At 71.3% G+C, this 56,868-nt stretch carries 50 protein-coding genes and 1 pseudogene (2 of these 51 cut by a window edge); 18 read left to right on the top strand and 33 right to left on the bottom strand.

What is annotated here, in order from left to right; translation table 11 throughout:
• On the bottom strand, positions 1-935 hold the 5' portion of the coding sequence (locus tag ACH414_RS25130; protein ID WP_382546105.1) for a glutamine synthetase family protein. 430 nt of this gene lie to the left of the window's left edge; 935 of the gene's 1,365 nt are visible here — the first part of the coding sequence; its start codon is at positions 933-935; its stop codon lies beyond the left edge, outside the window.
• Between the two features lie 78 nt (positions 936-1,013).
• On the opposite strand from ACH414_RS25130, the gene ACH414_RS25125 reads away from it, so the two are divergent.
• The 3 genes from ACH414_RS25125 (at position 1,014) to ACH414_RS25115 (ending at position 4,039) form a co-directional block, all read left to right on the top strand.
• Complete coding sequence (locus ACH414_RS25125; protein WP_386566418.1) at positions 1,014-1,742, top strand: FadR/GntR family transcriptional regulator; 729 nt, start codon at positions 1,014-1,016, stop codon at positions 1,740-1,742.
• A 137-nt stretch (positions 1,743-1,879) separates the two neighbouring features.
• The gene (eat, locus tag ACH414_RS25120) at positions 1,880-3,328 is read left to right on the top strand and encodes an ethanolamine permease (protein ID WP_386566419.1); all 1,449 of its coding nucleotides are present in this window, start codon (positions 1,880-1,882) and stop codon (positions 3,326-3,328) included.
• A 30-nt stretch (positions 3,329-3,358) separates the two neighbouring features.
• Entirely contained in the window at positions 3,359-4,039 is a 681-nt protein-coding gene (locus ACH414_RS25115) for a gamma-glutamyl-gamma-aminobutyrate hydrolase family protein (protein ID WP_391769923.1), read from the top strand.
• 39 nt (positions 4,040-4,078) lie between these two features.
• Here the strand turns inward: ACH414_RS25115 and ACH414_RS25110 are convergent, their stop codons facing one another.
• Positions 4,079-5,521, bottom strand: coding sequence for a purine-cytosine permease family protein (locus ACH414_RS25110; protein ID WP_398943414.1), 1,443 nt, complete (start codon positions 5,519-5,521; stop codon positions 4,079-4,081).
• A gap of 70 nt (positions 5,522-5,591) precedes the next feature.
• Here ACH414_RS25110 and ACH414_RS25105 point away from each other — a divergent pair, with 70 nt between their 5' ends.
• A complete protein-coding gene (locus tag ACH414_RS25105; RefSeq protein ID WP_382546118.1) occupies positions 5,592-6,215 on the top strand; it encodes a TetR/AcrR family transcriptional regulator in 624 nt (207 codons plus the stop codon).
• Between the two features lie 148 nt (positions 6,216-6,363).
• Positions 6,364-7,995, top strand: coding sequence for an amidohydrolase (locus tag ACH414_RS25100; RefSeq protein ID WP_398943412.1), 1,632 nt, complete (start codon positions 6,364-6,366; stop codon positions 7,993-7,995).
• Positions 7,996-8,128: 133 nt separating this feature from the next.
• On the opposite strand, the gene ACH414_RS25095 is transcribed toward ACH414_RS25100, so the two are convergent.
• Complete coding sequence (locus ACH414_RS25095) at positions 8,129-9,067, bottom strand: LysR family transcriptional regulator (RefSeq protein WP_382546124.1); 939 nt, start codon at positions 9,065-9,067, stop codon at positions 8,129-8,131.
• 70 nt (positions 9,068-9,137) lie between these two features.
• On the opposite strand from ACH414_RS25095, the gene ACH414_RS25090 reads away from it, so the two are divergent.
• A complete protein-coding gene (locus ACH414_RS25090) occupies positions 9,138-10,283 on the top strand; it encodes a TDT family transporter (RefSeq protein ID WP_382546126.1) in 1,146 nt (381 codons plus the stop codon).
• On the opposite strand, the gene ACH414_RS25085 is transcribed toward ACH414_RS25090, so the two are convergent.
• The 4 genes from ACH414_RS25085 to ACH414_RS25070 form a co-directional block, all read right to left on the bottom strand.
• Complete coding sequence (locus tag ACH414_RS25085) at positions 10,222-10,950, bottom strand: helical backbone metal receptor (protein WP_382546604.1); 729 nt, start codon at positions 10,948-10,950, stop codon at positions 10,222-10,224. The two genes, ACH414_RS25090 and ACH414_RS25085, sit on opposite strands and share 62 nt — an antisense overlap.
• 23 nt (positions 10,951-10,973) lie before the next feature.
• Positions 10,974-11,525: a helix-turn-helix domain-containing protein gene (locus ACH414_RS25080; protein ID WP_382546129.1), complete on the bottom strand. Its 552-nt coding sequence runs from the start codon at positions 11,523-11,525 to the stop codon at positions 10,974-10,976.
• Positions 11,526-11,695: 170 nt separating this feature from the next.
• Positions 11,696-13,504 carry an ABC transporter permease/substrate binding protein gene (locus ACH414_RS25075; protein ID WP_382546132.1) on the bottom strand — a complete coding sequence of 603 codons (1,809 nt, stop codon included), beginning with the start codon at positions 13,502-13,504 and terminating at the stop codon, positions 11,696-11,698.
• The gene (locus ACH414_RS25070; RefSeq protein ID WP_382546135.1) at positions 13,497-14,669 is read right to left on the bottom strand and encodes a glycine betaine/L-proline ABC transporter ATP-binding protein; all 1,173 of its coding nucleotides are present in this window, start codon (positions 14,667-14,669) and stop codon (positions 13,497-13,499) included. The genes ACH414_RS25075 and ACH414_RS25070 overlap by 8 nt, the downstream gene beginning before the upstream one ends.
• A gap of 280 nt (positions 14,670-14,949) precedes the next feature.
• Here ACH414_RS25070 and ACH414_RS25065 point away from each other — a divergent pair, with 280 nt between their 5' ends.
• Entirely contained in the window at positions 14,950-15,855 is a 906-nt protein-coding gene (locus tag ACH414_RS25065) for a 5'-3' exonuclease H3TH domain-containing protein (RefSeq protein WP_398943563.1), read from the top strand.
• A 113-nt stretch (positions 15,856-15,968) separates the two neighbouring features.
• Complete coding sequence (locus ACH414_RS25060) at positions 15,969-16,805, top strand: siderophore-interacting protein (protein WP_382546138.1); 837 nt, start codon at positions 15,969-15,971, stop codon at positions 16,803-16,805.
• A 522-nt stretch (positions 16,806-17,327) separates the two neighbouring features.
• On the opposite strand, the gene ACH414_RS25055 is transcribed toward ACH414_RS25060, so the two are convergent.
• The gene (locus ACH414_RS25055) at positions 17,328-17,972 is read right to left on the bottom strand and encodes a MerR family transcriptional regulator (protein ID WP_398943408.1); all 645 of its coding nucleotides are present in this window, start codon (positions 17,970-17,972) and stop codon (positions 17,328-17,330) included.
• Between the two features lie 179 nt (positions 17,973-18,151).
• Here ACH414_RS25055 and ACH414_RS25050 point away from each other — a divergent pair, with 179 nt between their 5' ends.
• Entirely contained in the window at positions 18,152-19,045 is an 894-nt protein-coding gene (locus ACH414_RS25050; RefSeq protein WP_398943562.1) for a hypothetical protein, read from the top strand.
• On the top strand, positions 19,042-19,506 hold the full coding sequence (locus ACH414_RS25045) for an ABA4-like family protein (protein WP_382546144.1): 465 nt from the start codon (positions 19,042-19,044) through the stop codon (positions 19,504-19,506). The genes ACH414_RS25050 and ACH414_RS25045 overlap by 4 nt, the downstream gene beginning before the upstream one ends.
• Here the strand turns inward: ACH414_RS25045 and ACH414_RS25040 are convergent.
• The 12 genes from ACH414_RS25040 to ACH414_RS24985 all read right to left on the bottom strand — a co-directional run bounded on the left by ACH414_RS25040 (position 19,451) and on the right by ACH414_RS24985 (position 32,444).
• Positions 19,451-20,842 (bottom strand): cytochrome P450, encoded by a 1,392-nt coding sequence (locus ACH414_RS25040; protein WP_382546147.1) that lies wholly within the window; start codon positions 20,840-20,842, stop codon positions 19,451-19,453. The two genes, ACH414_RS25045 and ACH414_RS25040, sit on opposite strands and share 56 nt — an antisense overlap.
• Before the next feature lie 313 nt (positions 20,843-21,155).
• Positions 21,156-23,984: a DEAD/DEAH box helicase gene (locus ACH414_RS25035; RefSeq protein ID WP_382546150.1), complete on the bottom strand. Its 2,829-nt coding sequence runs from the start codon at positions 23,982-23,984 to the stop codon at positions 21,156-21,158.
• A 148-nt stretch (positions 23,985-24,132) separates the two neighbouring features.
• A complete protein-coding gene (tatC, locus tag ACH414_RS25030; RefSeq protein WP_398943560.1) occupies positions 24,133-25,017 on the bottom strand; it encodes a twin-arginine translocase subunit TatC in 885 nt (294 codons plus the stop codon).
• 105 nt (positions 25,018-25,122) lie between these two features.
• A complete protein-coding gene (gene tatA / locus ACH414_RS25025; protein ID WP_382546152.1) occupies positions 25,123-25,410 on the bottom strand; it encodes a Sec-independent protein translocase subunit TatA in 288 nt (95 codons plus the stop codon).
• 186 nt (positions 25,411-25,596) lie between these two features.
• Positions 25,597-25,794, bottom strand: a complete 198-nt coding sequence (locus ACH414_RS25020; RefSeq protein WP_382546155.1) for a hypothetical protein — start codon at positions 25,792-25,794, stop codon at positions 25,597-25,599.
• A 34-nt stretch (positions 25,795-25,828) separates the two neighbouring features.
• Positions 25,829-26,092: a hypothetical protein gene (locus ACH414_RS25015; protein ID WP_382546158.1), complete on the bottom strand. Its 264-nt coding sequence runs from the start codon at positions 26,090-26,092 to the stop codon at positions 25,829-25,831.
• Positions 26,093-26,181: 89 nt separating this feature from the next.
• Positions 26,182-27,132, bottom strand: coding sequence for a helix-turn-helix transcriptional regulator (locus ACH414_RS25010; RefSeq protein ID WP_382546160.1), 951 nt, complete (start codon positions 27,130-27,132; stop codon positions 26,182-26,184).
• Positions 27,133-27,145: 13 nt separating this feature from the next.
• Positions 27,146-28,102: a helix-turn-helix transcriptional regulator gene (locus tag ACH414_RS25005; RefSeq protein ID WP_382546162.1), complete on the bottom strand. Its 957-nt coding sequence runs from the start codon at positions 28,100-28,102 to the stop codon at positions 27,146-27,148.
• A 128-nt stretch (positions 28,103-28,230) separates the two neighbouring features.
• Positions 28,231-28,611, bottom strand: coding sequence for an FKBP-type peptidyl-prolyl cis-trans isomerase (locus ACH414_RS25000; RefSeq protein ID WP_382546165.1), 381 nt, complete (start codon positions 28,609-28,611; stop codon positions 28,231-28,233).
• 64 nt (positions 28,612-28,675) lie between these two features.
• Positions 28,676-29,614 (bottom strand): FKBP-type peptidyl-prolyl cis-trans isomerase, encoded by a 939-nt coding sequence (locus tag ACH414_RS24995; RefSeq protein ID WP_382546167.1) that lies wholly within the window; start codon positions 29,612-29,614, stop codon positions 28,676-28,678.
• Between the two features lie 118 nt (positions 29,615-29,732).
• The gene (gene pafA / locus ACH414_RS24990) at positions 29,733-31,094 is read right to left on the bottom strand and encodes a Pup--protein ligase (protein WP_398943403.1); all 1,362 of its coding nucleotides are present in this window, start codon (positions 31,092-31,094) and stop codon (positions 29,733-29,735) included.
• 9 nt (positions 31,095-31,103) lie between these two features.
• Entirely contained in the window at positions 31,104-32,444 is a 1,341-nt protein-coding gene (locus tag ACH414_RS24985) for an MFS transporter (RefSeq protein WP_382546171.1), read from the bottom strand.
• 124 nt (positions 32,445-32,568) lie between these two features.
• On the opposite strand from ACH414_RS24985, the gene ACH414_RS24980 reads away from it, so the two are divergent.
• Positions 32,569-33,588 carry a LacI family DNA-binding transcriptional regulator gene (locus ACH414_RS24980; protein WP_382546173.1) on the top strand — a complete coding sequence of 340 codons (1,020 nt, stop codon included), beginning with the start codon at positions 32,569-32,571 and terminating at the stop codon, positions 33,586-33,588.
• A gap of 68 nt (positions 33,589-33,656) precedes the next feature.
• Here the strand turns inward: ACH414_RS24980 and prcA are convergent, their stop codons facing one another.
• The 6 genes and pseudogenes from prcA to arc all read right to left on the bottom strand — a co-directional run bounded on the left by prcA (position 33,657) and on the right by arc (position 39,590).
• On the bottom strand, positions 33,657-34,418 hold the full coding sequence (gene prcA / locus ACH414_RS24975; RefSeq protein ID WP_382546176.1) for a proteasome subunit alpha: 762 nt from the start codon (positions 34,416-34,418) through the stop codon (positions 33,657-33,659).
• Positions 34,419-34,467: 49 nt separating this feature from the next.
• Positions 34,468-35,307 carry a proteasome subunit beta gene (gene prcB, locus ACH414_RS24970; RefSeq protein ID WP_382546178.1) on the bottom strand — a complete coding sequence of 280 codons (840 nt, stop codon included), beginning with the start codon at positions 35,305-35,307 and terminating at the stop codon, positions 34,468-34,470.
• A pseudogene (locus tag ACH414_RS24965) lies at positions 35,259-35,636 on the bottom strand (endonuclease VII domain-containing protein); the annotation flags it as partial. The pseudogene ACH414_RS24965 and the gene prcB, both read right to left, overlap by 49 nt.
• A 119-nt stretch (positions 35,637-35,755) precedes the next feature.
• On the bottom strand, positions 35,756-35,968 hold the full coding sequence (locus tag ACH414_RS24960) for a ubiquitin-like protein Pup (RefSeq protein ID WP_015032443.1): 213 nt from the start codon (positions 35,966-35,968) through the stop codon (positions 35,756-35,758).
• Between the two features lie 179 nt (positions 35,969-36,147).
• Positions 36,148-37,659, bottom strand: coding sequence for a depupylase/deamidase Dop (gene dop, locus ACH414_RS24955; protein ID WP_382546181.1), 1,512 nt, complete (start codon positions 37,657-37,659; stop codon positions 36,148-36,150).
• Between the two features lie 164 nt (positions 37,660-37,823).
• Positions 37,824-39,590, bottom strand: coding sequence for a proteasome ATPase (arc, locus tag ACH414_RS24950; RefSeq protein ID WP_382546184.1), 1,767 nt, complete (start codon positions 39,588-39,590; stop codon positions 37,824-37,826).
• 254 nt (positions 39,591-39,844) lie between these two features.
• Here arc and ACH414_RS24945 point away from each other — a divergent pair, with 254 nt between their 5' ends.
• Positions 39,845-40,156, top strand: a complete 312-nt coding sequence (locus tag ACH414_RS24945) for a ferredoxin (protein ID WP_382546187.1) — start codon at positions 39,845-39,847, stop codon at positions 40,154-40,156.
• Between the two features lie 45 nt (positions 40,157-40,201).
• Here the strand turns inward: ACH414_RS24945 and ACH414_RS24940 are convergent, their stop codons facing one another.
• The 3 genes from ACH414_RS24940 to ACH414_RS24930 form a co-directional block, all read right to left on the bottom strand.
• A complete protein-coding gene (locus tag ACH414_RS24940; protein WP_382546190.1) occupies positions 40,202-40,774 on the bottom strand; it encodes a hypothetical protein in 573 nt (190 codons plus the stop codon).
• A 188-nt stretch (positions 40,775-40,962) separates the two neighbouring features.
• Entirely contained in the window at positions 40,963-41,850 is an 888-nt protein-coding gene (locus tag ACH414_RS24935) for a tRNA (adenine-N1)-methyltransferase (RefSeq protein WP_015032448.1), read from the bottom strand.
• Positions 41,851-41,868: 18 nt separating this feature from the next.
• Complete coding sequence (locus ACH414_RS24930; RefSeq protein WP_382546616.1) at positions 41,869-43,002, bottom strand: site-2 protease family protein; 1,134 nt, start codon at positions 43,000-43,002, stop codon at positions 41,869-41,871.
• 182 nt (positions 43,003-43,184) lie between these two features.
• Here ACH414_RS24930 and ACH414_RS24925 point away from each other — a divergent pair, with 182 nt between their 5' ends.
• Positions 43,185-44,096, top strand: a complete 912-nt coding sequence (locus ACH414_RS24925) for a RecB family exonuclease (protein ID WP_382546193.1) — start codon at positions 43,185-43,187, stop codon at positions 44,094-44,096.
• A gap of 11 nt (positions 44,097-44,107) precedes the next feature.
• Positions 44,108-44,779: a response regulator transcription factor gene (locus ACH414_RS24920; RefSeq protein WP_132914643.1), complete on the top strand. Its 672-nt coding sequence runs from the start codon at positions 44,108-44,110 to the stop codon at positions 44,777-44,779.
• 69 nt (positions 44,780-44,848) lie between these two features.
• Here ACH414_RS24920 and ACH414_RS24915 read toward each other — a convergent pair whose 3' ends face one another.
• The 4 genes from ACH414_RS24915 to metH form a co-directional block, all read right to left on the bottom strand.
• Positions 44,849-46,429: an ABC transporter substrate-binding protein gene (locus tag ACH414_RS24915; RefSeq protein ID WP_391769913.1), complete on the bottom strand. Its 1,581-nt coding sequence runs from the start codon at positions 46,427-46,429 to the stop codon at positions 44,849-44,851.
• Positions 46,430-46,498: 69 nt separating this feature from the next.
• On the bottom strand, positions 46,499-48,088 hold the full coding sequence (locus tag ACH414_RS24910; protein ID WP_398943394.1) for an ABC transporter substrate-binding protein: 1,590 nt from the start codon (positions 48,086-48,088) through the stop codon (positions 46,499-46,501).
• A 439-nt stretch (positions 48,089-48,527) separates the two neighbouring features.
• Positions 48,528-49,259 carry an HAD family hydrolase gene (locus ACH414_RS24905; protein ID WP_382546202.1) on the bottom strand — a complete coding sequence of 244 codons (732 nt, stop codon included), beginning with the start codon at positions 49,257-49,259 and terminating at the stop codon, positions 48,528-48,530.
• A 137-nt stretch (positions 49,260-49,396) separates the two neighbouring features.
• Entirely contained in the window at positions 49,397-52,915 is a 3,519-nt protein-coding gene (gene metH, locus ACH414_RS24900; RefSeq protein WP_398943392.1) for a methionine synthase, read from the bottom strand.
• A gap of 245 nt (positions 52,916-53,160) precedes the next feature.
• On the opposite strand from metH, the gene ACH414_RS24895 reads away from it, so the two are divergent.
• The 4 genes from ACH414_RS24895 to ACH414_RS24880 all read left to right on the top strand — a co-directional run.
• The gene (locus tag ACH414_RS24895; RefSeq protein ID WP_382546207.1) at positions 53,161-53,925 is read left to right on the top strand and encodes an IclR family transcriptional regulator; all 765 of its coding nucleotides are present in this window, start codon (positions 53,161-53,163) and stop codon (positions 53,923-53,925) included.
• Positions 53,926-54,238: 313 nt separating this feature from the next.
• The gene (locus ACH414_RS24890) at positions 54,239-55,024 is read left to right on the top strand and encodes an MIP/aquaporin family protein (RefSeq protein WP_386566459.1); all 786 of its coding nucleotides are present in this window, start codon (positions 54,239-54,241) and stop codon (positions 55,022-55,024) included.
• Between the two features lie 35 nt (positions 55,025-55,059).
• The gene (gene glpK / locus ACH414_RS24885) at positions 55,060-56,589 is read left to right on the top strand and encodes a glycerol kinase GlpK (protein ID WP_382546213.1); all 1,530 of its coding nucleotides are present in this window, start codon (positions 55,060-55,062) and stop codon (positions 56,587-56,589) included.
• A gap of 16 nt (positions 56,590-56,605) precedes the next feature.
• Positions 56,606-56,868: the start of an FAD-dependent oxidoreductase gene (locus tag ACH414_RS24880; protein WP_382546216.1), read on the top strand. 1,345 nt of this gene lie beyond the right edge of the window; 263 of the gene's 1,608 nt are visible here — the first part of the coding sequence; the start codon lies at positions 56,606-56,608; its stop codon lies off the right edge, out of view.

The following is a 56,868-nucleotide window of genomic DNA, read 5'->3' as shown; positions in this document are numbered from 1 at the left end:
ATGTTCGGGGCGTAGAGGAGCGAGAAGTCCCGGAGCGCGGCGAGCTGCCCGGCGAGGAAGTGCCGCATGACCTCGGACATGCCGTCGGCGCCCTCCCCCGCCATGACGTTGCGGCCCTGGGCGTCCTGGAGCGAGAGGTGGATGTGGCAGGAGTTGCCCTCGCGCTCGTTGTACTTCGCCATGAAGGTGAGCGAGCAGCCCTCCTGGGCGGCGATCTCCTTGGCGCCGGTCTTGTAGACGGCGTGCTGGTCGCAGGTGACCAGGGCCTCGTCGTACTTGAAGGCGATCTCGTGCTGGCCGGGGTTGCACTCGCCCTTGGCGGACTCGACGGTGAGGCCGGCGCCGGTCATCTCGTTGCGGATGCGGCGCAGGAGGGGTTCGATGCGTCCGGTGCCGAGGACGGAGTAGTCGATGTTGTACTGGTTGGCGGGGGTGAGCCCGCGGTAGTTCGCGTCCCAGGCCTGCTCGTAGGTGTCCTTGAAGACGATGAACTCCAGCTCCGTGCCGACGTGGGCGGTGAAGCCGTGGGCGGCGAGGCGCTCCAGCTGGCGGCGCAGGATCTGGCGGGGGGCGGCGACGACGGGGCTGCGGTCGTTCCAGGCGAGGTCGGCCATCACCATCGCGGTGGCCTCGTTCCAGGGGAGGCGGCGCAGGGTGGAGAGGTCGGGGTGCATGGCGAAGTCGCCGTAGCCGCGGTCCCAGGACGACATTTCGTAGCCGTCGACGGTGTTCATCTCGGTGTCGACGGCCAGAAGATAGTTGCAGCCCTCGGTTCCGTGCTCGAGGACCTCGTCGAGGAAGAACGGTGCGGCGAACCGCTTGCCCTGGAGCCTGCCCTGCATGTCGGGGAAGGCCAGGACGACGGTGTCGATCTCGCCGCTCGCGACGAGGGCGCGGAGCTCGTCGACGGCGAGCGGGGGTTTGCGGTCTGCCACGGGATTACTCCTCCTTGGGCCTGCCGGGAGCCATAAGGTATTGCTCAGGACCATTGCTTGGGAAGGGGAAACGGCAACGTGGCCCAGACGAATGAATCCGCCGACCGGTTGACGCCGGTGCTGCGGCCGGTGCGCGCGGGCAACGGCTTCGAGGAGGCGCTGGAGCAGATCCTGCAGATCGTCCGGCTCGGCCTGGTGCCGGGGGGCGAGCGGCTGCCGGCCGAGCGGGAGCTGGCGGACCGGATGGGGATCAGCCGGGTCACCCTGCGCGAGGTCCTGAAGGTGCTGCAGGAGCAGGGCCTGGTGGAGAGCCGGCGCGGGCGCTACGGCGGCACGTTCGTGCTCCAGCGCCCGCAGACCTCGGACGAGGCGGAGCTGCGGCGCCGGATCGCGGCCGTCGACGTGGAGGACACGCTGCGCTTCCGCGAGGTCCTGGAGGTCGGCGCGGCGGGGCTCTGCGCGGCCCACGGCCTGGACGACGAGGGCGCTGGGCGGCTGCGCGCGGCGCTCGCGGCGACCCATGACGCCCCGCTCGGCGACTACCGGCGCCAGGACACCCTGCTCCACCTCACGCTCGCGGAGCTGTCCGGTTCGCCGACGCTGACGGCGCAGTACGCGGCGGTGCGGGCGACCGTCAACGACCTGCTGGACTGCATCCCCCTGCTCGTACGCAACCTGGAGCACTCCCAGCACCAGCACACCGCCCTGGTGGAGGCGGTGCTCGACGGGGACGCGGACGCGGCGCGCGAGGTGATGCGGGAGCACTGCGGGGGAACGGCGGCGCTGCTGCGCGGCTTCCTGACCTGAGAGCGGCCCGGGCCGGCCCCGACCCCGGCCCCCTCGCGTAACCGGAACGTAACGCAGAGGGCTTGCGCTGCCCGCCGGTACGACGCAAAGGTATGGCACCAATCCATTGGGCCCGTTGCGGGGAGCTGAGCGCTGGCATGACGCTGGAAGACACCTCAGGCACCACACCGAACACCGTCGAGTCCGACGCCTATCTGGAACGCCGGACCCTGCGCCGCGGCAGCGCGGGCTGGCTCCTGCTCACCGGGCTCGGCGTCGCGTACGTCGTCTCGGGCGACTTCTCCGGCTGGAACATCGGCCTCTCCAAGGGCGGCTTCGGCGGCCTGGCCATCGCCACCGTCCTGATGGGCGCGATGTACGCGTGCCTCGTCTTCTCGCTCGCGGAGCTCTCGGCCATCCTGCCCACCGCGGGCGGCGGCTACGGCTTCGCCCGGCGGGCGCTCGGCACCTGGGGCGGCTTCCTCACCGGCACCGCGATCCTCATCGAGTACGTCCTGGCGCCGGCGGCCATCTCCATCTTCATCGGCGACTACGTGGAGTCCCTCGGCCTCTTCGGCCTGGAGTCGGGCTGGCCCGTCTATCTGGTCTGCTTCGCGCTCTTCATCGGCATCCACCTGTGGGGCGTGGGCGAGGCCCTGCGCTTCAGCCTGATCGTCACCGCGGTCGCCGTGGCGGCGCTGCTGGTCTTCGCGCTCGGCGCGCTCGGCGACTTCCACGTGGACGGCCTGAACGACATCCCGGTCGACCCGACCGCGACCGGCTCCACCTCCTGGCTGCCGTTCGGCCTGCTCGGGATCTGGGCCGCGTTCCCCTTCGGCATGTGGTTCTTCCTCGGCGTCGAGGGCGTGCCGCTCGCGGCCGAGGAGGCCAAGGACCCGGTGCGCTCGATGCCGAGGGCGCTCGCCCTGTCCATGGGCATCCTGGTGCTGCTCGCCGTCGTCACCTTCCTCACGGCGACCGGCGCGCGCGGCTCGGCCGCGATCCAGGAGGCGGGCAACCCGCTGGTGGTGGCGCTGCAGGGCGACGGGGAGCCGACCGCGCTGAGCCGCTTCGTCAACTACGCGGGGCTCGCGGGCCTGGTCGCCTCCTTCTTCTCGCTGATCTACGCGGGCTCGCGCCAGCTGTTCGCGCTGTCCCGGGCCGGATATCTGCCGCGCTTCCTCTCCCTGACCAGCCGCCGCAAGTCCCCCTACCTGGGCCTGCTGATCCCCGGCGCCCTGGGCTTCGCGCTCGCCGCGGGCACCGGGAACGGGGCCAGGATGCTGAACATCGCGGTGTTCGGCGCGACCATCTCGTACGCCCTGATGGCGCTCTCCCACATCGTGCTGCGCCGCCGTGAGCCCGGGCTCGCCCGGCCGTACCGCACTCCGGGCGGTGTGGTCACCTCGTCGGTTGCCTTCGTCCTGGCGCTCTCCGCCCTGGTGGCGACCTTCCTGGTCGACAAGGACGCCGCCTTCATCGCGCTCGGGGTCTATGTGATCGCGCTCGCCTACTTCGCGTTCTACAGTCGCCACCACCTGGTGGCGAGGGCGCCGGAGGAGGAGTTCGCCGCGCTCGCGGCGGCCGAGGCGGAACTCGAACGCTGACCCACGTCCCGAATCCGACAAGGAGACCCCGTGCCCAAGCCGCTCATCGGTGTGACGACCTATCTGGACCAGGCCCGTTGGGGGGTGTGGGACCTGCCCGCCGCGCTGCTGCCGGCCGCGTACCCGCGCCTCGTCCAGGCGAGCGGCGGCCTGGCCGTGATGCTGCCGCCGGACGACCCGTCGGGGGCGGCTGAGGCGGTGGCACGGCTGGACGGCCTGGTGATCGCGGGCGGCGCCGATGTGGAGCCGGTGCGGTACGGGGCCGAGCCCGACCCGCGTACCGGCCCGCCGGCCCGGGCCCGGGACAGCTGGGAACTGGCCCTGATCGACGCCGCGCTGGGCGCCGGCACCCCGCTGCTGGGCATCTGCCGGGGCATGCAGCTGCTGAACGTGGCCCTCGGCGGCACGCTGGTCCAGCACCTGGACGGCCACACCGAGGCGGTCGGCGTCATGGGCCGCCACCCGGTCGAACCGGTCCCCGGCACGCTCTACGCGGACCTGGTCCCGGAGCGGACCGAGGTGCCGACCTACCACCACCAGTGCGTCGAGGTGCTCGGCAAGGGGCTGACGGCCTCGGCGCACGCGGCGGACGGCACGGTCGAGGCGATCGAACTGGCCGGCCCCGGCTGGACGCTCGGGGTCCAGTGGCACCCGGAGATGGGCGAGGACCTGCGGGTCATGCGGGCCCTGGTGGCCGCGGCCACCCGCTAGCGGGCGCCCGTCCCGGTCCGGAGCCCGGCGCCCTCCGCGCTAGCGGGCGCCGGTCCGGGTCCGGAGGCCGGCCCGCCGCGTGAGGACCGCGTACAGCAGCGCGGACACCGCCATGCCGGCGGGCAGGGCCAGGTCCATTCCCCCGAGGGCGCGGGCGACGGGGCCGGTGTACGCGGTGTTCACGCACAGCGCGGCCACGACGGCGCCGCCGATCACGGCCCCGGCACCCGCCGGGTTGACGCCCGCCGCGTACCAGAAGGGGCTGCCCGGGGTCTCGTCCATGAGCGCGCGTCCGTCGTAGCGGCCCCGGCGCAGCGCGATGTCGACGGCGTACACCGTCATGGCGGGGCCGAGCAGCACGACGGTGAGCTGGAGGACGTTGCTGACGGTGTCCAGGAAGTTGGAGACGAGCAGCGCGTAGAGGGTGAGGGCGACCGCGACGGTGCCGTCGGCGATCACGCTGAGGGAGCGCCGGATGCGGATGCCGACCGCCTGCAGGGCGAGTCCCGCGCTGTAGGCGGTCATCGCGTTGATGGCGATCGTGCCGAGGACGAGGGAGAGCAGGAAGACGGGGGTGAACCACCCCGGGAGCATCTCCTCCAGGGCGGTCTGCGGGTCGGTCATGTCGACGACGGTCGCGGCGAGCGCGCCGAGCGAGCAGACGACGATGCTGGGCAGGAAGCCGCCGAGCGCGGTCCACCCGATGACGGCACGCCGGGAGGTCGTGGCCGGGAGGTAGCGGGAGAAGTCGGCGCTGGTGGTGTACGACAGGGGGCCGGAGGCGATGAGCGTGACGCCCGCGACCACGGTCGCCCACAGGTCCACGCCGGTGAGCGGGGCGTCGGGCGCGTAACCGAAGTCGGCCTGCCGCAGCACCGCGTAGCCGACGACGCCGAAGGCGGCGGTCAGGGCGATGGTGATCGGCAGATAGAGCCGGACGATGAGGGCGTGGCCAAAGACGCCGATGGTGAGCGTGACGGCGGCGATGACCAGGACGACGGCGATCTTGACGCCGGTGCCCGCGTGGACGCCGGTCTTCTCGACGAGCGCGAAGGCGGCGCCGGCCGCGGCGGCCAGGTTCAGGGCGAAGTAGCAGACCGAGATCATCCACCCGGTGACGGCGTTGTTCACGCGGTTGCCTCGCACGCCGTACATGGCGCGGGTGATGACCTCGCTGGGGGCGCCGGCGGCGGGTCCGGAGACGGCGAGCACGCCCGTGAGCAGCCAGAACAGATTGCCGACGACGATCACGGCGAGGGCCTGCCAGAGGCTGAGCCCCATGAGGACGAGGGCGCCGCCGACGACCAGGCTGAGGTAGTTGACGTTGGCCGCGGCCCAGACGGAGAAGAGCTCGCGGGGATGCCCGTGGCGCTCGTCGTCGGGGATGTGGTCGATGCCGTGGGACTCGATCCTGGTGGGCCGGTCCGTGGCCGCCCGCGCGGCGGGAGCGCTGGCGCGCGGGTCGGGGAACGTGGAAGCCATACGGCCCTCCGATGAACGTGTCGTGCACACCTGGTTGCTTATTGGTCGCACACTCAATAGCATCACCGGTATGTCGTCAAGCGTCCAGCGCAAACGAGTTCGCAAGTCTCCCGAGGCCCGTCGGGCGGAGATCGTGGAGACCGCGGCCCGCGTGGCCCTGACCGAGGGCCTGGAGTGCGTGACCCTGCGGCGGATCGCCGAGGAGCTCTCCGTACGGCCCGGTCTGATCAGCCATTACTTCCCCTCCGCGGAGGAGCTCGTCGCCGAGGCCTTCGCCGTCGCGGCCCTGGGCGAGCTCGACTCCCTGCTGCCCGCCGACCGTCCCGACGGGACGCCCACGCAGTACCTGGCGCGCTACTTCACGCTCTCGTCGGGCGAGGCCTACGACGACATCAGCCGCCTGTGGATCAACGCGCGCCACCTCAGCCGCTACCGCCCCGTCCTGCGCGACCGCGTCGCCGAGATGGAACTGGCCTCCGACGAGCGCCTGGAGGGCCTGATCCGCGAAGGCGTCGAGCGGGGCGAGTTCCGCACGGACGACCCGCGGACGACGGCCATCCAGATCCTGGTGGTCCTCGACGGCCTCGGCGCCCACGCGAACACCGACCGCAGCAACCGCCCGGCGGCGGTGACACGACTGGCGGTGACGACGGCGGAGCGGGAGCTGGGGCTGGCGCACGGGGCGCTGGGGTGAGCGAGGGGGCGGGGCGGGGCGCGGCGCGCTGCTTCCGGCCGCCACCCGCCGCTTTCAGGCGCCGCCGCGCTCGGACATGAGCCCCTCCCTCCCCCACCCACCCGGATCCCTCCCCCACTCCCCCTCCCTCCCCTCTCAGGAGCCCCTCGTGCGTACCCGTCTCGTCCTGTCCTCCGCGCGCCTGCTCGACCCCGGCAGCGGCGCCTTCCTGCCGCAGACCGCGCTGGCCGTGTCCGATACGGGGCGGATCTGCGCGCTCGGCGACGACAGGGAGATCCGCGGGCTCGCCGACTCCGGGACCGAGGTCGTCGACCTCCAGGGCGCGGTGGTCACGGCGGGCTTCGTGGACGGACACCTGCACCCGGTCTCCGGCGCCGATCTCACGCACGGGCTCGACCTGTCGCGCTGCGCGGACGTGGCCGACGTCCGGGAGGCACTCGCCGGGGAGGTGCGGCGGCTCGGGCGCGGCGCGTGGCTGTTCGGGTGGGGCCTCGACCCCAACGTGTTCGGCGATCAGCCCGTGGGCATCGCGCCCTTCGACTCCGTGCTCGACGGGGTCCCCGCCTTCCTCCTGCTCTTCGACGCCCACTCCGCGCTCGCCAGCCGGCGGGCGCTGGAACTCGCCGGGGTGGACGGGCCGCGGGAGTTCGACCAGGCATCGGCGGAGGTCGTCTGCGACACGCACGGGCGACCGACCGGGCTGCTCCAGGAGGACGCTGCCTGCGCACTGGTGGAGCGGGTCGCGCCGCAGCCCACCCGCGCCGAGCGGCGGCAGCGGCTCGCCGCGGCGCTGCGCGCGATGGCGGCGGCCGGACTGACCGGCGGCCATGTCATGGACGCCAACGGCGACAGCCTGGCGCTGCTGGCCGAGCTCGACGAGGCCGGGGAACTGCCGCTGCGGCTGCGGGTGGCGCCGTGGTGCCAGCCGGGTACGGACGCGGCCGGGGTACGGGACCTGATCGCCCTCCAGGGGACGGGCGGTGCGCTGTGGCGCGTGGACGGCGTGAAGCTGTTCATGGACGGCACCATCGACAACGGCACGGCCTGGCTGGAGCGCCCGGACTGCCACGGCGAGTCCACGCACGCGTTCTGGCCGGAGCCGGAGGCGTACACGCGGATCATCGGCGAGCTGCACCGGGCCGGTGTGCCGACCGCGACGCACGCGATCGGCGACGCGGCGGTACGGCATGCCCTGGACGCGGTGGAGAAGGCCGCGGCCGGGGGCGGGCCCGCGGTCCGGCACCGGGTCGAGCACATCGAGACGGTGCCGGACGACACGCTGCACCGCTTCGCGGAGCTGGGGGTGGTGGCCTCGATGCAGCCGACGCACTGCTGCGACTTCACGCGGGCGGACCACACCGACAACTGGTCGCGGCGGCTCGGCGAGGAGCGCGCCTCGCGGGCGTGGCGCTGTCGCGACCTGTGGGACTCGGGCGCGACGGTCGTGCTGGGTTCGGACTGGCCGATCGCCCCGTTCCCGCCGCTCGGCGTGATGGCGGGGGCCCGGCACCGCCGCCCGAGCCGCGACCTCAGCCAGCCGCCGCACGGCCCGGAGCAGGCGCTGACGGCACTGGAGGCGCTGCGGGCGATGACGGTCAACGCGGCCTTCGCCGCGAGCGAGTCCCACGAGACGGGCCACCTCGCCCTGGGCCACCGCGCCGACCTCACGGTCCTGGCGGACGACCCCCTGACGACCCCGGCCACGGACCTGCCGGACCTGCCGGTCCTCCTGACGACGGTGGACGGCCGGGTGACGTTCCGCACGGACCGAACGGGCTGAACCGGAACGGCGAGGACCGGCCGCGGGCGCGGCCGGGGGCCTGGCCGCGGGGGCGGGCGCCAGGGACCGGGACGACGGCAGGACGGCTGCGGGCGCGGGCCCGGGCAGGGGCGTGGGGGGGATGGACGGCCCGCTACCCTCCCGGACGCGCCCGCGTCAGCGACAGCAGGTCCCGCGCCGGGCCCGTGGGCCGATGTCCCGTGGGCCACACCGCGCGCAGGTCCCGGCGGAGCGGCGCGCCCGCCACGGGGACGGCGACGAGACGTCGGGACGCGAGTTCCTCCGTGAGGGCGAGCTCGCTCAGGACGGCGGGGCCCGCGCCCGAGACGGCCGCCGCCTTGACCGCGGTCGTGGAGGCGAGCTCCAGGAGCGGCTGGGCCAGGCCGCCGTGGGTGGCGAGGGCCGCGTCGAGGACCTGGCGGGTGCCCGAGCCGCGTTCGCGCAGGACCAGCGGGGTCACAGCGAGCTCCGCCGGGTCGAGGGCGGTGCGGCGGCGGGCCCACGGGTGGGAGGGCGCGACGACGACGGCCAGCCGGTCGTGCGCGACGACCGCCCCGTCGAGCCCCTCCGGCACGGCGAGGCCCTCCACGAAGCCGAGGTCCGCCTCCCCCGAGAGCAGCCGCTCGGCGACGGCCGCGGAGTTGCCGGCCTGGAGCGAGACGGCCGTGTCGGGCCGGCCCGCGCGCAGCGCGATCAGCCACCCGGGCAGCAGGTACTCGGCGATGGTCATCGACGCGGCGACCCGCAGCCGCGAGTCCCGCCGCCCCCGCAGCGCCTGGACCCCCGCGTCGAAGGCCTCCGCCGACTCCACGATCCGCCGGGCCCAGTCCGTGACGAGCGCCCCCGCGTCGGTGAGCCGCGAGCCGCGGGGCGAGCGGTCGACGAGGGCGACGCCGAGCTGGCGCTCCATCGAGCGGATGCGGCTGCTGGCGGCGGGCTGGGTGATGCCGACCTCGCGGGCGGCCCGCCCGAGGCTGCCGTGCCGGGCGACGGCCAGGAGGAGTTCGAGCGCGCCGAGGTCGGGGACCCGGTGGGACAGGGGGTGCGGGATGTCGCTCGGCTCGCTGCTCATAAGGCCAGCTTATGGGCTCATAGTCACGATGTCCCTGGTGGGGGGCGTGCGGCGGCGAGAAGGTCGGGGCATGGCAACAATCGCTCCCTCTCGACCGGTCCCCACCGCCACCACCCCCGGCGGCCGGTGGACCTCGGTCCGTCACCTCGGCCCCAACTGGTACGCCTCGGTGATGGGCACCGCCATCGTCGGCACGGCGGGAGCGACCCTCCCGGTGGACGTCCCCGGGCTGCGGGCCGTGTGCACCGCGATCTGGGCCGTCTCGCTGACGATGCTCCTGTCCCTGCTCGCGGCCCGCTCGCTGCACTGGGTCCACCACCGCGACCAGGCCCGCGCCCATCTGCTCGACCCCGCCGTGGCCCCGTTCTACGGCTGTCTGTCGATGGCGCTGCTCGCGGTCGGCGGCGGCGCGATGGTGGTCGGCAAGGACTGGATCGGCCTGCCCGCGGCCCTCGCCCTCGACACCGTGCTGTTCACCGCCGGCACGGTGATCGGCCTGGCGGCCGCGGCGGGCATCCCGTACCTGATGGTGGCGCGCCACCGGATCGAGGGCGCGACCCCGGTCTGGCTGCTCCCCGTCGTCGCCCCCATGGTCTCCGCCGCGCTGGGCCCCCTCCTCGTACCCCATCTGCCGGCCGGGCAGGCCCAGGAGTCCTTCCTCCTCGTCTGTTACGCGATGTTCGGCATCAGCCTGCTCGCCACCCTGGTCATGCTGCCCCTGGTCTTCGGACGGCTCGTCGTCGACGGCCCCCTGCCCCTGGCGCTGACCCCCACCCTCTTCCTCGTCCTCGGACCGCTGGGCCAGTCGACGACCGCCGCGAACAAGTTCGCCGACGCCGCCCAGGGCGCCCTGCCCCCCTCGTACGCCCACGGCTTCTCCGCCTTCGCGGTGCTGTACGGCGTGCCCGTCATGGGCTTCGCGCTGCTGTGGCTGGCGTTCGCCGGTGCCCTGGTGCTGCGGGCGCGCCGCCGGGGCATGGGGTTCGCGATGACCTTCTGGGCCTTCACCTTCCCCGTCGGCACCTGTGTGACCGGAGCCGAGGGCCTGGCGCAGCACACCGGCCTGGCCCTGTTCCGCTGGCTGGCGGTCGGGCTGTACGTCCTGCTCGTCACCGCCTGGCTGGTGGCCGCATGCCACACCCTGCGCGGACTGTTCAGCGGAGCGCTGCTCGCAGCACCCGGGGCGCCTCGGCCAGTGACGGCCCGTACCAGGTGAGATGACGCCCGTCGACGAGCACGGCGACGGCCCCGGGGAACGCCTCGGGGCCGTCCTCGCGCGTGAAGCGGTACGGCTCGTCGGGCAGGACGACGAGCTCGGGCGCGGCCGCGTTGAGCTCGTCGACGGGGATGCGCGGATAGCGGTCGGGGTGCCCGGCGTAGAGGTTGCGGACGCCGAGCCGGGCGAGGAGGTCGCCGGCGAAGGTGTCGCGCCCGAGCACCATCCAGGGGCGGCGCCAGATCGGCACGACGGCGGTGCGGGGCGGCTCGTCCGGAGTGACGGCGGCCCAGGCGGCCTCGGCCGCGTCCAGCCACTGCGGCCGGGTGCGCACCCCGCAGGCGGTGAGGACCCGGTCGAGTTCGGCGAAGGCCTGGTCGAGGGTGCGGATCTCGGTGACGAGGACGTCGAGACCGGCGGCCCGCAGGGCGTCGAGGTCCTGCGCCCGGTTCTCCTCCTCGTTGGCGATGACCAGGTCGGGGCGGAGGGCGGCGACGGCGGCGGTGTCCGGGTTCTTGGTGCCGCCGACGCGTACCGCGCCGCCCAGGTCCGCGGGGTGGGTGCACCAGTCGGTGACGCCGACGAGCGCTCCGGCGGGCGCCGAGACGGCGACCGCCTCGGTCAGCGAGGGGACGAGCGAGACGACCCGCGGGCTCCGGCCGCGCACGCCTCCGCGGCCCCGATGGCTGCTCACGCCTCCGCGGCCTCGATGTGGTCGGCGACGGAGACGAAGACCAGCCGGGTGCCGGGGAGCGTGGCCCGCCAGCGGTGGCGCACCCCGCCGGAGAGGTAGAGCGTGTCGCCGCGCTCCAGGCGGTAGGCGCGGCCCTCGGCCTCGATCTCGGCGCCGCCGTCCGCGACGTACAGCAACTCGTCGTTGCGGTGCAGGAATTCGCGGCCCGCGTCCTGCTCGCCGGTGAACTCCAGGGCCTGCAGCTGGTGCCGGCCGCGGACCAGCGGCCGGACGCCCGGGGGCATCTCCCACAGCTCCTCGTCGGAGCGGACGACGTCCACGGTGCGGGCGGCCTCGGCGGCGGCGAGCAGTTCCGCCGCGGTGGTCTCCAGGGCCTCGGCGACCGCCTGGAGCGAGCGGTCGCTGGGGCGGGCCCGCTCGTTCTCGACCTGGCTGAGGAAGGGTACGGACAGGCCGCTGCGCTGGGCGACGACGGCCAGCGTGAGCTGGAGCGCCCTGCGGCGCCTCTTGACGGCCGCGCCCACGCGCAGCGACTCCTTGTCGTCCATGTCGGCCCCCTCCCTCGTGTCTCGTGCCTCATGCGTACTCGTCGGTTACCTGAACCTTACGCAGCTTTGGGCCGGGGTTTCGCGTCGTGGCGAAAAGGGGCGGCCGCCGAACACGCTCGGCGACCGCCCCTTTTCGGAACGGAGTCGTTCTCCCCTCGTGCGGGGCGGGTCTACTGCGGGGCGAGCCGCTCCGCCAGACCCGGGTTCCGGTCGAGCCAGGTGCGCACGGCCTGCTGCTCCTTGCCCTTGCCGGTCTCCTGGATGACGGCCTCCAGGCCGGTCAGCTGCGCCTCGCTGAGCTTGAAGTTCTTCAGCCAGGCACCGACCTCGGGGTTCTCGGCGGCGAAGCCCTTGCGGGCCAGGGTGTGGACGCCGTCGCCCTTGCCCCAGGCGCCCTTGGGGTCCTGGAGCTTCTTGAGGTCGTAGGTGGAGTAGGCCCAGTGCGGCGACCAGAGGGTGACCGCGATGGGCTCCTTCTTGTCGTACGCGCGCTTGAGTTCGGCCAGCATGCCGGGCGTCGAGCCGTCGACGACCTTGTACTCGCCGTCCAGGCCGTACTCCTTGAGGACCTTGTCGTTGAGGATCCCCATCATTCCGGCACTCGGCTCGATGCCGACGATCCGGCCCTTGAACTGCCCGGACTTGCCCTTGAGGTCGGCGAGCGAGTTCACGTCCTTCACGTACGAGGGGACGGTGAGCTCCAGCGAGGTGGGACCGTACCAGGAGCCGAGGTCCTCCAGCTTGTTCCGGTACTTCTCCCAGTACTGGGCGTGGGTGACGGGCAGCCAGGAGTCGGTCTGGAAGTCGATCTGGCCGCCGGCGAGACCGGTGTACAGCGCACCGGCCTCCAGCTGCCTGGTGTCGACCTCGTATCCGCGCCGCTCCAGGAGCTCCTTCCAGAGGAAGGTGGAGGCGATGCCCTCGTCCCACGGGATGTAGCCGAGGCTGATCTTCTTGCCGTGGCCGGTGTTCGCGCCCGAGGCGGAGGTGGAGGAGGCGCCGCCGGAGCCGAGGAAGCCCATGCCGCCGGCGACGAGCGCCAGGACGACGACGCCGACGAGGGCGGTGACGGGCTGCGGGCGGTGGCCCCAGACCTTCGCCCCGGCCCGGGCGGCGCTCGCGGCGCGCGCCTTGGCGGCGGCGCGGCGGCCCAGCGGGGAGACCTGGCGGCCGAGTGCGCCGGTCATCCGGTCGAGGTACATGGCGAGGATGACGATGGAGATGCCCGCCTCGAAGCCGAGGCCGATGTCGACGTTGCCGATGGCCCGGTAGACGGCGCCGCCGAGCCCGCCGCCGCCGACCATGCCGGCGATGACGACCATGGACAGGCCCAGCATGATCACCTGGTTGACGCCGGCCATGATCGTGGGCAGCGCGAGCGGCAGCTGGACCCGGAGCAGGGTGTTGCGCGGGGTGGTGCCGAAGGCCTCGGCGGCCTCGACGAGTTCGCCGTCGACCTGCCGGATGCCGAGCTCGGTCATGCGGACGCCGGGCGGCAGCGCGAAGACGATGGTGGCGATGATGCCGGGCACCACGCCGACGCCGAAGAAGATGATGCCGGGGATGAGGTAGACCATCGCCGGCATGGTCTGCATGAAGTCGAGGACCGGGCGCAGCACGGCGCTGACGGTCTTGGAGCGGGCCGCCCAGATGCCGAGCGGTACGGCGATCACGAGCGTGACGAGGGTGGCGACGAGCACCAGCGAGAGGGTCGACATGGCGTCGTCCCACAGCTCGATGGAGTCGACGAGGGCGAAGCCCGCGAAGGCGAGGACGCCCGCGGTCAGTCCGCGCAGCCACCAGGCGACGATCGCGAGGATGCCGGCGAAGAGCAGCGGCTGGGGCGCGGACAGGACGGCGTCGATGCCGTCGTAGAGGCCGGTGACGACGGTGGTGATGGCGTCGAAGAGCCAGGACAGCTGGGCCTGGAGCCAGTCGACGGTGCTGTCGACCCACTCGCCGAGGGGGAGCCTAGGCATGGGCGCTCACCTCCCGGGCGCCGGTCCGGGCAGCGGGCCGGGCGGGGGCCTTCCCGGCCGCCTGACCGGTGGGGCGGTCGGCGGCCCGGCCGCCCGTCCGACCGGGGGCCTCGTCGGCCGGCTGGCCGGTGAGGCTTCCCATGGCGGCCAGGAGCCGGTCCTTCGGTACGACGCCGAGGACGGTGCCGTCGGCGTCCTCGACGGCCACGGGGTGCGGGGCCAGCGCGGAGACGGCGCAGAGCTCGGCGAGGAGGGTGTCGGGGGCCACCGAACGGCAGGAGCAGTCGGGCGGGCAGTCGCCCGGGGCGACGGCGCCGTCGGTCATGACGGCGGCGGCGGTGAGCACCCGGGTGCGGTCGACGTCCTGGATGAAGGAGGCGACGTAGTCGTCGGCGGGGCGGACCAGGATGTCCTCGGCGCTGCCGAGCTGGACGATCCGGCCGTCGCGCATGACGGCGATGCGGTCGCCGAGGCGCATGGCCTCGTTGAGGTCGTGGGTGATGAAGACGATGGTCTTCTTCAGCTTCTGCTGGAGCACCAGCAGCTGGTCCTGCATGTCGCGGCGGATCAGCGGGTCGAGCGCGCTGAACGACTCGTCCATGAGGAGCAGGTCGGCGTCGGTGGCCAGCGCGCGGGCGAGGCCCACACGCTGCTGCATGCCGCCGGAGAGCTCGTCGGGCCAGGAGGACTCCCAGCCGGCCAGGCCGCACAGTTCGAGCGCTTCCGCGGCGCGCTTCTCGCGCTCGGCGCGCGGGACGCCCTGGACCTCGAGGCCGTAGGCGGCGTTCTCGAGGACGCTGCGGTGCGGGAAGAGCGCGAAGTGCTGGAAGACCATGCTGATCTTCCGGGAGCGGACGGCCCGCAGCTCGCGGGGAGCCAGCGCGGTGAGGTCCGTGCCGTCGTAGAGGACCCGGCCCGCGGTGGGTTCCAGCAGGCCGTTCAGCATGCGCAGGAGGGTGGACTTGCCCGAGCCCGACAGACCCATGACGACGAAGATCTGACCGGGTTCGACGGTGAAGGACGCGTCGATGACCGCGGCGGTTGTTCCGTCGGCGCGCAGCGCGTCGCGGTCGGCGGAGCCGTCCGCCGCGGCGAGCTTCCGGACGGCTTCGTCGGGTCGTCTGCCGAACACCTTGAACAGGTGGTCGGCCTGGAGCCTGGACACATATACCTCACGGGTAGCAACGAAAAACGGCCCGCCACCCCCGCAGCAGCCGGGCCGTGGAGCGGGGCGGGTTCTGTCCGCTCGGCCCGGTGCGCACGGCATTCGTCGAATGCCGTGCCGGGTCCGCTCCGGGCACGCGCCTGCCCCGGCGGTTCCCGGGCAAACGCAAAGGTGACCCGTGTCACTTGAGGGGTGCGTCCGCGGGGCCGCGTCGGCCGGGTGCTGCGCGGGGGGCGTTGTCGGTGGGGTGCGGCATGATCGGGGTGTGACGCGACGCCTGATGCTCCTCGACACCGCCAGCCTCTACTTCCGCGCGTACTTCGGCGTGCCGGACTCGGTCCGCGCGCCCGACGGGACGCCGGTCAACGCCGTCCGCGGGCTGCTCGACTTCATCACCCGGCTCGTCCAGGACCACCACCCGGACGACCTGGTGGCCTGCTGGGACGCGGACTGGCGGCCGCAGTGGCGGGTCGACCTCATCCCCTCGTACAAGGCGCACCGGGTGGCGGAGCTGACGGCGTCGGGGCCGGACGAGGAGGAGATCCCGGACACGCTGTCGCCGCAGGTGCCGGTGATCGAGGAGGTGCTCGCGGCACTGGGCATCGCCCGGGTCGGGGCCGAGGGCTTCGAGGCCGACGACGTGATCGGCACGCTGGCCGCGCGGGCCGCGGGGCCGGTGGACATCGTGACGGGCGACCGGGACCTGTTCCAGCTGGTGGACGACGCACGCGGGATCCGGGTGCTCTACCCCCGCAAGGGCGTCGGCGAGTGCGATCTGGTCGACGAGGAGCTGATCCGCACGAAGTACGGGGTGCGGGCGGACCAGTACGCGGACTTCGCGGCACTGCGCGGGGACACCAGCGACGGACTGCCGGGCGTGAAGGGCATCGGCGAGAAGACGGCCGCGCAGCTGATCACGGAGTACGGGGACCTGGCGGGCGTCCGGGCGGCGGCGGCCGACCGGGCCTCGCGGCTGACGCCGGCGAAGCGGCGGGGCATCGTGGAGGCCGCGGAGTACCTGGACGTGGCGCCGAAGGTGGTCATGGTGGCGCGGGACGTGCCGCTGCCGGAGTTCTCCGCGGTCCTGCCGTCCGAGCCCCGGGACCCGGCGGCGCTGGAGGCGCTGGTGAAGCGCTGGGGTCTCGGCGGGGCGGTCGGCCGCCTGCTGCCGGTGCTGAAGCGCTGAGCGAGGCGCCCGTCGCGGCCGGTTCGGGGCCCTGGGCCCGGAGCACCCCGGGATGCTAACTTAGGCTAACTTAGGCAAACCTAAGTTTTTGGACCGGGAACGGGGAGACCGACGTGGCAGAACAGCCCGCACGCAAGGCGCCGAGGGCCTACGAGGCCCAGGTGGTGCGCACGGAGCGGGTCACCCCGCACATGGTGCGTCTGGTCCTCGGCGGCCCCGGACTCGAATCCTTCGAGATCGGCGAGTACACCGACCACTATGTGAAGCTGCTGTTCGCGCCGGAGGGCGTGAGCTATCCCGAGCCGTTCGACATGGAGCGGATCCGGGCGGAGTTCCCGCGCGAGCAGTGGCCGACGACGCGGACCTACACGGTCCGCGCATGGGATCCGGTGCACCACGAGCTGACCGTCGACTTCGTGGTCCACGGCGACGAGGGCCTGGCGGGCCCCTGGGCGGCGGGCGCGCAGCCGGGCGACACGGCGCGCTTCCTGGGCCCGGGCGGCGGCTACGCCCCGGACACGGCCGCCGACTGGCACCTGCTCGTCGGCGACGAGAGCGCGCTGCCGGCCGTGGCGGTCGCCCTGGAGCGGCTGCCCGAGGGTTCGGTGGTGCACGCCTTCCTGGAGGTCGCGGACGGCTCGGAGGAGCAGAAGTTCGCGACCGCGGCGGGCGTCGAGGTCACCTGGCTCCACCGCGGCTCCCGCCCCGTGGGCGAGGCACTCCTGGAGGCCGTCCGCACCCTCGACTTCCCGTCCGGCGACGTCCACGCCTTCGTCCACGGCGAGGCCGGCTTCGTCAAGGACCTCCGCCGCCACCTGCGCCTGGACCGCGCCGTCCCGCGCGAGCGCCTGTCGATCTCGGGCTACTGGCGCCTGGGCAAGACGGACGAGGCCTGGCGCGCGATCAAGCGCGAGTGGAACGACCAGGTGGAGCGCGAACAGGAGAACTGACGCGCGCCGCGGATCGGCGCGCATCGCGAACCGGCGCGCGTCGCGATCCGACCCGCATCACGGATCGACACGGATCACGGTCGGCGCGCGTCGCCAACCGGCGCGCGTCGCAGACCGACCCGCATCACGGACTGACCCGCATCGCGGATCGGCGCGCATCGCGGATCGGCGCGCGTCGCGGATCGGCGCGCATCGCGAACCGGCGCGCGTAGCGGACCGACCCGGCATCGCAGACCGACCCGCATCACGGACCGGCGCGCATCGCGAACCGGCGCGCGTCGCAGACCGACCCGCATCACGGACTGACCCGCATCGCGGATCGGCGCGCATCGCGGATCGGCGCGCGTCGCGAACCGGCGCGTGTAGCGGACCGACCCGCATCACAGACCGGCGCGCATCGCGAACCGGCGCGCGTCGCAGACCGACCGGCATCGCGGTCCGGCGCGCCCGGACCGAGGCGCTCGGGGCGCACGCGCCACGAAGGGGCGGGGGCCGGCGGCTCCCGCCCCTTCGGCGTGGGCGTCAGGCCCCCTCCTGCCTCCCCGCGCCGAACACCCGGACCGAGGCGTCCACATGGGCAAGGCGGCGCAGGGCCGCGAACATGGCGTCGCCCAGGACCGTACCGACGACGACGCTCTCGACGAGTTCCTGGCGGTCCACGTTGCGGGCGACGAAGTCGACGTCCACGCGGGCCACCCGCTCCGCCGCGTCGGCGTACGCGTCGAGGACCTCGGCGAAGGAGCCGTGCCCGACGCTCTCCAGGGCGGCGAGGGCGACGGCGAGGGCCTCGGCGGCGGGGGCCTTGGGGTCGGACGCCCAGCCGCGACGGGCGATCAGGTCCGCCACCGCCTCACGGGCGGCGCCGAGGTCGTCGCCCCGCTCCCCCTCGTAACACGGCACCACCCGGTCCGCCGCGGCGCCGAGCACCTTGTGCACGGACCGCTCGGGGTCGTCGATCGCCGCGATCACCTCACGGATGCCCGCGACGGACAGGCCGCCCACCTCCAGCAGCGCGCGGATCAGTCGGAGCCGCTGGACGTGCGTCTCCTCGTACGAGGCCTGGTTCGGGCTGGTGAGCCGCCCGGCCGGCAGCAGCCCCTCCCGTACGTAGTACTTGATCGTCGGCACCGGCACACCGGCCCTGCGACTCAACTCTCCAATGCGCACCGCGTGTTCATCCTTCCGGTCATGCTCCGGCCTTGCCATCGACCCCCCAATCATAGATAGTGACGCTATCGGATAGCAGAAAGCGCCACTATCCATTCCGTTGCAACGGGGGGACCCTCATGTCATCGGCTCCACAACCGCGCTCACTCCACCGGCCCCTGGTCTGGTTCACCGTCTCGATGGGCCTCCTCGCCCTGGTGTCCGTCGGCGGACTCCTCTTCGACGACCGCGTCCTGGTCGGCGCGCCGATATGGGCCAAGCCGTTCAAGTTCTCGGTGTCCTTCGTCGCCTACGGGCTCACGCTCGCCTGGATGCTCTCCCTGCTGCCCACCGCGCGCGCCCGCCGCGTCGGATGGTGGGCCGGGACCGTCCTGACCCTCGCGAGCCTCACCGAGATGGTGCTGATCACCACCCAGGTCGTCCGCGGGAAGCAGAGCCACTTCAACTCCGCCACCCCCTTCGACGCCGCCCTCTTCCAGGCGATGGGCGTGACGGTCGTCGTGCTCTGGCTGGCCGCGCTCGTCATCGCGGCCCTGCTGCTGCGCGCCCGGATCCTGGACCGCGCCACCGCCTGGGCCGTCCGGCTCTCGTCCTTCGTGGCTCTCGCCGGCGCGGCCATCGGCTTCGTGATGGTCCGGCCGACCCCCGAGCAGCTCGCCCAGGAGGAGCCGGCGACCCTGGGCGCGCACAGCGTCGGCGTCCCGGACGGCGGACCCGGCATGCCGCTGACCGGCTGGTCCACCACCGGCGGAGACCTGCGCATCGCGCACTTCTTCGGCATGCACGCCCTGCAGCTCATCCCGCTGCTCCTGCTGGCGCTCTCCGCGCTCGCCCCGCGCTTCGCCCGGCTCGCCGACGACCGGATCCGGCTCCGCCTGGTCCTGGTCGCCTCCGCCGCCTACACGGCGGTCTTCGCCCTGGTGACCTGGCAGGCACTCCGCGGCCAGCCTCTCCTCTCCCCCGACGGCCCGACCCTCGCCGTGGCCAGCGGCATCGTCGCCCTGGCCCTCGCGGGGACCGCGCTCGCCCTGCGCACCTCCCCGTCGGCCTCACCTCAGGAGCTCGCCGCATGACCGGCTTCCTCTTCGAGCTGACCTTCTTCCTCGCCGCACCGGTCTGGCTCCTGATGATCCTCGCGCCGGGCCGGCGGATCACCGACCGCGTGACGGCCTCACCCCTGACGGTGCTGCCCGTGCTCGCCGTCTACCTGGTCCTCGTCTCCCCGGTGGTGCCCGAACTGTGGGCGGCGGTCAGCTCGCCCGACCTCGACGTCTTCCGCGAACTGACGGCGACGGCGAACGGGGCGGGCGCCGTCTGGGCCCAGGTCATCGCCTGGGACCTGCTCCTCGGTCAGTGGATGTACCGGGAGGGGCGCCGCCTGTCCCTCTCCCCCTTCCTGATGGGACCCCTCCTCCTCTTCACGATCCTGCTGTCCCCCTTCGCCCTGCTGCTCTTCCTTGCGGTCCGGGCCCGGGCCGTCAGGAAGACCTCGCCCGCACCGTCGCCAGGACGTCCCGGTCCGGCTGCAGGGTGAGTCCCGGCAGCGGGCGTATCTCCCCCGGGTCGAGGACGAGCCGGTAGCGGCGCGCCAGCACCGCGAGGACCAGCACCGCCTCGACCATCGCGAAGCGGGTGCCGAGGCAGACCCGGGGACCGCCGCCGAAGGGATACCAGGCGTACTCCGGTATCTCCTCCGCCTCCTCCCCCTCGGCGGGGGTCAGCCATCGCTCGGGCCGGAACTCCAGCGGCTCGCGGTACCACCGGGCATCGCGGTGGGTGGCCCACTGGCTGCTCCAGACACGGGTGCCGGCCGGGACCGGCGCACCGCCCAGGACGGCACCCTCCTTGGCGATGCCGGTGAGCAGCCAGATGGTGGGGAAGAGGCGGAGGGTCTCCTTCACCACGGCTTGGGTGTAGGCGAGTTCGGCGTAGTCGTCGAAGCCGGGGTCGCGGTCGCCGAGGACCCGGTCGAGCTCGGCGGCGAGCGCCTCGGACACGCGAGGGTTGCGGGAGAGGAGATACCAGGCCCAGACGAGGGTCGAGCTGGTGGTCTCGTGCCCGCCGATGTAGAGGGTGACGGTCTCGTCCCTGATCTCCCGGTCGGAGAGGTGGGCGCCGGTCTCGTCCTGGGCGGCGAGGAGGCGGCTGAGCAGGTCGGGGCGGTCGCCGTCCCCGTCCCGGTGGCGGGCGACGACCCGGGAGACCTCGGCGTCGATGACGGCGGTGGCCCGCTTGATGCGGGCCCGGCCGGGGGTGGGGACCCAGTCGGGGAGCAGGGCGCCGATGCCGCTGAACTCGGCGCCGATCTCCTGCTGGGCGATGTCCATCGCGCGCCCGATGGCCTCGGCGTCCGCGGCCGTGTCGACGCCGAAGATGGTGCGGACGGCGATGAGCTGGGTGAGGGCGGCCATCTCCTTCTTGACGTCGATCCGCTGCCCGTCGCTCCAGCGCCCGGCGAGGTCGACGGCGCACTCGGCCATGGTGGCGGCGTAGGACTTGACCTGCCGGGGCCGGACGGAGGGCTGGACGAGGGAGCGCTTGCGGCGCCAGTCGGCCCCCTTGGAGACCACGACCCCGTCACCGAGCAGGGTGCGGAAGGCGATGCCGAGGTCGGGCTGGTCGAAGGTCCGCTCGACCTCGGTGAGCAGTTCGCCGATGGTCTCGGGGTGGGCGATGAACAGGGCGGGGGTGTTCCCGAAGCGCCAGCGGACGAAGTCCCCGCGCTCACGCAGCCGTTCGAAGAAGGCGAGCGGGTCCTTGCCGAACTCCGGCAGGTTCCCGAGCAGGGGCACGCCGCGCGGCCCCGGCACTGTCTTCCGCCCGTCCGCCGTCGAGGTGCCGACGGCGGACGAACCGGCTTGCGTGGTCACGTGCGTTTCCTTCCGCAGGAGTTGCGTGGTGGTGTGCCCCAAGTACTCGTTCTTCTGTACGAGTTCATGGAAGCGGACGGAAGCACCGCTCCGCCACCCCTGTGGAAAACCCCCTGTGGAAACCCGTGTCGGTTCATCGGTCGACCGAGCCACCGTCGGCCGACCGAATCACCGTCACCCGACCGGGCGACCTCAGCCGACCGAATCACCGACACCCGACCGGGCCAGCCGCCATCAGCCGACCGAATCACCGACACCCGACCGGTGGCCACCAGCACCCGACCGAGTCACCGTCATCCGAGCCGAATCACCGTCAGCCGACCGAGCTGTAGGCCACGACTCCCCTCAGCAGCGAGTCGACCGCCTTGCGGGCGTTCTTCGCGACCGTGCTGTTCTCCCGCGGCGCGGCCGCCGCGATCTGCCCGAGGACGTCGATGACCTGCTTGCACCAGCGGACGAAGTCGCCCGCCGGCATCTCGGCCTCGCGCAGCACCTCGTCGAGCCCCTTGTCGGAGGCCCACTGATAGGCGGCCCAGGCGAAGCCGAGGTCCGGCTCGCGCTGGCCGACGCCCTCGGCCTGGTGGAGCCGGAACTCCTCCTCGAGCGCGTCGAGCCGACCCCAGATCCGCACCATCTCGCCGAGCGCGGCCTTGGCCTTGCCGGCCGGCACCTTCGGCGGGACGGCGTCGTCGGACTGCCGGGCCTCGAAGACGAGGGCCGAGACGCAGGCGGCCAGCTCGGCCGGGTTGAGCCCCTCCCACACGCCCTCGCGCAGGCACTCGCTGGCGAGCAGGTCGAGCTCGCCGTACAGCCGGGCGAGCCGCTTGCCGTTGTCCGTGACGTCGTCGCCGCGCAGGTAGTCGAGCTCGGTGAGGAGCGCGACGATCCGGTCGAAGGTGCGGGCGATGGTGTTGGTGCGGCCCTCGATGCGCCGCTCCAGCTGCTTGGTGTCGCGCTGGAGCCGGTGGTAGCGCTCGGCCCAGCGGGCGTGGTCCTCGCGCTCGTCGCAGCCGTGGCAGGGGTGCGCCCTGATCGCGGTGCGCAGCCGGGCGATCTCGCGGTCGTCGGCGGCGGCCGAGCGCTGCCTGTGGTGCCGCTCCGGGTTGATGTGCCCGGCCTTGGTGCGCAGCGCGGAGGCCAGGTCGCGGCGGGACTGCGGGGACCTCGGGTTGAAGGAGCGGGGGATGCGCATCCGCTCCAGCGGCTCGACCGGGACCGGGAAGTCGATCGAGGCGAGCCGCTTGACCTGCCGCTCGGCGGTGAGGACCAGCGGGCGCGGGCCGTCATGGTGCTCGAAGCCGCGGTGGCCGTTGGTCCGCCCGGCAGGGATGCCGGGGTCGAGGACGAGGGCGAGTCCGGCGAACTTGCCGGTCGGGACGTGGATCACGTCGCCGGGCTTGAGCTTCTCCAGAGCGGCGGCGGCCTGGGCGCGGCGCTGGGCGGCGCCCTGCCGGGCCAGGTCGGTCTCGCGGTCCTTGAGCTCGCGGCGCAGCTGCGCGTACTCCTCGAAGTCGCCGAGGTGGCAGGTCATGCCCTCGCGGTAGCCCTCCAGGCCCTCCTCGTTCTTCTGGACCTGGCGGGAGATCCCGACGACCGAGCGGTCGGCCTGGAACTGGGCGAACGAGGTCTCCAGGAGCTCGCGGGAGCGGTGCCGGCCGAACTGGTCGACCAGGTTGACCGCCATGTTGTACGAGGGCTTGAAGCTGGAGCGCAGCGGATAGGTCCGGGTGCCGGCGAGACCGGCGAGGTGGCCGGGGTCGAGGCCGCGCTGCCACAGGACCACGGCGTGGCCCTCGACGTCGATGCCGCGGCGGCCGGCACGGCCGGTGAGCTGGGTGTACTCGCCGGGGGTGATGTCGGCGTGCTGCTCGCCGTTCCACTTGACGAGCTTCTCCAGGACCACGGAGCGGGCCGGCATGTTGATGCCGAGCGCGAGGGTCTCGGTGGCGAAGACGGCCTTGACGAGGCCGCGCACGAACAGCTCCTCGACGACCTCCTTGAAGGTGGGGAGCATGCCCGCGTGGTGGGCGGCGATGCCACGCTCCAGCGCTTCCAGCCACTCGTAGTAACCGAGGACGTGGAGGTCCTCGGTCGGGATGGAGGCGGTGCGCTCCTCGACGATCTCGCGGACCCGCCGGCGCCCGTCGTCGTCGTTGAGCCGCAGGCCCGCGTAGAGGCACTGCTGGACGGCCGCCTCGCAGCCGGCCCGGCTGAAGATGAAGGTGATGGCGGGCAGCAGCCCCTCGGCGTCGAGCCGCTCGATGACCTCGGGCCGGCCGGGGGTCCAGATCCGGGAGCGCTGGCGCCGCTCGCGCTCGCGGTCGGCCTCGCGGACCATCTTGCCGCGGCGCCGGTCGCGCGGGTTGTAGGTGCGCGAGTTCTCCGTGCGGGCCAGGCGCAGCAGGTCGGGGTTGACCTCGCGGCGGGAGGCGCCGCGGCCGCCGTGGTCGGTCTCCTCCTCGAAGAGGTCGTACATCCGCCGGCCGGCCAGGACGTGCTGCCACAGCGGCACGGGGCGGCTCTCGGAGACGATCACCTCGGTGTCGCCGCGGACGGTGTCCAGCCAGTCGCCGAACTCCTCGGCGTTGGAGACGGTCGCGGAGAGCGAGACGAGGGTCACGGACTCGGGGAGGTGGATGATCACTTCCTCCCAGACTGCGCCGCGGAAGCGGTCGGAGAGGTAGTGCACCTCGTCCATGACCACGTAGCCGAGGCCGGACAGCGCCTGGGACCCCGCGTACAGCATGTTGCGGAGGACCTCGGTGGTCATGACGACGATGGGCGCGTCGCCGTTGACGCTGTTGTCGCCGGTGAGCAGTCCGACCTTGTCGTGGCCGTACCGCTTGACGAGGTCGGCGTACTTCTGGTTGGAGAGCGCCTTGATCGGCGTCGTGTAGAAGCACTTGCGCCCCTGGCGGAGCGCGAGGTGGACGGCGAACTCGCCGACGATGGTCTTGCCGGATCCCGTGGGAGCGGCGACGAGCACGCCCTTGCCCGCTTCGAGGGCCTGGCACGCCTCGATCTGGAAGGGGTCCAGACCGAAGTCGTACATCTCGCGGAAGGGGGCCAGCGCAGTGGCCTGCTCGGCGTTGCGAGCCAGGGCGGCCGCATACGCTTCGGCTGGTGTGAGGTCCTCTGTCATCTTGTTGTCGAGCCTACCCGCCACCTCTGACAGTGACGCGATCTTTATCGACGGGCTTGCGGGAGAGCGGCTCCGCGGAAGACAGCGGCCCCCCGGAGCGGGTCCGGGGGGCCGTCGCGTGATCGCCGGGGACTCGGTCCCGGCCGGATCAGGTGATGTCGTCGTATCCGTTCAGCCGGTGCGACCTGGCCCCGTCCGACTCGCCGGTGGCCTGCTCGGGAAGGGCCGGGGCGGCGGCGACGGGCTCGGGGGTGAGGTCCAGCCGGGAGGCCTCGTCGTCGCCGAGCTGGGCGTCGGGGTTGGCGCGGGCCCGGCGCTTGTCGTTGAGGAGCGAGAAGCCGACGGCCGCCAGGTAGAGGATCGTGATCGGTCCGGCGAGGGCCAGCATGCCGACCGGGTCGGTGGTCGGGGTGATGACGGCGCCGAAGATGAACACGCCCATGATCACGCCGCGCCACCAGCGGGCCATCCGGCGGCCGCTGAGGACACCGGTGAGGTTGAGCATCACCAGGACCAGCGGGAGCTCGAAGGCGAGGCCGAAGACCAGCACCATGCGCAGGGTGAAGTCGAGGACGTCACCGAGCGAGAGGATGTTGGCGGAGCCCTCCGGCGTGAGGCTGATGAGCACCTTCACGCTGACGGGAAGGATGAGGTACGCGAGGTAGGCGCCGGCCGCGAAGAGCGGGACCGCGGCGCCGACGAAGGCGTACGTGTACTTCTTCTCGTGCTTGTGCAGTCCGGGCGCGATGAAGGCCCAGAGCTGGTAAAGCCAGACCGGGCTCGCCACGACGAGGCCCGCCGTCAGGGAGAGCTGGATCGTCGTGCTGAACGGGGCCATCAGCGTGTTGAAGGAGACGATCGCACAGTTGCCGCCGTTGCTCTGGACGTGCTCGGGGCAGGTGGGCACCGACTTCGTCAGGAACTGCATCAGCTCCTCGCTGTACACGAGGGCCACGACGGTGACCGCGGCGATGGCCAGCAGGCCCTTCGCGAGGCGGTTGCGAAGTTCACGCAGGTGCTCCACGAGGGGCATCCGGCCCTCGGGATCCTTCTCCTGCTTGCGGGCAGACTTGAGCAACCCACGTCCTCATCTCGTGCGGCAGCCGTCGCTCGGTCGCGACGGCCGCGGCGGACCGGGTCAGCGCTTGGTGGTGTCCGTGGGCTCGGTCACGGGACGCGAGCTGGTCACGTCGCCGGGAGCGGCCTGGATGGTGCGCGGCGCGGGCTGCTGGTCCTGGGCGCCGGCGTGGGGCGGGTCGGCCGGGGCGCTCTGCTGGTCGTCGGACTTCATGGCCTTGGCCTCGCTCTTGAGGATGCGGGCCGACTTGCCCAGCGAACGGGCCATGTCCGGCAGCTTCTTGGCGCCGAACAGGAGGATGATCACGACGAGGATGAGAATGATCTCGGTGGGGCCGAGCCTACCCATAGCTGTTTACCTTCTTCACCGAGGCGACATTGGAGTGCGTGCCCGGCGGGTCGGACATGCGTCCGGCCACCGCGCTGAATGCGATCGTAACCCGCAGGAGTAAACGGGCGGCAATGCCTGTGCATACTCAAAGGTTTCGCCCGTGCCCCCTGGCCACGGGCGCTCCGCGCAGCGTACGGCACCGGTTCAGCGCAGCGTCTCGCCCGTTCGGGCCAGGTCGACCGCGGCCCGTTCGAGGTCTTCGGCGGCCTGGTTGATGCGCTGTGTGGTGTGAGCCACTTGACGGCCGAGGCGCTGGGCCTCCACGAAGACCTTGATGCCGAGGACACCGAGGACGGCGATGCCGAGGAAGCCGAGGGCGATGGCGAGCATGGGCCAGAACATGTGCCGAGCCTAGACGCCCCGCCGCCCGGGGACGTCAGCCGGTGGTGTGCAGCCGCAGGGTGTTCACGCCGCCGCCGGTGAGCAGTTCGACGATCCGCTCACCGGCCGGCTTGCGGACGGCGCTGCCGCACTCGGGGCAGGTGAAGGAGTAGAAGGTGGTCCGGCGGCTGGCACCGATGGCGAGCCGCAGGGCGCCCGCGGAGAGTTCGAAGCGGGATCGGCAGTCGGGGCAGGCGGCCTTGAAGTGGACCGGAGCGACCGACGCCGCAATACCGGACATCGTGGACATCGCGGACATTTACCTCAACTCTCCCCACTGCGGTACGTACACGTGCCTCTCACTGGGAACCGCGCCCGGTCGCCCGGAACGTCACGCTCCCCCTGCTCTCAGCCCTCGTACGCGGCCAGCGCGGCCGCCGCCGCGTCCCGGGCGCTGTCCGCGAGCTCCTGCGGGGCGACGATCCGCCCGTCACTCCCGAGCCGCAGCGCGAGCCGCCGCAGCGAGGCCGGGGCAGGCGTCCTGAGGGTGATCCGCAGACCGCCGTCGGGCAGCTCGTCCGCCCGGTCGTGCGGGTAGTACTCGGCGACCCAGCGGCCCCCGGGACCCACCTCGACCACGACCTCGGGATCCTCGGCGGACGGCTGCACCAGCCCCTCCGACAGGTCCCGCAGCTCGAGCTCCGGTGGTGCCGCGTGCTCGTCCAGGATCCGGATCTCGGCGACCCGGTCGAGCCGGAAGGTACGGCGCGCCTCGGACAGCCGGCACCACGCCTCCATGTACGTGTGCCCGACGGCGAACAGCCGGATCGGATCCACCTCGCGCTCGGTCAGCTCGTCGCGCGCCGGCGAGTAGTAGCGCAGCCACAGCCGCCTGCGTTCGGAGATCGCCCGGTCCACCTCGGCGAAGACCCCGCCCTCGGACTCGAAGGTCACCGAGAGCCGGGAGCTCGCACCGGCCGCCTCGCCCGCCGCCGCCTCCAGCTTGGCCGTGGCACGCAGCAGCGCCTCCCGGTCGCCCTCGCGCAGCCCGGGCAGCGTGGCCACCGCCCGCGCCGCGACCAGCAGGGCGGTCGCCTCGTCGGCGGCCAGCCGCAGCGGCGCCGCGACGTCGTCCGGGTTGTGCCACCAGATCCGGTCGCCGTCGGTGTCGATGTCCAGCAGATCACCGCCGCGGAAGCTGGTCCCGCACATCGGCAGCACATCGAGGTCGGAGATCAGCTCGTCCTCGGTGATCCCGAAGGCGCGGGCCACGTCGGCGACGTGCGCGCCGGGCCGCTCGCGGAGATAGGTGACGAGGGAGAGCATCCGCCTCGTCTGGTCGATCGCGTTCGCCGCCATGGTTCCTTCCCCCTCAGCCCTTGGCCACGGCGCGCAGCCGCTCCACCACGTCGGCCCGCAGATCGGCGGGCTCCAGCACGACCACGTCGGGGCCGAACTCCACGAGCCAGGCGTCGAGGCCGTGCCCGTACGGGATCTCCAGCTCGTCCCAGCCGTCCGCGCCCTCCCGTACGGACTGGGCGCGCGAGCGCAGCGGATAGCCGCAGCCCGACCGCAGCCTGATCCGCGCCGAGCGGGTGGCGGTCTCCCCCGCCCAGCTCTCCACGGTCTCCCGGACGGTGACGACGTCGGGCACCGGCGCGGTGAAGGCACCGGCCCGGGAGCGGACCTTGCCGGTGATACGGGAGAGGCGGAAGACCCGCTCGGCCCCGCGGTCGCGGTCCCAGCCCGCCAGGTACCAGTGGCCGCGCCAGCACTCCAGCGTCCACGGCTCGACGTGCCGGGTCTCGGGGCGGGCGGCGTTGGCCTTGCGGTAGTCGAAGACGACCGGCCGGCGGTCGCGGCAGGCCAGCATCAGCGGCTCGAACGCGGCCTCGTGCACCGGGATGCGCGGCTCCAGGGCGCTGGCCTGGGAGTCGTACGCGTCCTCCGCCTCCGGCATGCCGGCCGCGCGCAGCTTCTGCAGGGCGCCGCTGGCGGCTCCGGCGAGACGGGCCTGCTGCCAGACCTTGGCGGCGAGCCCGAGGGCGGCGGCCTCCTCGGCGTCCAGGGTGATGGGCGGCAGCCGGTTGGAGTCGCGGCGGGCCAGATAGCCGGTCTCGCCGTCCAGGTTCTCGACCGTCTCGATCACCAGACCGAGCTCGCGCAGATCGTCCTTGTCCCGCTCGAACATGCGGTTGAAGGCGTCCTCGGCGGTGGCCTCCATATAGGCCTCGATGGACCCCCGGAGCTCCCGCTTGCTCAGCGGGCGCCGGGTTCCGAGCAGGCACAGCGCAAGATTCATCAGCCGCTCGGCCTTGGCAATCGCCATCGACGCCCCGTACCTCTTCTGCCGGATGGACTTCTCGGACGTCCGACGGTACCGCCCCGGGGTGTCCGGACAAAAGCGAGGGCCCCCGCCGTGAAGGCGGGGGCCCTGCGGGTGACCGGGTGTCCGGGTCAGCCCTTCTTCACGCCCACGAGGTCGCAGACGAAGATCAGCGTCTCGCCGGGGCCGATCTTGCCGCCGGCACCACGGTCGCCGTAGGCGAGGTGGGCGGGGATGACCAGCTGGCGGCGGCCGCCGACCTTCATGCCCTGGACACCCTTGTCCCAGCCCTCGATGACCTGGCCGACACCGAGCCGGAAGTCCAGCGGGGTGCCGCGGTTCCAGGAGGAGTCGAACTCCTCGCCGGACTCGAAGAGGACACCGACGTAGTGGACCTGAATGAAGTCACCGGCGCCGGCGACCTCGCCGTCGCCCTCCCAGATGTCCTTGATCTCGAGATCGGCCGGCGGCTCGCCGCCCGGGAAGTCGACCTCGGGCTTCTCGATGCTCACTGCAGTGCACTCCTCTTGAAAACCGTGAACCGCGCGGACGACGGTCCGCGCGACCGGGACAGTCTTACATCTTCGCCAGGATGTCGACGGCGAACACCAGGGTGGAGTTCTTCGGGATGCCCTGCTTCTCCTGGTCGCCGAAGGCCTCGGACGGCGGCGCGACGATCAGGACCCGGCTGCCGATCTTCTTGCCGGCGATGCCGTCCTTCAGACCCTTCAGGGTCAGCTGGGACAGCGGGAAGTTGGCCGGCTTGCCCGTCGTGTACGTCGAGTCGAAGACCTTGCCGTCCTTCCACAGGGCGGCCACGTAGTTCACGACGACCGTGTCGGTGGCCGCGACGGTCTCGCCCTTGGACTCCAGGATGTAGTTGGAGACCAGCTTGGTCGGCGGGTTCACCTTGGGGACGGTCAGCGAGGGCTGCTTGCCGTCGGTGTTGGTGCCGACCTTCGGCAGGTCCTTGTCCTCCTGGGCGACCGGGGTGCCCTCGGCGGACTTCGGGATGGTGACGGCCTTCAGGATGTCGACCACGAAGACCAGCGTGGCGTTGGGCTTGATGTCGCCCTGCCCCTGCGCGCCGTAGCCCAGCTCCGGCGGGATGCCGATCTCGACGCGGCTGCCGACCTTCTGACCCTCGAGGCCCTGGTCCCAGCCCTTGATGACCTGACCGGCGCCCAGCGTCAGGTCGAAGGGCTGCTTCCGGTCGAAGCTGTTGTCGAAGGGAGTGGTCGAGTCCCAGGCCTGCCCCAGGTAGTTCACCTGGAGCGCGTCGCCCTTCTTCGTGACCGCGCCCTTGCCCTCGCTGATGACGTTGACCTTCAGGGCCTTCGGCGGATCGCCCACGCCCTGGGAGAGGGTCGGCTTCTCACCGAACTTCTCCCCCGCGGTGATGGCGGGAAGCCCGTTCTTCATCGAACCGGAATCGGAGCCCTTGTCATCGCTGCCGCAGGCCGCTGTGGAGAGCAGCAGCAGCGGGACGACGAGCAGGCCGGCAAGTCGGCGCACTAGTTCCTCAGATCTCAGACGGCACAGTAGTTGTCCGGACACTCTAGGGGACCGGCCTGAGATGACGACGGCCCCGCACGTGAAACGTGCGGGGCCGTCAGGCGCGTCCAGGCCGGTACTACATGCCGGCGATCAGCTTTTCCACCCGGTCGTCGACCGAGCGGAACGGGTCCTTGCACAACACCGTGCGCTGCGCCTGGTCGTTGAGCTTCAGGTGGACCCAGTCGACCGTGAAGTCCCGGCGCTGCTCCTGGGCACGGCGGATGAAGTCGCCGCGCAGCCGGGCCCTGGTGGTCTGCGGGGGCACCGACTTGCCCTCGAAGATCCTCACGTCGTTGCACACCCGGGCCGCCTGGCCGTTCTTCTGGAGCAGGTAGTACAGCCCGCGGCGGCGGTGGATGTCGTGGTACGCGAGGTCTATCTGGGCGACCCGCGGGTGCGACATCGTCATGTTGTGCTTGGCGCGGTAGCGCTCGATGAGCTTGTACTTCATGACCCAGTCGATCTCGGTCTCGATGCGGTCGAGCTGCTCCTGCTCGATCGCGTCCAGGGTCCGGCCCCAGAGCTCGAGGACCTGGGCGACGGTGCCGGTGCGGATGCCCCGGCGGTCGACGAAGTCGGCGGCCTTCTCGTAGTACTCCCGCTGGACCTCCAGGGCGGAGGCCTCCCGGCCGCTGGCGAGGCGCACCTTGCGCTGGCCGGTGATGTCGTGGCTGACCTCGCGGATGGCCCGGATCGGGTTCTCCAGGGTCAGGTCGCGCATCACGGTGCCCGCCTCGATCATGCGCAGCACGAGGTCGGTGGCGCCGACCTTGAGGAGCATGGTCGTCTCGGACATGTTCGAGTCGCCGACGATGACGTGGAGCCTGCGGTAGCGCTCGGCGTCCGCGTGCGGCTCGTCGCGGGTGTTGATGATGGGGCGCGAACGGGTGGTGGCGGAGCTGACGCCCTCCCAGATGTGCTCGGCCCGCTGGGAGACGCAGTAGACCGCTCCCCGCGGGGTCTGCAGCACCTTTCCGGCACCGCAGATCAACTGCCGGGTGACGAGGAAGGGAATGAGGATGTCCGCGAGTCGGGAGAACTCTCCGTGCCGGGCGACCAGATAGTTCTCGTGGCAGCCGTAGGAGTTTCCCGCAGAGTCGGTGTTGTTCTTGAAGAGATAGACGTCGCCCGCGATTCCCTCCTCGTGCAGGCGGCGTTCCGCGTCGACGAGGAGTCCTTCGAGAATGCGCTCGCCGGCCTTGTCGTGGGTGACCAGTTCGACCACGTTGTCGCATTCGGGAGTTGCGTATTCCGGATGCGAACCCACGTCCAGGTACAGGCGGGCTCCGTTCCGCAGGAAGACATTGCTGCTGCGGCCCCATGACACGACACGGCGGAAGAGGTAGCGCGCCACTTCGTCAGGAGACAGTCGGCGCTGTCCCCTGAACGTGCACGTGACGCCGTACTCGTTCTCCAGCCCGAAAATGCGGCGGTCCATGTCTGAACATTACGCCTGATGGCCTGAGCTGAAACCGGGTTCGACGGCCCCGTTTCGATCATTTTCCGATGAGTGCGTGTTGTTTTCGGCCCGACCGCCCTCGGACCCGGTGTTCGCACCGCCCCCGCTGACGGCGTGTCGCACCTGGGAGCCGCGCGGGGCGGCGCCCAGCACCCGACCGGTGGCGAGCAGGACCAGGAAGGCGACGAAGCCGCCCGCGCCGGCCACCGCGAATCCGGCCGGGGTCCCCGCCAGTTCGACGGCGGGCCCGGAGACGGCCGAGCCGAGGGCCGCGCCGACGCCGAAGGTGGTGACGAGCCAGGAGAAGGCCTCGGTGACCGTGCCGGCGGGCGCGTGGCGGTCCACCACGAGGAAGGCGCAGGCGATGGCCGGGGCCAGGAACACGCCGGCCAGGGCGGCCAGCGCGGTCATCGCGACCGGTCCCGGCACCAGCATCAGGGGCAGATAGCCCAGGGCGAGCAGCAGCACCAGGACCCGCAGCCGCCGCTCGGGGGCACCGGCCCACTGCCGGGCGCCGTAGAAGACTCCGCCGACCAGCGCGCCGAGGCCGAGGGCCGCCATCAGCCAGCCGTAGACGGCCTCGTTGCCGCGGTCGTCCGCATAGGCGACGCCGGCCACCGTGATGGAGCCCAGGGCGAGCCCCACGAAGAAGAACGAGGCGAGCAGCGCCAGCAGCCCCGGCGAGCGCAGCGCCCCGAGCCAGTGCGCCTCGCGGGGCGCGGAGCGCCAGCTGCGGGAGGGCTTGGACAGGACCACGGACAGGGCCCCGAGCACGCCGAGCAGATTGATCACGAGCAGCGCCGCGGCCGGCGACCAGAGCGAGACCAGGAGCGTGAGCAGCAGCGGCCCGACGGTGAACATGACCTCCTGGGCCACGGCGTCCAGGGCGTACGCGCGGTGCACCCGGTCCTCGCGGCCGAGCACGCTCGGCCACAGGGCGCGCAGTCCGCCCTCCAGGGGCGGCGTGAAGACCCCGGCGACCAGCACGGCGGCGTAGGCGAGGAAGAGGTTGCCGATGCCGGTGAGGGCAAGGGCGGCCATGCCGAGGGCGGATATCAGGGCGGCCGGGAGCTGGACGCGGGGCTGGCCCTTGAGGTCGACGGCACGGCCGAGCAGCGGCTGGCCCACGGCGGTGGCCAGCCCGTACGCGGCGATGAGGCCGCCGGCCAGGCTGTAGCTGCCGCCCTCGGCTCGGGTGAAGACGGTGATGGCGATGGGGCCGGTGCCGTTGGGCAGCCGCCCGACGAGCGTGCCCGCCAGCAGGCGGGCGGCATGCGGCGCCCGCAGGATGTCCAGATAGCCGCCGTTCGCCCCGGCCTCGGTGGCCATGTGGTCTCCCCTCCCTGGGCCTCAGCCCGAGGTTTTACGTATAACGTGTCGAGTCATACGTACCATGACCGCAGCACGCCGGTCCACCCCGCGTGCCGGACCACCATCCGTCGCGGAGGCACGAGTGCACAGCCCGGAACCCCCCAGCGGGAACCGCCCCACCAGCCGGGACGTCGCCAGGACCGCCGGCGTCTCCCAGGCCACCGTCTCCCTCGTCCTCGGCGACAAATGGCGCGGCCGCGTCTCCGAACGCACCGCCGCCACCGTCCGCGAAGCCGCCGCCGAGCTCGGCTACCGCCCCAACCTCGCCGCCCGCAACCTGCGCCTCGGCCGCACCAGGACCGCACTGCTCGTCGTCCCCGCCCTCACCAACGAGTTCTTCGCCCACGTGTACACCGGCGCCGCCGTCGAGGCCGCCCGGCACGGCTTCGGCGTCGTCCTCTACCCCTCCCCCGACGGCATCGGCCCCGCCAAGGACCCCTTCGCCTCCGCCCAGGCCGCCCTCGACGGCGTGCTCGCCTCCTCGATGGCCACGGACGCCCTCAAGGCCTTCCAGGGCACCGACCTGCCCCTCGTCATGCTCGACAGCGACCCCGCCGACCGCGGGGCCGCCGCCCATGTGAACCTCGACGTCGCCGACGGCATGCGGCGCGTGACCGACCACCTCCTCGGCCTCGGCCACCGCAGCTTCCTGCACCTGGCCTCCGCCGTCCCCTCCTGGACCTTCGACGCCCGCGCCGCCGTCCTCACCGACGCCCTGCGCGGCACCGAGCTGCGGACCGTACGCGCCCCCCTGAACGTCACCGCCGCCTGGGAGGCCGCCCACCTCGCCCTCACCGCCCCGGGCCCCCGCCCCACGGCCGTCGTGTGCGACGACGACATCCTCGCGGCAGGCGTCTACAAGGCCGCCCGCCGGCTCGGCCTGCGCATCCCCGAAGACCTCTCCGTCACCGGATTCGACGACATGGCCCTCGCCACCGCCCTCGAACCCGAACTCACCACCGTCCGGCTGCCCGCCGAGGAGTTCGGCGGACGCGGCATGGCGGCCCTCCTGGCGGCCCTGTCCGGCGAACGGCCCGAACCGGCCGTACTGCCCGTCGAACTCGCCGTCCGCGGCTCCTCGGGCCCCCCACCGGCCCGCTGACCCGCCCCACGCACACCGAAGGCCCCGGAACCCAACGGCTCCGGGGCCTTCGAACCCTCAGGCGCGGACTACTCCCCGCCGGCCTCGTCCACCTCGTCGGACGGGTCGTCCGTCTTGGTCACGGCCGCGTCGTCCGCACCCAGCAGACGCACCAGCTGCCGGCCCACGATCCGCTTGAACTTGCGCTGCTGCGGGCGCGTACGGTCCAGGACCGCCACCTCGAGGCGCTCCGCGGGGATCTCCCGCTCGGTGCCGTTGGTGTCCCGGGACAGCGCCTGCACGGCCAGCTTCAGCGCCTCGGCGAGCGACATCCCGTCGCGGTGCCGCTGGTCCAGGAAGGAGCTGATCTGCTCCGCGTTGCCGCCGACCGCGACCGAGCCGTGCTCGTCCACGATCGACCCGTCGTGCGGCAGCCGGTAGATCTGGTCGCCCTCGGGCTCCGCGCCGACCTCGGCGACCACCAGCTCCACCTCGTAGGGCTTCTCCCCCGCGCTGGAGAAGATGGTGCCCAGGGTCTGGGCGTAGACGTTGGCCAGACCGCGGGCCGTGACGTCGTCGCGGTCGTAGGTGTAGCCGCGCAGATCGGCGTAGCGCACACCGCCGATCCGCAGGTTCTCGTACTCGTTGTACTTGCCGGCCGCGGCGAAGCCGATCCGGTCGTAGATCTCGCTGAACTTGTGCAGCGCGCGGGACGGGTTCTCGCCGACGAAGACGATGCCGTCGGCGTACTGGAGGACGACCAGGCTGCGGCCACGGGCGATGCCCTTGCGGGCGTACTCCGCCCGGTCGGCCATGGCCTGCTGGGGTGAGACATAGAACGGCGTGGACACCGGCTATCCGTCCCTTTCTTCTGGGCTTCTACAGGGAGGCGACGAGTGGTCAGAGCAGGGCGGCACGCGGCCCGTCGGGCTGCTCGAGACGCCGCTCGGTGACCGACCGGGCCAGCTCGGAGGACTCCGGCTCGGTGAGCCTGCGGAAGCCCTCGTCGGTGATGACGGTGACGATCGGGAAGATCCTGCGGGCCAGGTCCGGGCCGCCGGTCGCCGAGTCGTCGTCCGCCGCGTCGTACAGCGCCTGGACGACGAGCGTGGTGGCCTGCTGCTCCGTCAGGTCGTCCCGGTAGAGCTTCTTCATCGAGCCGCGCGCGAAGATCGAGCCCGAGCCGGTGGCGGCGTAGCCGTGCTCCTCGGAGCGGCCGCCGGTGACGTCGTACGAGAAGATCCGGCCCTTCTCCTTGCCCTCGTCCCAGCCCGCGAAGAGGGGGACGACGGCGAGGCCCTGCATGGCCATGCCGAGGTTGCTGCGGATCATCGTGGACAGGCGGTTGGCCTTGCCCTCCAGGGAGAGGGTCGCGCCCTCCACCTTCTCGAAGTGCTCCAGCTCCAGCTGGAACAGCTTCACCATCTCCACCGCGAGGCCCGCCGTACCGGCGATGCCGACCGCGGAGTACTCGTCGGCCGGGAACACCTTCTCGATGTCCCGCTGCGCGATCATGTTCCCCATGGTCGCCCGCCGGTCACCGGCGAGCACGACCCCGCCGGGGAAGGTCGCGGCGACGATGGTCGTTCCGTGGGGCGCCTCGACGATCCCCTCCGGCAGCTTCCGGTTGCCCGGGAGCAGCTCCGGCGAGTGGTCGGCGAGGAAGTCGATGAACGAGGACGAGCCCGGCGTCAGGAAGGCCGCCGGCAGTCGCCCTGTGCTACGAGTGTTGGCTTCCACGCGTGTCCCTCCAGGTATGCGATGGCCCGACGGAGGACGTCGGGATCGTCTCCCAACTTGCCGATGGCCGAATTGCAGTTGAAGCACAGTACGCCACGGACCCTACCCGTCCCATGGCAATGATCCACATGCACCGCGGGGGCCTTCTGACAGATGAGGCAGAGCCCGTCTCGCGACGCGGTCATCTCGTCGCGCTCCGCCTCGGTCATGCCGCACTGGCGCTTCAGGTGGCCGGCACGCCCCTCTACCGCCCGGCACGGTTTCCAGCGTGTCCAGAGGCCGTCGGACGCCCTCTCGTTACGGTCCCCCTCCGAGTGGGGCTTGATCTGCGGCGACGGCCCTATGCGAAGCGAACGCCTCCGTCGGCTCAACCTGCCGACGACGCGGACACCGCTTGAATCCCGCAAATCAAGCCCCCGTCGATTTCACCTGTGATTCACAGGCGAAATCACTCGCCGCCCTTCTGAACGAAGGAACGAACGAAATCCTCGGCGTTTTCCTCGAGTACGTCATCGATTTCGTCGAGTACCGAGTCCACGTCGTCGCTCAGCTTCTCCTGGCGCTCCTTGAGGTCGGAGCTCGCCTCCGTGGTGGTCTCCTCGACCTCCTCGGTGGAACGCGTCGCCTTCTGCTGTCCGCCGCCGGTGTCCTTGGTCGCCATAAACCTCACCCCGCTCGAATCGGCCCGCTCGTTCGGATCCCTACAAGATCAGACCCTACAAGCCGGGACTGACATCGGCCCCGCAGTTTCTTCAACGTCCGGGCACTGCTTCCATGATTCCCAGTCCCCGGGCATTTCAGCCGTGCCCGGGAATCCGGGAATTCCCGGGTCTCCCGGCCTCAGCCGCCGGACAGGACCCGCACCAGTTCCTCCGCCGTGCGACAGCGGTCCAGGAGGTCCTTGACGTGCTCCCGGGTACCCCGCAGGGGTTCCAGGGTCGGAACGCGCTGCAGCGAGTCGCGGCCGGGCAGGTCGAAGATGACCGAGTCCCAGGACGCGGCGGCCACGTCGTCCGCGTACTGCTCCAGGCAGCGGCCGCGGAAATAGGCCCTGGTGTCCTCCGGAGGGCTCGTCTCCGCCCGCCGCACCGTCTCCTCGTCCAGGAGGCGCTTCATGCGTCCGCGGGCCACCAGGCGGTTGTACAGGCCCTTCTCGGGGCGTACGTCCGCGTACTGCAGGTCGACCAGGTGGAGCCTCGCGGCCTCCCAGTCCAGGCCGTCGCGGCGGCGGTAGCCCTCCATGAGCTCCCGCTTGGCGACCCAGTCCAGCTCGCCGGCCAGGCTCATCGGGTCGTTCTCCAGCCGGTTGAGCGTGTCCTCCCAGCGGGCCAGGACGTCCTTGGTCTGCTCGTCGGCGTCGGCTCCGTACCGCTCCTCCACGTACTTGCGGGCGAGCTCGAAGTACTCCATCTGGAGCTGCACCGCGGTGAGCGTGCGGCCGCTGCGCAGCGTGACGAGGTACTGGAGGGTCGGGTCGTGGGAGACCTCGTGGAGGGTGCGTACGGGCTGGTCGACGGCGAGGTCGACGGTGATGAAGGAGTCCTCGATCATGGAGAGGACGAGCGCCGTCGTGCCCAGCTTGAGGTACGTGGAGATCTCGGAGAGGTTGGCGTCGCCGATGATCACGTGGAGGCGGCGGTACTTCTCGGCGTCCGCGTGCGGTTCGTCGCGGGTGTTGATGATGGGGCGCTTGAGGGTGGTCTCGAGGCCGACCTCGACCTCGAAGTAGTCCGCGCGCTGGCTGATCTGGAAGCCGTGCTCCCGGCCGTCCTGGCCGATGCCGACGCGGCCGGCGCCGGTGACGACCTGGCGGGAGACGAAGAAGGGCGTCAGGTGGCGCACGATGTCCGAGAAGGGGGTCTCCCGCTTCATCAGGTAGTTCTCGTGCGTGCCGTAGGAGGCGCCCTTGTTGTCGGTGTTGTTCTTGTAGAGGTGGATGGGCTGGGCGCCGGGGAGCTGGGCGGCCCGGTGGGCGGCCTCGGCCATGATCCGTTCGCCGGCCTTGTCCCAGAGGACGGCGTCGCGCGGGTTGGTGACCTCGGGCGCGCTGTACTCGGGGTGGGCGTGGTCGACGTAGAGTCGCGCCCCGTTGGTCAGGATGACGTTGGCGAGGCCGATGTCCTCGTCGGTGAGCTGGCTGGAGTCGGCGGCCTCGCGGGCGAGGTCGAAGCCGCGGGCGTCCCGCAGCGGGTTCTCCTCCTCGAAGTCCCAGCGGGCGCGGCGCGCCCGGTGCATCGCCGCCGCGTAGGCGTTGACGATCTGGGACGAGGTGAGCATGGCATTGGCGTTGGGGTGCCCGGGGACGGAGATCCCGTACTCCGTCTCGATGCCCATTACTCGCCGTACGGTCATGCGGCCCTCCTTGCCCGGCGCCGCTCCCCGCACAGCGCGTGTTGCGGCGGTACCCACGAGCCTAGAGCGGTCGTGGGCGTACGGGGAGATCAGAAGCGGATCGGTGAGTGGAAAGCGACGGCTGCGGACGTCCGGTTCCGGACATCCGCAGCCGGTGCGCCTTCCTACAGGTACTGACCGGTGTTCGCCACCGTGTCGATGGAGCGACCGGTGTCCGCGCCCTGCTTTCCGGTGACGAGGGTGCGGATGAAGACGATCCGCTCGCCCTTCTTTCCGGAGATCCGGGCCCAGTCGTCCGGGTTGGTGGTGTTGGGCAGGTCCTCGTTCTCCTTGAACTCGTCCACGCAGGCCTGGAGGAGGTGGGAGACGCGGATGCCCTTCTGGTCGTGGTCGAGGAATGCCTTGATGGCCATCTTCTTGGCCCGGTCGACGATGTTCTGGATCATCGCGCCGGAATTGAAGTCCTTGAAGTAGAGGACTTCCTTGTCGCCGTTGGCGTACGTGACCTCGAGGAAGCGGTTCTCCTCGGATTCCGCGTACATCTGCTCGACCACGGACTGGATCATTCCGTGGGCGGCCGCCTCCTTCGAGCCGCTGTGCTCGGCGAGGTCGTCCGCGTGGAGCGGAAGCGAGGCGGTCAGGTACTTGGCGAAGATGTCCTTGGCCGCCTCGGCGTCCGGGCGCTCGATCTTGATCTTCACATCGAGGCGGCCGGGTCGCAGGATGGCCGGGTCGATCATGTCCTCGCGGTTGGAGGCGCCGATGACGATGACGTTCTCCAGGCCTTCCACGCCGTCGATCTCGGCGAGCAGCTGGGGGACGATGGTGTTCTCCACGTCCGAGCTGACGCCGGATCCGCGGGTGCGGAAGAGGGATTCCATCTCGTCGAAGAAGACGATGACGGGGGTGCCCTCGCTCGCCTTCTCGCGGGCACGCTGGAAGACGAGGCGGATGTGCCGCTCGGTCTCGCCGACGTACTTGTTGAGGAGCTCGGGGCCCTTGATGTTGAGGAAGTAGGACTTCCCCGCGGGCTGGCCGGTCACCTCGGCGACCTTCTTGGCAAGGGAGTTGGCGACGGCCTTGGCGATGAGCGTCTTGCCGCAGCCGGGCGGGCCGTAGAGCAGGATGCCCTTCGGGGGCCGCAGTTCGTGCTCCTTGAAGAGGTCCGGGTAGAGGTAGGGGAGCTCGACCGCGTCGCGGATCAGCTCGATCTGGTTGCCCAGACCGCCGATCTTGTCGTAGTCGACGTCCGGGACCTCTTCGAGGACGAGTTCCTCGACCTCGCTCTTGGGGACCACTTCGTAGACGTAGCCCGACCTGGGTTCCAGGAGCAGGGCGTCGCCGGGGCGGATGGTGATGTCGAGGAGCGGTTCGGCGAGCCGGACCACGCGCTCCTCGTCGGTGTGGCCGATGACCAGGGCCCGCTCGCCGTCCTCGAGGATCTCCTTGAGGGTGACGATGTCCCCGGCGCGCTCGAACTCCATGGCCTCGACCACGTTGAGCGCTTCGTTGAGCATGACTTCCTGGCCCCGCCTGAGCTCGTCGAGCTCGACGCTGGGGCTGACGTTCACCCGGAGCTTGCGGCCCCCGGTGAAGATGTCGCACGTGCCGTCCTCGTTGGCCTGCAGGAAGACACCGAAGCCGGCCGGCGGCTGGGCGAGCCGGTCGACCTCCTCCTTGAGGGCCACGATCTGGTCGCGGGCCTCACGGAGCGTATTGGCGAGCCGCTCGTTCTGTGCGGACACGCCGGCCAGGTTCGTCTGCAGCTCGACGATCCGCTCCTCGAGAATCCTCGTGTGTCGCGGAGAGTCGGCGAGCTTGCGGCGCAGGACGGCGATTTCCTGCTCGAGATAGGCAACCTGACCGGCGGGGTCTTCAGACCCCCGCCCGGGCCGGATGCCGCGGTTGTTGTCGTCGTCGTGGGCTGCCACGGTCCTCACCTCCTCCAAGGGGAGCTGGACGCTTCCTGACCCTACCTGGGTGGGTGATGATTGAAACCCCTAGATCAAAAAGACTCCGGGGTGTGTCCGATCTTCACCCTTGCGCTTCCCCTCACGCCAGGGGAATACCCACCGGCGGCCATTGCAAAAGCGGTCGGCTGTATCGTCGTGGGTGGTCAACACCCGTCAGGGTTGACCGGACTTACTTGCGGTTCATCCCGCGCGAGGCAGAAACGGCAGGAGATATGACCGTGCAGCACGAGGCCCCGGCCGCGGCGCCCGAGGAGGCGCTGGAGGTCTGGATCGATCAGGACCTGTGCACCGGGGACGGGATCTGCGCGCAGTACGCTCCCGAGGTCTTCGAGCTGGACATCGACGGGCTCGCTTATGTGAAGAGCGCGGACGACGAGCTGCTCCAGACTCCGGGGGCGACGACCCCTGTTCCGCTGCCGCTGCTCGTCGACGTGGTGGACTCCGCGAAGGAGTGCCCGGGCGACTGCATCCATGTGCGGCGGGTCGCGGACGGTGTCGAGGTGTACGGCCCGGACGCGGCCTGAGACGGCGCTGAGCGCCTCCCCGCGCCGCCGGCGGCGACGCGGGGGTCAGACCGTCCGGGCCTCCGTCCGGGCGGTGCGGACGAAGGCTCCGCCCTTCCAGCGCCAGGTCACCTGCTCGCGCTGGTCGGGGCAGCAGCTGGGGACGTCGGGCGAGGAGTAGCCGAGCAGGGTGGCGCGTACGGCTCCGTCGCGCACGGCGAAGCCGCTCACGTTCTTCAGCTGGGAGGGCTCCACGAGGGTGGCCACGACGCGTGCCGCGGGGGCGGCCGTGCCGGTGCCGGTGGCCTTGCCGTGGGTGAGCACGTAGATACCGCTGGGGGGTGTTCCCGAGCCGGCTTCGCAGTGTACGACTGCGACGGTCTCGGGGTTTCCGTCGCCGTCGAGGTCGCCGGTGGCGCGCTGGGCGATCTTGCTGGGGGCTCCCCCGCACCGGAGCGGGTAGTGGGCCGTGGCGGCGTCGGGGGCGGGCCGGGGGGCCGGGGCGGCGGTGGCTCCGGCGGGGCCGGGCTGGAGCAGGCCGGCGAGGGCGACGACCGAGGCCATCGCGGTGGCGGTGGCCAGCCAGTGCACCGGACGGGCGTGGGTGTGCGCGAGGTCCGTGACGGCGGAGGGCTGCACGCGAGACGTCTCCTGTGAGGGCGGTGCGGAAGGAGTTGCGGGCATCGTGCCACACGTCACAGGAGGGCGGAACAGGCGGGGTCGGGTGTCCCGGCGGGCCGGCCGGGCCGTGAACGTGGAGGTGCCGCCGTCGACTTCCGTGCCCGGGGGCGGGAAGTCGGCGGCGGCACGCCTGCGTTGTCGGGGTGTCAGCCCTTGTTGGGGCCTTCGTAGTCCTCGCCGTAGGCGCCCTTGGCGGGGCGGCGGCGGCGCATCGGGGGCTCGACGCCGTCCGCGAGGCGGCGGGCGGTGACGAGGAAGCCGGTGTGGCCGATCATGCGGTGATCGGGGCGGACGGCCAGGCCCTCGACGTGCCAGTTGCGGATCATGGACTCCCAGGGCTGCGGCTCGGCGTAGCAGCCGAACTCGCGGATGGACTCCACGGTGCGCGCGAGCTGCGTGGTGGTGGCCACGTAGCAGCAGAGGATGCCGCCGGGGACGAGCGCCTTGGAGACGGCCTCCAGGCACTCCCAGGGGGCGAGCATGTCGAGGATGACGCGGTCGACGTCGGTGTCGGACAGGTTGTCCTGGAGGTCGCCGACGGTCAGCTGCCACGCGGGGTGCGGGCCGCCGAAGTAGCGCTCGACGTTGCCCTTGGCGATCTCGGCGAAGTCCTCGCGGCGCTCGTAGGAGTGCAGCATGCCGCTGTCGCCGATGGCGCGCAGCAGGAAGGAGCTGAGCGAGCCGGAGCCCACACCGGCCTCGACGACGCGGGCGCCGGGGAAGATGTCGGCGAAGGCGAGGATCTGCCCCGCGTCCTTGGGGTAGACCACGGCTGCGCCGCGGGGCATGGACAGGACGTAGTCGGGGAGCAGGGGGCGCAGCGCGAGGTAGGCGACGTTTCCGGTGGTACGGACAACGCTGCCCTCGGGGGCGCCGATCAGTTCGTCGTGCGGGAAAGAACCCTTGTGGGTGTGGAAGTTCTTTCCTTCTTCGAGCGTGAACGTGTAGTGACGGCCCTTGGGGTCGGTCAGCTGAACCTGGTCCCCGACCTTGAAGGGCCCACGTCGGCGGGCGGCACCGGTCGGTTCGGACATGCGAACAGAGTACCGGGATTACGAGGAGGGTCGTGCCATGGCCTTGACGAAGGCCTTCTCGACGTCGGCGGTGGAGAGCACGCCGTAGATCTCGCCGCCGTCCTCGACGACCAGGTACTCGGTGGCGGGGCTGGCCCGCAGGTGGTCGAGGAGGGGCTGGCCGGTGAGTTCGGCGGGGACCTTCATGCCTTCGGTGAGGTCCTGGGCGAGGGCGCTGACGGCGACCCAGGGGCGCCGGTGCTGGGGGACGCCGGCGATGGCGGTCTCGCGGACGATGCCGGTGGGGGCGCCGTGGCCGTCGACGACGACGAGGGCGCGGGCGCCGGCCTCGTTGGCGCGGCGCAGGGCTTCGGAGAGGGGGGTGGCGGACTCGACCGGGACGGCGCGCCGGGTGAGGGTGCGGGCGCGCAGTTCGGGGAGGTGCTCGCGCAGCCGGGCCATGCGCAGGCTGTTGCCGGCGCCGGTCCAGATGATGGCGGCGAGGATCGCGGCGAGGAGGGCGTCGGTGACGGTGGTGAAGCCGGAGATGTCGTCCGTGGAGTTGCCGAGGAGTCCGGTGCGGGTGAGCAGGGGCAGGCCGATGAGGACGGTGACGGCGAGGGCGCGGCCGATCCAGGCGGCGGCGACGGTGCCGGTCATGGCGTTGCCGGTGAGCTTCCACACGACGGCGCGGAGCATGCGGCCGCCGTCGAGGGGGAGGCCGGGGAGCAGGTTGAAGACGGCGACGATCAGGTTGGAGATCATCAGGCCGCCGAGGAGGACGCCGGGGACGGTGCCGGGCTCGACCGCGTAGAGGGAGAGGTAGAAGATCCCGGCGAGGACGAGGGAGAGCAGGGGGCCGACGAAGGCGAGGAGGAACTCGCGGCCGGGGGTCTCGGTCTCCTTCTCGATCTCGGAGACGCCGCCGAAGAACTGGAGCTGGATGCGCCGCACGGGGAGTCGGAAGCGGAGGGCGGCGAGGGTGTGGGCCAGTTCGTGCACGAGTACGGAGGCGTAGAAGGCGATCGCGAAGAACAGCGAGACCAGGTAGCGTGCGGCGCCGAGCTCGGGCAGGACGCGGTCGATCTGGTCGCCGAAGACCCACGTGATGAGGGCGGCGACGAGGAACCAGCTGGGCGCGACGTAGACCGGCACGCCGAAGGGCCGGCCCATGAGGATGCCGCCGCCCGGCTCCTCGGTCCGCTGCGGCTTGGACTCGTCCTGGTTCACGGGTTCCTTTCGTCGCCGAGCTGCTCGGTCCGCGCACTCGGTCACGGTTCGATCATGCAGTGCGACGGGGTCCTGAGTCGATGGTATTCCGCTCGCTGTCAGTGGCGGGTCGTAGGGTCTTCGTCATGAGTACGAGCGAGCAGCCGCCGGCGGAGCCCCGGACGCCCACGTCGTTGTCGCCGTCGCGGGCGAGCGATTTCATGCAGTGTCCTCTGCTGTACCGGTTCCGGGTGATCGACCGGCTGCCGGAGAAGCCGAGTGCGGCGGCGACCCGCGGGACGCTGGTGCACGCGGTGCTCGAGCGGCTTTTCGACGCGCCGGCGGTGGAGCGGACGGCGCCGCGGGCGAAGGCGCTGATTCCCGGCCAGTGGGACCGGCTGCTGGGGGCGCGTCCGGAGCTGGGCGAGCTGTTCGCGGACGATCCGGACGGCGAGCGGCTCGCGGGGTGGCTGACGGAGGCGGAGGCGCTGGTCGAGCGCTGGTTCACGCTGGAGGACCCGACGCGTCTGGAGCCGGCCGAGCGCGAGATGTTCGTGGAGACGGAGCTGGCGTCGGGGCTGCGGCTGCGTGGGGTGATCGACCGGATCGACGTGGCGCCGACGGGCGAGGTGCGGATCGTCGACTACAAGACGGGCAAGGCGCCGCGCCCGGAGTACAGCGAGGGCGCGCTGTTCCAGATGAAGTTCTACGCGCTGGTGATCTGGCGGCTGAAGGACGTGGTGCCGCGTCGGCTGCAGCTGGTCTATCTGGGCAGTGGGGACGTGCTGACGTACGACCCGGTGGAGGCGGATCTGCTGCGGGTGGAGCGCAAGCTGCTGGCGCTGTGGGAGGCGATCCGGCTGGCGACGGAGTCGGGTGACTGGCGGCCGCGGCCGACGAAGCTGTGCGGCTGGTGCGACCACCAGGCGGTCTGTCCGGAGTTCGGGGGCACTCCCCCGGTGTATCCGCTGCCGGTGCTGCCTGCCCGGTCGGGGGTGCCTGGGGCGGCCGGCGAGGAGGGTCAGGGCAGAATGGATGCGGTCCAGCCCGCCCCGTGAAGGAGTTGTCCGTGGCTATCCGCGTCCTACTGGTCGACGACCAGCCCCTGCTGCGTACCGGTTTCCGGATGATCCTGGAGGCCGAGCAGGACATCGCGGTGGTGGGCGAGGCCGGTGACGGTCTCCAGGCGCTGGACCAGGTGCGGGCGCTGCAGCCCGACGTGGTGCTGATGGACATCCGGATGCCGCGGATGGACGGGGTGGAGGCGACCCGGCAGATCACCGGTCCCGGCCGGGACGGGCCGGCGAAGGTGCTGGTGCTGACCACCTTCGACCTCGACGAGTACGTGGTGGAGGCGCTGCGGGCGGGGGCCAGCGGTTTCCTTCTGAAGGACGCTCCGGCGACGGAGCTGGTGCAGGCGATCCGGGTGGTCGCGGCGGGCGAGGCGATGCTGGCCCCGTCGATCACGCGTCGGCTCCTGGACAAGTACTCGGCGCATCTTCCCTCGGGCGAGGAGCAGGTCCCGGACACGCTGAACACGCTGACCGACCGCGAGGTCGAGGTGCTGAAGCTGGTGGCGCGCGGTCTGTCGAACGCGGAGATCGCGGCGGATCTGTTCGTGAGCGAGACGACGGTCAAGACCCATGTGGGCCATGTGCTGACCAAGCTGGGCCTGCGTGACCGGGTGCAGGCGGCGGTGTACGCGTACGAGAGCGGTCTGGTGCGTCCCGGGGCGCAGTAGCGGTACGACGCGGGCGAGGGGCCCGGCACGCCGCGCGCGTGCCGGGCCCCTCGTGTGGCAGGGCGGGTGTCAGCCCTTCTTGATCTCCCAGAAGCGGAAGACGGTGGACGCGTCGAGGGTCCACTCCAGGCCGGTGACGTTGTCGCGGGCGACGGCGTACTGCTTGCCCTGCCACAGCGGGAGCAGCGGCAGCTCGTCCGCGACGAGGTCCTGGACCTTGTTGTAGGTGGACCCGGTCTCGGACCGGTCGGGAGACGCGGCGACGGCCGGCAGCAGCTCGCCGGTGATCACGGCGTTCTCGTAGCGGTTGCCGAGGACGTTGTCGTCGCCGAAGAACGGGGTGGTGAAGTTGTCGGCGTCCGGGTAGTCGGGGACCCAGCCCTTGACGTAGACGCCGTACTTGCCCGCGGCGATGTCCTTCTCGTACTGCTCGTACTCGACGGACTTGGCCTGGGCGTCGAACAGGCCGCTGGCGTTGAGCTGCTCGGCTATCGCCTTGACGTCCGCGTCGGTGGAGGGGCCGTAGCGGCTGGGGGTGGACCAGAGGGTGAGCTTGACCTTGCCGGTGATGCCGGCGGAGCGGAGCGCCTTCTCGGCCTTGGCCCGGTCGGGGCTGCCGTAGGTGTCGAAGAAGGCGGTGTTGTGGCCGGGGATGCCCGCCGGGACGATCGAGTAGAGCGGGGTGGCGGTCGACTTGTGGATGTCCTGGACGATCGCCTCGCGGTCGACGAGGTGGGCGATGGCCTTGCGGACGCCGAGCTTCCCGACGACGGGGTCCTTGACGTTGAACACGAGGTGCTGGACCTCGGCGCTGGTGCCCTGGACGACCTCGATGCCCTTGTCGGCGCTGGTGGAGGTTTCCAGGGTGGCGATCTCGTCGGCGGACAGGCCTCGGTAGGCGACGTCGATCTCGTCGGCGGACAGGGCCTTGGAGAGGGCCTGGCGGTCACCGCCGTAGAGCTTGAGGGTGACGCCGTCGTTGCGCCGCTTGGCGTTGCCCTGGTAGGCGTTGTTGGCGGTGAAGACGGCCTCGGTGTCGCTGAAGGAGTCCAGCTTGTAGGGGCCGGAGCCGACCGCCTTGCCGTCCGTGCGCAGCGCGTCCGCCGGGTACTCGCGGTGGTCGACGATGGAGCCGGCGCCGGAGGCGATCTTGCTCGGGAAGGTGGCGTCGGGGACCTTGAGCTTGAAGACGACGGTCCGCGCGTCGGGGGTCTCGATGCTGTCGATGGCCGACAGCAGCGGCGCGGGGCCCGAGGGGTCGGCGATCTTCAGGGCGCGCTCGAAGGAGAACTTGACGTCCTGTGAGGTGAGCGGGTTGCCGTTGGAGAACTTCAGGCCGTCGCGGAGGGTGCAGGTGTAGACCTTGCTGCCGGACGAGAAGCCGCACTTGTCGGCGGCCTCGGGCTCGGGCTCGGAAGCCCCCTTCGGGAAGCTGAGGAGGGACTGGAAGACGTTGTTGAACAGCAGCCAGGAGCCGGGGTCGTAACCGGCGGCGGGGTCGGTCGCCATGATCTCGTCCGACATGCCGACGCGGACGGTGTTGCCGGTTCCCCCGGAGCCGCCGCCCTGCTCGGTGCCGCAGCCGCTGAGCATCGCTGCCGCGAGCCCCGCCGCGAGCGGGGCCGTCAGCCACTTGTTGTGTGCCTTCACAGAACTTGCCTCTTGATCTCTTGCCAGGCCGGCCGCGCAACGGCTGCGCGGCCGGTACGAACGAAGGGGTCAGGCGGTGCCGCGGCCGAGCTCCCACAGGAGCAGGTCGGAGGAGGTGTTCAGCGCCCACTCGACGCCGGTGACGTCGTCGCGCGCGGCGACGTACTGCTTGCCCTGCCACAGCGGCAGGACCGGGACGTCCTTGGCGACGATCTTCTGGATCTGCTCGAAGACGGGGGTCGCGGCGGTGCGGTCGGCCTCCCGGCGCGACTGCGGGATCAGCCGGTCACGGACGGACTGGTTGACGTAGGGGGTGTTGAGGAAGTTGTCGCTGTCGAGGAACGGAGCGATGTAGTTGTCCGGGTCCGGGTAGTCGGGGAACCAGCCGAGGCCGTAGACGGCGTAGTCGCCGCGCTTCTGGGCCGGGCGGAACTTGGACCACTCGGTGCCCTGGATCCGTACGTCGAAGAGCTCGGTGGAGTTGAGCTGGCCGCGCAGGGCCTCGAACTCCTTGGCGGTCTCGGAGCCGTAGTGGTCGGTCGTGTAGTGCAGGGTGACCTTGACCGGCGTCTTGACGCCCGCGTCGCGCAGGATCTTGGCGGCCTTGGTGCTGTCCGGCTCGCCGTAGGTGTCGATGAACGAGGTGGCGTGGCCGGTGACGCTGGAGGGGATCAGCGAGTACAGCGGCTGTGCGGTGGGGCCGTAGACGTCGTTGACGAGCGCGCCGCGGTCGACCACGGAGGCCATGGCCTGCCGGACGGCCTTGTCCTCGACGGAGGGGGCCTTGGTGTTGAAGGCGAGGTAGCGGATCTCCAGGCCGGGGACCTCGGTGAGCTCGATGCCGTCCTGCGGCTTCTCGGTGAGCTGCTTGATCTGCGGCTGCGACATGGAGCGGGCCATCATGTCGATGTCCTTGCGCTCCAGCGCCGCGTCCATGCTGTCGGCGTCGTCGAAGGGGCGCAGTTCGACGCGGTCGTTGCGCAGGGTGATGTCGCCCTTGTACTTGGCGTTCTTGGTGAAGACGAACTTCGTCACCTTGTCGCCGTCGCGCTCGACCTTCATCGTGTACGGGCCGGAGCCGTCGACGTCGAAGCCCGCGCGGAGCTGCTTGCCGTCGTACTTGTCCTTGCTGAGGATGCCGGCGACGGGGGTGGAGATCTTGTACGGGAAGGTCGCGTCGGGCGTCTTGAGGTGGAAGACCACCTCGCGGTCGCCCTTGGTCTCGACGGTGTCGATGTTCGCCAGCAGGGCGGCGGTGCCGTTGTCGGACTTGATGGCGAGCACGCGCTCGATGGAGAACTTGACGTCCTCGGCGGTGATCGGGGTGCCGTCGGCGAAGGTGAGGCCGTCGCGCAGCTGGCAGCGGTAGCTCTCGCTCAGCTTGTCGGAGAAGCCGCAGCTCTCGGCTGCCTCGGGGACCGGCTGGCCGCCGCCGCGCGGGACGTGCATGAGCGTCTGCACGGTCTGGCGCAGCACGTTCCAGGCGCCGGTGTCGTAGGCGAAGGCCGGGTCGAGCGGGGCGGGGGCGTCCTCGGTGGCGACGAACTGGTCCGTGGTGCCCACGACGATCGCTCTGCTCGCGTCCCCTCCGCCGCAGGCGGAGAGCAGGGGGGTGAGCAGTGCGGCCACGGCCGGCAGCACCAGGGTCTTGCGGTTCATCAGGGACGTTCTCCTCATCCGGCCCCGGGTGACGGCCGGCACTGGGTACAGCGGCATCGTTCACTCCGCCGGCCGCCCGGTCGGGGCGGGGGCGATCGGGCCGGGATGGGGGTGCGATCGGTCCTGCGTGCGCGGCGACTTGGGTGGGCGCCGGGGCACGCGGAAGGTGCGGCGGAGTACTCGCGAAAGATTAGTGGGCGGCGGCGCCGCCGAAGGACCGCGGGGGTGCGTTCGATCACCACACGGTGAGCATGAATGCGGATCGATCGATAACCATGCGTCGGCATGATTCGTGCGTCACTGATCGAAACGGGACACATGGGTGCAGGGAAATCGTCATGTTCCGGACACGCCCTGCCCGGGAATCGCCCCCCGGCAGGCACTCTGCGTGACCAAGGTCACGCAGAGCCCTTTTCGGACATTGAACCTCAAATAAAGCTCAGATCCGGCCCGTGGGAGCCGGCGTGGAGGAGCCCGGGGACGCGATCAGCGTGCGCAGGAAGGGGACGTCGACCTCCTCCAGGGACCGCACGACGACGCGGCCCGCGGAGGGGGCGATCGGCGCGACCGAGGGCACCGCGACGACCCGGCAGCCGGCCGCCTCCGCCGAGGCCACACCGGTCGCCGTGTCCTCGATGACGGCGCAAAGCGCCGGGTCGGCGCCCACCCCGTGCGCGGCGGTCAGATACGGCTCGGGGTGCGGCTTGGTCCGGCCGACCTCGTCGCCCGCCACCGTGAGGGCGAAGCGGTCGCGCCCCAGGGAGTGCAGCACCCGGTCGATGATCCTGCGGTGCGAGGCCGAGACCAGGGCGGCCGGGATGTTGTGCCGGGCCAGCTCGGCGAGCAGCCGCTCGGCGCCCGGCATCAGCGGCACGCCCCGGCCGATGCGCTGCTCGAACTTCTCGTTGAGCAGCACCGTCAGCTCTTCGAGGGTGATGTCGGCACCGGTGGCCTCGATGAGGTAGCCGGCGCTGCGGGTCATCGGGCCGCCGACGACGATCTCCTTCCAGGCGACGTCGAGCCGGTGTCCGAGGTCCGCGAAGACCTCGACCTCCGCGTCCCACCAGAAGCCCTCGGTGTCGACGAGGGTGCCGTCCATGTCGAGGAAGACCGCCTGCAGGGCGGAACGGCCGTCGGCACGGAACAGGGACGCGGGTACCGTACTGGTCATCCGGCACACCTCCATCGACATCGGGGGACGAGAAGGCCGGTCACCCTCCCCGGTACGGGGGTGGGCGACCGGCCTGCACTGGACCGACCAGTGTACGTCTCACTCACACCAGGCGCAGGGATTTACCCCGGCACCTGTCACCGAGCGTTGAAGTACTTCGCCTCCGGGTGATGGATGACGATCGCGTCCGTGGACTGCTCCGGGTGCAGCTGGAACTCCTCGGAGAGGTGCACCCCGATCCGCTCCGGCTGCAGGAGCTCGGCGATCTTCGCCCGGTCCTCTAGGTCCGGGCAGGCGCCGTAGCCCAGCGAGAAGCGCGCACCGCGGTACTTCAGCGCGAACATGTCCTCGACGTCCGCCGGGTCCTCGCCGGCGAAGCCGAGCTCGGCGCGGACCCGGGCGTGCCAGTACTCGGCGAGCGCCTCGGCCAGCTGCACGGACAGGCCGTGCAGTTCGAGGTAGTCGCGGTAGGAGTCGGACGCGAAGAGCTTGGCCGTGGCCTCGCCGATCCGCGAGCCGACGGTGACGACCTGGAGGCCGACGACGTCGGTCTCGCCGGAGTCCTCCGGGCGGAAGAAGTCGGCCAGGCACAGACGCCGGCCGCGGCGCTGGCGCGGGAAGGTGAAGCGGGTGCGCTCGTTGCCGTCGTCGTCGAGGATGATCAGGTCGTCGCCCTTGGAGACACAGGGGAAGTAGCCGTGCACGACGGCCGCCTCCAGCAGGTTCTCCGTGTGCAGGCGCTCCAGCCAGCCGCGCAGCCGCGGCCGGCCCTCGCTCTCCACCAGCTCCTCGTACGTCGGTCCGTCGCCGGCCCGGTTCTGCTTCAGGCCCCACTGGCCCTTGAAGAGCGCGCCCTCGTCGAGCCAGCTCGCGTACTCCTTGAGCTGGATGCCCTTGACCACCCGGGTGCCCCAGAACGGCGGGGTCGGCACCGGGTTGTCGGTGGCGACGTCCGAGCGGCCGCCCGGCTCGGGCTCGTCGATCTGGAGGGTGGCGGCGCCCTTGGCGACCCGGCGCTGCTTGAGCTCGGGCAGGGCGGCGCCGGGCACGCCGCGCTTGACCGCGATCAGGGCGTCCATCAGGCGCAGGCCCTCGAAGGCGTCGCGGGCGTAGCGGACCTCGCCCTGGTAGACCTCGTGCAGGTCCTGCTCGACATAGGCCCGGGTGAGGGCCGCGCCGCCGAGGATCACCGGGTACTTGGCCGCCAGCTCGCGCTGGTTCAGCTCCTCCAGGTTCTCCTTCATGATCACCGTGGACTTGACCAGCAGTCCGGACATCCCGATGACGTCGGCGCCGTGCTCCTCGGCGGCCTCCAGGATCGCGGAGACCGGCTGCTTGATGCCCAGGTTGACGACGTTGTAGCCGTTGTTGGAGAGGATGATGTCGACGAGGTTCTTGCCGATGTCGTGGACGTCGCCGCGGACGGTGGCCAGCACGATCGTGCCCTTGCCCTCCGCGTCCGACTTCTCCATGTGCGGCTCCAGATAGGCCACCGCGTTCTTCATGACCTCGGCGGACTGGAGCACGAACGGCAGCTGCATCTGCCCGGATCCGAAGAGCTCGCCGACGACCTTCATGCCGTCCAGCAGCGTCTCGTTGACGATGTCGAGGGCGGGCCGGTCGGCCAGGGCCGCGTCGAGGTCGGCCTCCAGGCCGTTCTTCTCGCCGTCGATGATCCGGCGCTTGAGGCGCTCCTCCAGCGGCAGTGCCAGCAGTTCCTCGGCCTTGCCGGCCTTGAGGGACTTGGTGGTGGCGCCCTCGAAGAGCGCCATCAGCTTCTGCAGCGGGTCGTAGCCCTCGGTGCGCCGGTCGTAGATCAGGTCGAGGGCGGTGGTGACCTGCTCCTCGTCGAAGCGGGCGATCGGCAGGATCTTCGACGCGTGCACGATCGCCGAGTCCAGGCCGGCCTTGACGCACTCGTCGAGGAAGACCGAGTTCAGCAGGATGCGGGCGGCCGGGTTGAGGCCGAAGGAGATGTTGGACAGGCCCAGCGTGGTCTGGACGTCCGGGTGGCGCCGCTTCAGCTCGCGGATGGCCTCGATGGTGGCGATGCCGTCCTTGCGGGACTCCTCCTGACCGGTGCAGATGGTGAAGGTCAGGGTGTCGATCAGGATGTCCGACTCGTTGATCCCCCAGTTGCCGGTGAGGTCGGCGATCAGCCGCTCGGCGATGGCGACCTTGTTCTCGACGGTACGGGCCTGGCCCTCCTCGTCGATGGTCAGGGCGATCAGCGCGGCGCCGTGCTCCTGGGCCAGTCGGGTGACCTTGGCGAAGCGGGACTCGGGTCCGTCGCCGTCCTCGTAGTTGACCGAGTTGATGACGGCACGCCCGCCCAGCTTCTCCAGGCCGGCCCGGATGACCTCGACCTCGGTGGAGTCGAGCACGATCGGCAGGGTGGAGGCGGTCGCGAAGCGCCCCGCCAGCTCGGCCATGTCGGCGACGCCGTCGCGGCCCACGTAGTCCACGCACAGGTCGAGCATGTGCGCGCCCTCGCGGATCTGGTCCCGGGCCATCTCCACGCAGTCGTCCCAGCGGCCCTCCAGCATGGCCTCGCGGAACTTCTTCGAACCGTTGGCGTTGGTGCGCTCGCCGATCGCCATGTACGAGGTGTCCTGGCGGAACGGGACGGTCTGGTAGAGCGAGGCGGCGCCCGGCTCGGGGCGCGGCTCGCGGACCGGCGGGACGAGCCCGCGGACCCGCTCGACGACCTGGCGCAGGTGCTCGGGGGTGGTGCCGCAGCAGCCGCCGACCAGGTTGAGGCCGTACTCGCCGACGAAGGTCTCGTGGGCGTCGGCCAGCTCGGCGGGCGACAGCGGGTAGTAGGCGCCGTCCTTGGTCAGGACGGGGAGGCCGGCGTTGGGCATGCAGGAGAGGGCGATGCCGGAGTGCCGGGCGAGGTAGCGCAGGTGCTCGCTCATCTCGGCCGGGCCGGTGGCGCAGTTCATGCCGATCATGTCGATGCCGAGCGGCTCCAGCGCGGTGAGCGCGGCGCCGATCTCGGAGCCGAGCAGCATGGTGCCCGTCGTCTCGACGGTGACCGAGGTGATCAGCGGGACCGTGTAGCCGGCGGTCTCCATGGCGCGGTGGGCGGCGATGATCGCGGCCTTGGTCTGCAGCAGGTCCTGGGTGGTCTCCACCAGGAGGGCGTCGGCGCCGCCGGAGAGGAGGCCCTCGGCGTTCTGCTGGTAGGCGTCGCGGATGGTGCCGTAGTCGACGTGTCCGAGGGTGGGCAGCTTGGTGCCGGGGCCCATGGAGCCGAGGACCCAGCGCTGCTGACCGGTCTGCTGGGTGTACGCGTCGGCGGCCTCGCGGGCGATCCTGGCGCCGGCCTCGGAGAGCTCGTGGATGCGGTGGGCGATGTCGTACTCGCCGAGCGCGGAGAAGTTGCAGTTGAAGGTGTTGGTGCCGACGCAGTCGGTGCCGACCTCGAGGTAGGCGTCGTGGACCGAGCGGACGATGTCCGGACGGGAGACGTTGAGGATCTCGTTACAGCCCTCGAGCTGCTGGAAGTCCTCGAGGGAAGGGTCCTGGGCCTGGAGCATGGTGCCCATCGCGCCGTCGGAGACGACGACCCGGGAGGCGAAGGCCTCGCGAAGTGCGTCGGCCCGCTGGGCGGGGGTCGCGGCTGCGGCGGAAGGGGTCGGCGACGAGGCCATGGAAGAAGTCTCCCTCGGGTGCGACGGCTGTCGGCTTTGCGCCCCCCGGTGGAGAGCGCACGGGGTCAGACTAACCGCGCGGACGCCGGGGTGGACATCGGGTTTCACAAGGTGGACTGCATCCTGTGTGCGAGGACTCCCGGTCGACCCCTCTCGTGCACGACACTGTCTTGTGTGACACAAGGTCGGCATCGACCGATAGTGTTCAGCATTGTCGAACAGCATGTGAGGAGAAGGGCCGGGCGATGGCGAAGAACATCCAGTCGCTTGAACGGGCGGCGGCGATGCTGCGACTGCTCGCGGGCGGCGAGCGCCGGCTCGGCCTGTCCGACATCGCCTCCTCCCTGGGGCTCGCCAAGGGGACGGCGCACGGCATCCTGCGCACCCTGCAGGCCGAGGGCTTCGTGGAGCAGGACCCGGCCTCGGGCCGCTACCAGCTGGGGGCGGAGCTGCTGCGCCTGGGCAACAGCTATCTCGACGTGCACGAGCTGCGCGCGCGGGCCCTCGTGTGGACGGACGACCTGGCCCGCTCCAGCGGGGAGAGCGTCCACCTCGGGGTGCTGCACCAGTCGGGCGTGCTCATCGTCCACCACGTCTTCCGGCCCGACGACAGCCGGCAGGTGCTGGAGGTGGGAGCCATGCAGCCCCTGCACTCCACGGCCCTGGGCAAGGTGCTGTCGGCCTACGACCCGGTGGCGCACAGCGAGGCGGTGGAGGTCTCCCGGGAGCCCTTCACGCCCCGTACCGTCACCGACCTGCAGGGCTTCGAGTCCCTGCTCGACCTGACCCGGGCGCGCGGCTGGGCGGCCGACGTGGAGGAGACCTGGGAGGGCGTGGCCTCGGTGGCGGCGCCGATCCACGACCGGCGCCGGATGCCGGTGGGCGCGGTGGCCATCACGGGCGCGGTGGAGCGGGTGTGCGCCGAGGGCGAGCTGCGCTCCGAACTGGTGGCGGCGGTGCGGGACTGCGCCCGGGCGGTCTCCAGGGACCTCGGAGCGGGCCGCTTCTAGGCCCCATCCAGGCCGCTCCCGGGGCCGCCTCGGGGCCTCGCGGCAACGAGTGGCCCACCTGCGCCCGAACACGACTGAACCCGTCGGTAACGATCGCGTTATCGGCGGGTTTTTCGCACCCGCAACCCTTGACGCGCTGTTAACCGTGGCGCAAAACTTCCGTTCATCGGTCGGCATTGTCGAACAGCTACCGGCAATACGCGCTAAGGTGTGACAGTGCCAAGGGCCGGCAACGCCCTCACCCCCGAGGGCGCGGACCACCGGAGGGACCCGGGGTCCGCCTTCCCCTGGACGAAGGACAAAGGAGTCGCGGGTGTCCAGCTCCGACATCTTCATCGGCGAGACCATCGGTACCGCCGTACTCATTCTGCTCGGCGGTGGTGTCTGCGCCGCCGTGACGCTCAAGAGCTCCAAGGCCCGCGGGGCCGGCTGGCTCGCGATCACCTTCGGGTGGGGCTTCGCCGTCATGACGGCGGTGTACATGACCGCTTCCCTCTCCGGGGCCCATCTGAACCCCGCGGTGACGATCGGTATCGCGATCAAGGACGGCGACTGGAGCAACGTGCCGGTCTACATCGCCGGCCAGATGCTCGGCGCGATGATCGGCGCGGCGCTGGTCTGGGTGGCCTACTACGGCCAGTTCCAGGCGCACCTCACGGACGAGTCCGTCATCTCGACCCCGCACGAGGAGGGCATGGTCGACCAGAAGGCCGCCCCCGGCGCCGGTCCGGTGCTCGGCATCTTCTCGACCGGCCCGGAGATCCGTAACACCTGGCAGAACCTGGCCACCGAGATCATCGGCACCGTCGTGCTCGTCCTCGCCGTGCTCACCCAGGGCCTCAACGACAGCGGCAAGGGCCTCGGCGTCATCGGCGCCCTCATCACGGCCTTCGTCGTCGTCTCCATCGGCCTCTCGCTCGGCGGCCCGACCGGCTACGCGATCAACCCCGCGCGTGACCTCGGCCCGCGCATCGTGCACGCCCTGCTCCCGCTCCCGAACAAGGGCGGCTCCGACTGGAGCTACGCCTGGATCCCCGTCGTCGGTCCGCTGATCGGTGGAGCCATCGCCGCGGGTATCTACAACATCGCGTTCGCCTGAGCCGTCCTTCTTCCAGACCTCCCTTGGAGTACACCGTGACCGACGCACACACCTCCGGCCCGTTCATCGCGGCCATCGACCAGGGCACCACCTCGTCCCGCTGCATCGTCTTCGACAAGGACGGCCGGATCGTCTCCGTCGACCAGAAGGAGCACGAGCAGATCTTCCCGAAGCCGGGCTGGGTCGAGCACGACGCCACCGAGATCTGGGCGAACGTCCAGGAGGTCGTCGCCGGTGCGATCGCCAAGGCGGGCATCACCTCCGCCGACGTCAAGGCGATCGGCATCACCAACCAGCGCGAGACCACGCTGATGTGGGACAAGAACACCGGTGAGCCGGTCCACAACGCCCTCGTCTGGCAGGACACCCGCACCGACGCCCTGTGCAAGGAGCTCGGCCGCAACGTCGGCCAGGACCGCTTCCGCCGCGAGACCGGCCTGCCGCTGGCCTCGTACTTCTCCGGCCCCAAGGTCCGCTGGCTGCTGGACAACGTCGAGGGCCTGCGCGAGCGCGCCGAGCGCGGCGAGATCCTCTTCGGCACCATGGACTCCTGGGTCATCTGGAACCTGACCGGCGGCGTCGAGGGCGGCGTCCACGTCACCGACGTCACCAACGCCTCGCGCACCCTCCTGATGAACCTGCACGAGATGGCCTGGGACGAGCGCATCCTCGCCTCGATCGACATCCCCGCCGCCGTGCTCCCCGAGATCCGCTCCTCCGCCGAGGTGTACGGCACGGTCAAGGGCGGCGTCCTCGACGGCGTCCCGGTCGCCTCCGCGCTCGGCGACCAGCAGGCCGCCCTGTTCGGCCAGACCTGTTTCGCCGAGGGCGAGGCCAAGTCCACGTACGGCACCGGCACGTTCATGCTGATGAACACCGGCGACAAGATCATCAACTCCTACAGCGGCCTGCTGACCACGGTCGGCTACCAGATCGGCGACGAGAAGCCGGTCTACGCCCTGGAGGGCTCGATCGCCGTCACCGGCTCGCTGGTGCAGTGGATGCGCGACCAGATGGGCCTCATCAAGTCCGCCGCGGAGATCGAGACCCTGGCCTCCTCCGTCGAGGACAACGGCGGCGCCTACTTCGTCCCGGCCTTCTCCGGTCTGTTCGCCCCGTACTGGCGCTCCGACGCCCGCGGCGTGATCGCCGGCCTCACCCGGTACGTCACCAAGGCGCACATCGCCCGCGCCGTCCTCGAGGCCACCGCCTGGCAGACCCGCGAGATCACCGACGCCATGACCAAGGACTCGGGCGTCGAGCTGACCGCGCTCAAGGTCGACGGCGGCATGACCTCCAACAACCTGCTGATGCAGACCCTCTCGGACTTCCTGGACGCCCCCGTCGTGCGCCCGATGGTCGCCGAGACCACCTGCCTCGGCGCCGCCTACGCCGCCGGTCTGGCCGTCGGCTTCTGGCCCGACACCGACGCCCTGCGCTCCAACTGGCGCCGGGCCGCCGAGTGGACCCCTCGCATGGACGCCGACAAGCGCGACAGCGAGTACAAGAACTGGCTCAAGGCCGTCGAGCGCTCCATGGGCTGGCTCGAAGCAGAAGAGAACTGACGAGGAGTAATTCGCGATGACCACCCTGCAGAGCCTCCCCTCCCTGGGGACGCACCCGGCCGCCGGTTCGCTTCCGACCCGCGCCGAGACCAGAGAGCAGCTGTCCAAGGCGACGTACGACCTCCTGGTGATCGGCGGCGGCATCCTGGGCATCTCCACCGCCTGGCACGCCGCGCAGTCCGGGCTGCGGGTGGCCCTGGTGGACGCCGGCGACTTCGCCGGCGCCACCTCCTCCGCCTCCTCCAAGCTCCTCCACGGCGGTCTGCGCTACCTGCAGAC

Source organism: Streptomyces sp. NPDC020422 (genome assembly GCF_044386705.1).
Lineage (GTDB): Bacteria > Actinomycetota > Actinomycetes > Streptomycetales > Streptomycetaceae > Streptomyces.
Note: the sequence above shows the minus strand (reverse complement) of the source record. Positions and strands in the feature narration are given on the sequence as shown.

Coding starts and splice junctions, on each gene's coding strand:
- eat (WP_386566419.1), top strand. CDS start 1,880: ATGACGCTGGAAGACACCTCAGGCACCACACCGAACACCGTCGAGTCC.
- ACH414_RS25110 (WP_398943414.1), bottom strand. CDS start 5,521: ATGGCTTCCACGTTCCCCGACCCGCGCGCCAGCGCTCCCGCCGCGCGG.
- ACH414_RS25105 (WP_382546118.1), top strand. CDS start 5,592: ATGTCGTCAAGCGTCCAGCGCAAACGAGTTCGCAAGTCTCCCGAGGCC.
- ACH414_RS25095 (WP_382546124.1), bottom strand. CDS start 9,067: ATGAGCAGCGAGCCGAGCGACATCCCGCACCCCCTGTCCCACCGGGTC.
- ACH414_RS25090 (WP_382546126.1), top strand. CDS start 9,138: ATGGCAACAATCGCTCCCTCTCGACCGGTCCCCACCGCCACCACCCCC.
- ACH414_RS25080 (WP_382546129.1), bottom strand. CDS start 11,525: ATGGACGACAAGGAGTCGCTGCGCGTGGGCGCGGCCGTCAAGAGGCGC.
- ACH414_RS25075 (WP_382546132.1), bottom strand. CDS start 13,504: ATGCCTAGGCTCCCCCTCGGCGAGTGGGTCGACAGCACCGTCGACTGG.
- ACH414_RS25065 (WP_398943563.1), top strand. CDS start 14,950: ATGCTCCTCGACACCGCCAGCCTCTACTTCCGCGCGTACTTCGGCGTG.
- ACH414_RS25050 (WP_398943562.1), top strand. CDS start 18,152: ATGGGCCTCCTCGCCCTGGTGTCCGTCGGCGGACTCCTCTTCGACGAC.
- ACH414_RS25045 (WP_382546144.1), top strand. CDS start 19,042: ATGACCGGCTTCCTCTTCGAGCTGACCTTCTTCCTCGCCGCACCGGTC.
- ACH414_RS25035 (WP_382546150.1), bottom strand. CDS start 23,984: ATGACAGAGGACCTCACACCAGCCGAAGCGTATGCGGCCGCCCTGGCT.
- tatC (WP_398943560.1), bottom strand. CDS start 25,017: ATGCCCCTCGTGGAGCACCTGCGTGAACTTCGCAACCGCCTCGCGAAG.
- tatA (WP_382546152.1), bottom strand. CDS start 25,410: ATGGGTAGGCTCGGCCCCACCGAGATCATTCTCATCCTCGTCGTGATC.
- ACH414_RS25020 (WP_382546155.1), bottom strand. CDS start 25,794: ATGTTCTGGCCCATGCTCGCCATCGCCCTCGGCTTCCTCGGCATCGCC.
- ACH414_RS25015 (WP_382546158.1), bottom strand. CDS start 26,092: ATGTCCGCGATGTCCACGATGTCCGGTATTGCGGCGTCGGTCGCTCCG.
- ACH414_RS25010 (WP_382546160.1), bottom strand. CDS start 27,132: ATGGCGGCGAACGCGATCGACCAGACGAGGCGGATGCTCTCCCTCGTC.
- ACH414_RS25005 (WP_382546162.1), bottom strand. CDS start 28,102: ATGGCGATTGCCAAGGCCGAGCGGCTGATGAATCTTGCGCTGTGCCTG.
- pafA (WP_398943403.1), bottom strand. CDS start 31,094: ATGGACCGCCGCATTTTCGGGCTGGAGAACGAGTACGGCGTCACGTGC.
- ACH414_RS24985 (WP_382546171.1), bottom strand. CDS start 32,444: ATGGCCACCGAGGCCGGGGCGAACGGCGGCTATCTGGACATCCTGCGG.
- ACH414_RS24960 (WP_015032443.1), bottom strand. CDS start 35,968: ATGGCGACCAAGGACACCGGCGGCGGACAGCAGAAGGCGACGCGTTCC.
- dop (WP_382546181.1), bottom strand. CDS start 37,659: ATGACCGTACGGCGAGTAATGGGCATCGAGACGGAGTACGGGATCTCC.
- ACH414_RS24945 (WP_382546187.1), top strand. CDS start 39,845: ATGACCGTGCAGCACGAGGCCCCGGCCGCGGCGCCCGAGGAGGCGCTG.
- ACH414_RS24935 (WP_015032448.1), bottom strand. CDS start 41,850: ATGTCCGAACCGACCGGTGCCGCCCGCCGACGTGGGCCCTTCAAGGTC.
- ACH414_RS24930 (WP_382546616.1), bottom strand. CDS start 43,002: ATGGGCCGGCCCTTCGGCGTGCCGGTCTACGTCGCGCCCAGCTGGTTC.
- ACH414_RS24925 (WP_382546193.1), top strand. CDS start 43,185: ATGAGTACGAGCGAGCAGCCGCCGGCGGAGCCCCGGACGCCCACGTCG.
- ACH414_RS24910 (WP_398943394.1), bottom strand. CDS start 48,088: ATGAACCGCAAGACCCTGGTGCTGCCGGCCGTGGCCGCACTGCTCACC.
- ACH414_RS24905 (WP_382546202.1), bottom strand. CDS start 49,259: ATGACCAGTACGGTACCCGCGTCCCTGTTCCGTGCCGACGGCCGTTCC.
- metH (WP_398943392.1), bottom strand. CDS start 52,915: ATGGCCTCGTCGCCGACCCCTTCCGCCGCAGCCGCGACCCCCGCCCAG.
- ACH414_RS24895 (WP_382546207.1), top strand. CDS start 53,161: ATGGCGAAGAACATCCAGTCGCTTGAACGGGCGGCGGCGATGCTGCGA.